The sequence below is a fragment of the Ulvibacterium sp. genome, from assembly GCF_028285715.1.
GTDB lineage: Bacteria > Bacteroidota > Bacteroidia > Flavobacteriales > Flavobacteriaceae > Ulvibacterium.
Genome location: NZ_JANQOO010000010.1, coordinates 346,028 through 403,698 on the forward strand (window position 1 = coordinate 346,028; position 57,671 = coordinate 403,698).

At 42.5% G+C, this 57,671-nt stretch carries 55 protein-coding genes, 1 tRNA gene, 1 pseudogene and 3 riboswitches (2 of these 60 running past the window's edge); of the genes and pseudogenes, 35 read left to right on the forward strand and 22 right to left on the reverse strand.

All coding sequences use genetic code 11. The features are described 5' to 3' along the window. Positions 1–682: the 5' portion of a DUF6528 family protein gene (locus Q0993_RS04800; protein WP_299530196.1), read on the reverse strand. The gene continues 263 nt to the left of window position 1, outside the view; only the first 682 of its 945 coding nucleotides appear in the window; it begins with the start codon at positions 680–682; the stop codon falls past the left edge of the window. A 313-nt stretch (positions 683–995) separates the two neighbouring features. On the opposite strand from Q0993_RS04800, the gene Q0993_RS04805 reads away from it, so the two are divergent. The 14 genes and pseudogenes from Q0993_RS04805 (at position 996) to Q0993_RS04870 (ending at position 11,676) form a co-directional block, all read left to right on the forward strand. Continuing rightward, positions 996–2,378, forward strand: a complete 1,383-nt coding sequence (locus Q0993_RS04805) for a hypothetical protein (protein WP_299530197.1) — start codon at positions 996–998, stop codon at positions 2,376–2,378. 90 nt (positions 2,379–2,468) lie between these two features. Then, positions 2,469–2,984 carry a hypothetical protein gene (locus Q0993_RS04810; protein ID WP_299530198.1) on the forward strand — a complete coding sequence of 172 codons (516 nt, stop codon included), beginning with the start codon at positions 2,469–2,471 and terminating at the stop codon, positions 2,982–2,984. A gap of 95 nt (positions 2,985–3,079) precedes the next feature. Beyond that, on the forward strand, positions 3,080–3,532 hold the full coding sequence (locus tag Q0993_RS04815; protein ID WP_299530199.1) for a pyridoxamine 5'-phosphate oxidase family protein: 453 nt from the start codon (positions 3,080–3,082) through the stop codon (positions 3,530–3,532). Between the two features lie 129 nt (positions 3,533–3,661). Next, positions 3,662–4,033: a hypothetical protein gene (locus Q0993_RS04820; RefSeq protein WP_299530200.1), complete on the forward strand. Its 372-nt coding sequence runs from the start codon at positions 3,662–3,664 to the stop codon at positions 4,031–4,033. 51 nt (positions 4,034–4,084) lie between these two features. After that, positions 4,085–4,465: pseudogene (locus tag Q0993_RS04825) on the forward strand (DUF2200 domain-containing protein). A 100-nt stretch (positions 4,466–4,565) separates the two neighbouring features. Beyond that, positions 4,566–5,384, forward strand: a complete 819-nt coding sequence (locus tag Q0993_RS04830) for a DNA alkylation repair protein (RefSeq protein WP_299530201.1) — start codon at positions 4,566–4,568, stop codon at positions 5,382–5,384. A 53-nt stretch (positions 5,385–5,437) separates the two neighbouring features. Then, positions 5,438–6,148 carry a class I SAM-dependent methyltransferase gene (locus tag Q0993_RS04835; RefSeq protein ID WP_299530202.1) on the forward strand — a complete coding sequence of 237 codons (711 nt, stop codon included), beginning with the start codon at positions 5,438–5,440 and terminating at the stop codon, positions 6,146–6,148. A gap of 199 nt (positions 6,149–6,347) precedes the next feature. Further along, positions 6,348–7,466 (forward strand): NAD(P)/FAD-dependent oxidoreductase, encoded by a 1,119-nt coding sequence (locus tag Q0993_RS04840; RefSeq protein WP_299530203.1) that lies wholly within the window; start codon positions 6,348–6,350, stop codon positions 7,464–7,466. Between the two features lie 17 nt (positions 7,467–7,483). Then, positions 7,484–7,768 (forward strand): hypothetical protein, encoded by a 285-nt coding sequence (locus Q0993_RS04845; protein WP_299530204.1) that lies wholly within the window; start codon positions 7,484–7,486, stop codon positions 7,766–7,768. 88 nt (positions 7,769–7,856) lie between these two features. Continuing rightward, positions 7,857–8,645, forward strand: coding sequence for a PhzF family phenazine biosynthesis protein (locus Q0993_RS04850; protein WP_299530205.1), 789 nt, complete (start codon positions 7,857–7,859; stop codon positions 8,643–8,645). Between the two features lie 28 nt (positions 8,646–8,673). Beyond that, positions 8,674–9,498 carry a helix-turn-helix domain-containing protein gene (locus Q0993_RS04855; protein ID WP_299530206.1) on the forward strand — a complete coding sequence of 275 codons (825 nt, stop codon included), beginning with the start codon at positions 8,674–8,676 and terminating at the stop codon, positions 9,496–9,498. A gap of 90 nt (positions 9,499–9,588) precedes the next feature. After that, on the forward strand, positions 9,589–10,605 hold the full coding sequence (locus Q0993_RS04860) for an alpha/beta hydrolase (RefSeq protein ID WP_299530207.1): 1,017 nt from the start codon (positions 9,589–9,591) through the stop codon (positions 10,603–10,605). A gap of 162 nt (positions 10,606–10,767) precedes the next feature. Beyond that, positions 10,768–11,214, forward strand: coding sequence for an AraC family transcriptional regulator (locus tag Q0993_RS04865; RefSeq protein WP_299530208.1), 447 nt, complete (start codon positions 10,768–10,770; stop codon positions 11,212–11,214). A 45-nt stretch (positions 11,215–11,259) separates the two neighbouring features. Beyond that, complete coding sequence (locus Q0993_RS04870; protein ID WP_299530209.1) at positions 11,260–11,676, forward strand: VOC family protein; 417 nt, start codon at positions 11,260–11,262, stop codon at positions 11,674–11,676. A gap of 312 nt (positions 11,677–11,988) precedes the next feature. Here Q0993_RS04870 and Q0993_RS04875 read toward each other — a convergent pair whose 3' ends face one another. Next, the gene (locus Q0993_RS04875) at positions 11,989–13,866 is read right to left on the reverse strand and encodes a TonB-dependent siderophore receptor (protein WP_299530210.1); all 1,878 of its coding nucleotides are present in this window, start codon (positions 13,864–13,866) and stop codon (positions 11,989–11,991) included. Between the two features lie 86 nt (positions 13,867–13,952). Next, positions 13,953–14,158: riboswitch (cobalamin riboswitch) on the reverse strand. A gap of 124 nt (positions 14,159–14,282) precedes the next feature. Beyond that, positions 14,283–14,490, forward strand: a riboswitch (cobalamin riboswitch). 112 nt (positions 14,491–14,602) lie between these two features. On the opposite strand from Q0993_RS04875, the gene Q0993_RS04880 reads away from it, so the two are divergent. Genes Q0993_RS04880 through Q0993_RS04890 form a run of 3 tightly spaced genes read left to right on the forward strand, consistent with a single transcriptional unit; the run spans position 14,603 to position 17,865 of the window. Beyond that, positions 14,603–15,757: an ABC transporter substrate-binding protein gene (locus Q0993_RS04880; RefSeq protein ID WP_299530211.1), complete on the forward strand. Its 1,155-nt coding sequence runs from the start codon at positions 14,603–14,605 to the stop codon at positions 15,755–15,757. A gap of 12 nt (positions 15,758–15,769) precedes the next feature. Further along, on the forward strand, positions 15,770–16,822 hold the full coding sequence (locus tag Q0993_RS04885; RefSeq protein ID WP_299530212.1) for an iron ABC transporter permease: 1,053 nt from the start codon (positions 15,770–15,772) through the stop codon (positions 16,820–16,822). Next, positions 16,822–17,865, forward strand: a complete 1,044-nt coding sequence (locus Q0993_RS04890) for an ABC transporter ATP-binding protein (RefSeq protein WP_299530214.1) — start codon at positions 16,822–16,824, stop codon at positions 17,863–17,865. The genes Q0993_RS04885 and Q0993_RS04890 overlap by 1 nt, the downstream gene beginning before the upstream one ends. A gap of 33 nt (positions 17,866–17,898) precedes the next feature. Here Q0993_RS04890 and Q0993_RS04895 read toward each other — a convergent pair whose 3' ends face one another. The 6 genes from Q0993_RS04895 to Q0993_RS04920 all read right to left on the reverse strand — a co-directional run bounded on the left by Q0993_RS04895 (position 17,899) and on the right by Q0993_RS04920 (position 23,821). After that, positions 17,899–18,486 carry a cob(I)yrinic acid a,c-diamide adenosyltransferase gene (locus tag Q0993_RS04895; RefSeq protein WP_299530216.1) on the reverse strand — a complete coding sequence of 196 codons (588 nt, stop codon included), beginning with the start codon at positions 18,484–18,486 and terminating at the stop codon, positions 17,899–17,901. A 93-nt stretch (positions 18,487–18,579) separates the two neighbouring features. Continuing rightward, the gene (locus Q0993_RS04900; RefSeq protein WP_299530218.1) at positions 18,580–19,908 is read right to left on the reverse strand and encodes a cobyrinate a,c-diamide synthase; all 1,329 of its coding nucleotides are present in this window, start codon (positions 19,906–19,908) and stop codon (positions 18,580–18,582) included. Then, positions 19,905–20,441 carry an AAA family ATPase gene (locus Q0993_RS04905; RefSeq protein ID WP_299530220.1) on the reverse strand — a complete coding sequence of 179 codons (537 nt, stop codon included), beginning with the start codon at positions 20,439–20,441 and terminating at the stop codon, positions 19,905–19,907. The genes Q0993_RS04900 and Q0993_RS04905 overlap by 4 nt, the downstream gene beginning before the upstream one ends. Further along, positions 20,428–21,369 carry an adenosylcobinamide-phosphate synthase CbiB gene (cbiB, locus tag Q0993_RS04910; protein ID WP_299530222.1) on the reverse strand — a complete coding sequence of 314 codons (942 nt, stop codon included), beginning with the start codon at positions 21,367–21,369 and terminating at the stop codon, positions 20,428–20,430. The genes Q0993_RS04905 and cbiB overlap by 14 nt, the downstream gene beginning before the upstream one ends. Then, a complete protein-coding gene (locus tag Q0993_RS04915) occupies positions 21,360–22,367 on the reverse strand; it encodes an aminotransferase class I/II-fold pyridoxal phosphate-dependent enzyme (RefSeq protein ID WP_299530224.1) in 1,008 nt (335 codons plus the stop codon). The genes cbiB and Q0993_RS04915 overlap by 10 nt, the downstream gene beginning before the upstream one ends. Continuing rightward, positions 22,364–23,821 carry a cobyric acid synthase gene (locus Q0993_RS04920; RefSeq protein WP_299530226.1) on the reverse strand — a complete coding sequence of 486 codons (1,458 nt, stop codon included), beginning with the start codon at positions 23,819–23,821 and terminating at the stop codon, positions 22,364–22,366. Before Q0993_RS04920 ends, Q0993_RS04915 begins: the two co-directional genes overlap by 4 nt. Positions 23,822–23,909: 88 nt before the next feature. Beyond that, a riboswitch (cobalamin riboswitch) is annotated at positions 23,910–24,130 on the forward strand. 140 nt (positions 24,131–24,270) lie between these two features. On the opposite strand from Q0993_RS04920, the gene Q0993_RS04925 reads away from it, so the two are divergent. The 8 genes from Q0993_RS04925 (at position 24,271) to Q0993_RS04960 (ending at position 35,515) form a co-directional block, all read left to right on the forward strand. Next, positions 24,271–24,879, forward strand: coding sequence for a hypothetical protein (locus Q0993_RS04925; protein WP_299530228.1), 609 nt, complete (start codon positions 24,271–24,273; stop codon positions 24,877–24,879). A gap of 4 nt (positions 24,880–24,883) precedes the next feature. Then, positions 24,884–25,462, forward strand: coding sequence for a MotA/TolQ/ExbB proton channel family protein (locus Q0993_RS04930; RefSeq protein WP_299530230.1), 579 nt, complete (start codon positions 24,884–24,886; stop codon positions 25,460–25,462). Between the two features lie 9 nt (positions 25,463–25,471). Beyond that, the gene (locus tag Q0993_RS04935) at positions 25,472–25,816 is read left to right on the forward strand and encodes a DUF2149 domain-containing protein (RefSeq protein ID WP_299530232.1); all 345 of its coding nucleotides are present in this window, start codon (positions 25,472–25,474) and stop codon (positions 25,814–25,816) included. Positions 25,817–25,954: 138 nt separating this feature from the next. Continuing rightward, positions 25,955–29,881 (forward strand): cobaltochelatase subunit CobN, encoded by a 3,927-nt coding sequence (locus Q0993_RS04940; RefSeq protein ID WP_299530234.1) that lies wholly within the window; start codon positions 25,955–25,957, stop codon positions 29,879–29,881. 216 nt (positions 29,882–30,097) lie between these two features. After that, positions 30,098–30,592 (forward strand): CIA30 family protein, encoded by a 495-nt coding sequence (locus Q0993_RS04945; protein ID WP_299530236.1) that lies wholly within the window; start codon positions 30,098–30,100, stop codon positions 30,590–30,592. 104 nt (positions 30,593–30,696) lie between these two features. After that, on the forward strand, positions 30,697–32,898 hold the full coding sequence (locus Q0993_RS04950) for a DUF5916 domain-containing protein (RefSeq protein ID WP_299530237.1): 2,202 nt from the start codon (positions 30,697–30,699) through the stop codon (positions 32,896–32,898). 1,263 nt (positions 32,899–34,161) lie between these two features. Then, the gene (locus tag Q0993_RS04955) at positions 34,162–34,401 is read left to right on the forward strand and encodes an AraC family transcriptional regulator (protein ID WP_299530239.1); all 240 of its coding nucleotides are present in this window, start codon (positions 34,162–34,164) and stop codon (positions 34,399–34,401) included. 304 nt (positions 34,402–34,705) lie between these two features. Next, the gene (locus Q0993_RS04960) at positions 34,706–35,515 is read left to right on the forward strand and encodes a CPBP family intramembrane glutamic endopeptidase (RefSeq protein ID WP_299530241.1); all 810 of its coding nucleotides are present in this window, start codon (positions 34,706–34,708) and stop codon (positions 35,513–35,515) included. Between the two features lie 204 nt (positions 35,516–35,719). Here Q0993_RS04960 and cobC read toward each other — a convergent pair whose 3' ends face one another. Genes cobC through Q0993_RS04980 form a run of 4 tightly spaced genes read right to left on the reverse strand, consistent with a single transcriptional unit; the run spans position 35,720 to position 38,601 of the window. Continuing rightward, positions 35,720–36,220 (reverse strand): alpha-ribazole phosphatase family protein, encoded by a 501-nt coding sequence (gene cobC, locus Q0993_RS04965; protein WP_299530243.1) that lies wholly within the window; start codon positions 36,218–36,220, stop codon positions 35,720–35,722. A 20-nt stretch (positions 36,221–36,240) separates the two neighbouring features. Beyond that, positions 36,241–37,026, reverse strand: coding sequence for an adenosylcobinamide-GDP ribazoletransferase (locus Q0993_RS04970; protein WP_299530245.1), 786 nt, complete (start codon positions 37,024–37,026; stop codon positions 36,241–36,243). Next, positions 37,023–38,084: a nicotinate-nucleotide--dimethylbenzimidazole phosphoribosyltransferase gene (cobT, locus tag Q0993_RS04975; protein WP_299530247.1), complete on the reverse strand. Its 1,062-nt coding sequence runs from the start codon at positions 38,082–38,084 to the stop codon at positions 37,023–37,025. Before cobT ends, Q0993_RS04970 begins: the two co-directional genes overlap by 4 nt. A 13-nt stretch (positions 38,085–38,097) precedes the next feature. After that, on the reverse strand, positions 38,098–38,601 hold the full coding sequence (locus Q0993_RS04980) for a bifunctional adenosylcobinamide kinase/adenosylcobinamide-phosphate guanylyltransferase (protein WP_299530249.1): 504 nt from the start codon (positions 38,599–38,601) through the stop codon (positions 38,098–38,100). Positions 38,602–38,926: 325 nt separating this feature from the next. Here Q0993_RS04980 and Q0993_RS04985 point away from each other — a divergent pair, with 325 nt between their 5' ends. Next, complete coding sequence (locus Q0993_RS04985) at positions 38,927–40,765, forward strand: CocE/NonD family hydrolase (protein WP_299530251.1); 1,839 nt, start codon at positions 38,927–38,929, stop codon at positions 40,763–40,765. A gap of 246 nt (positions 40,766–41,011) precedes the next feature. Here Q0993_RS04985 and Q0993_RS04990 read toward each other — a convergent pair. Both Q0993_RS04990 and rseP read right to left on the reverse strand, forming a co-directional pair. After that, positions 41,012–41,085, reverse strand: a tRNA-Asn gene (locus tag Q0993_RS04990). A gap of 78 nt (positions 41,086–41,163) precedes the next feature. Continuing rightward, entirely contained in the window at positions 41,164–42,519 is a 1,356-nt protein-coding gene (gene rseP, locus Q0993_RS04995; protein ID WP_299530253.1) for an RIP metalloprotease RseP, read from the reverse strand. A gap of 162 nt (positions 42,520–42,681) precedes the next feature. Between rseP and Q0993_RS05000 the strand changes: the two genes are divergently transcribed. The 9 genes from Q0993_RS05000 to Q0993_RS05040 all read left to right on the forward strand — a co-directional run bounded on the left by Q0993_RS05000 (position 42,682) and on the right by Q0993_RS05040 (position 50,813). Continuing rightward, positions 42,682–43,356: an SCO family protein gene (locus Q0993_RS05000; RefSeq protein ID WP_299530255.1), complete on the forward strand. Its 675-nt coding sequence runs from the start codon at positions 42,682–42,684 to the stop codon at positions 43,354–43,356. A gap of 189 nt (positions 43,357–43,545) precedes the next feature. After that, a complete protein-coding gene (locus Q0993_RS05005) occupies positions 43,546–43,791 on the forward strand; it encodes a FeoA family protein (protein ID WP_299530257.1) in 246 nt (81 codons plus the stop codon). Beyond that, on the forward strand, positions 43,788–46,025 hold the full coding sequence (gene feoB / locus Q0993_RS05010) for a ferrous iron transport protein B (protein ID WP_299530259.1): 2,238 nt from the start codon (positions 43,788–43,790) through the stop codon (positions 46,023–46,025). Before Q0993_RS05005 ends, feoB begins: the two co-directional genes overlap by 4 nt. Positions 46,026–46,036: 11 nt before the next feature. Continuing rightward, on the forward strand, positions 46,037–46,186 hold the full coding sequence (locus Q0993_RS05015) for a hypothetical protein (protein WP_299530261.1): 150 nt from the start codon (positions 46,037–46,039) through the stop codon (positions 46,184–46,186). A 116-nt stretch (positions 46,187–46,302) separates the two neighbouring features. Next, positions 46,303–47,835, forward strand: coding sequence for a carboxypeptidase-like regulatory domain-containing protein (locus tag Q0993_RS05020; protein WP_299530263.1), 1,533 nt, complete (start codon positions 46,303–46,305; stop codon positions 47,833–47,835). A gap of 157 nt (positions 47,836–47,992) precedes the next feature. Further along, a complete protein-coding gene (locus tag Q0993_RS05025; protein ID WP_299530265.1) occupies positions 47,993–48,514 on the forward strand; it encodes an RNA polymerase sigma factor in 522 nt (173 codons plus the stop codon). 2 nt (positions 48,515–48,516) lie between these two features. Then, positions 48,517–49,311, forward strand: coding sequence for a HEAT repeat domain-containing protein (locus Q0993_RS05030; protein WP_299530267.1), 795 nt, complete (start codon positions 48,517–48,519; stop codon positions 49,309–49,311). Positions 49,312–49,331: 20 nt separating this feature from the next. Further along, complete coding sequence (locus Q0993_RS05035; protein WP_299530269.1) at positions 49,332–50,084, forward strand: DUF4097 family beta strand repeat-containing protein; 753 nt, start codon at positions 49,332–49,334, stop codon at positions 50,082–50,084. Positions 50,085–50,102: 18 nt separating this feature from the next. After that, the gene (locus Q0993_RS05040) at positions 50,103–50,813 is read left to right on the forward strand and encodes a hypothetical protein (RefSeq protein WP_299530271.1); all 711 of its coding nucleotides are present in this window, start codon (positions 50,103–50,105) and stop codon (positions 50,811–50,813) included. Between the two features lie 28 nt (positions 50,814–50,841). Here Q0993_RS05040 and Q0993_RS05045 read toward each other — a convergent pair whose 3' ends face one another. From Q0993_RS05045 to Q0993_RS05080, 8 genes are all read right to left on the reverse strand, one after another. Continuing rightward, a complete protein-coding gene (locus Q0993_RS05045; RefSeq protein ID WP_299530273.1) occupies positions 50,842–51,234 on the reverse strand; it encodes a DUF423 domain-containing protein in 393 nt (130 codons plus the stop codon). 101 nt (positions 51,235–51,335) lie between these two features. Continuing rightward, positions 51,336–52,085: an SDR family oxidoreductase gene (locus Q0993_RS05050; protein ID WP_299530275.1), complete on the reverse strand. Its 750-nt coding sequence runs from the start codon at positions 52,083–52,085 to the stop codon at positions 51,336–51,338. A gap of 52 nt (positions 52,086–52,137) precedes the next feature. Continuing rightward, complete coding sequence (locus Q0993_RS05055; protein WP_299530277.1) at positions 52,138–52,719, reverse strand: TetR/AcrR family transcriptional regulator; 582 nt, start codon at positions 52,717–52,719, stop codon at positions 52,138–52,140. A gap of 122 nt (positions 52,720–52,841) precedes the next feature. Next, the gene (locus Q0993_RS05060; protein ID WP_299530279.1) at positions 52,842–53,249 is read right to left on the reverse strand and encodes a DUF2141 domain-containing protein; all 408 of its coding nucleotides are present in this window, start codon (positions 53,247–53,249) and stop codon (positions 52,842–52,844) included. Between the two features lie 198 nt (positions 53,250–53,447). Then, positions 53,448–53,900, reverse strand: a complete 453-nt coding sequence (locus tag Q0993_RS05065) for a hypothetical protein (protein ID WP_299530281.1) — start codon at positions 53,898–53,900, stop codon at positions 53,448–53,450. Between the two features lie 106 nt (positions 53,901–54,006). Next, complete coding sequence (locus Q0993_RS05070; protein ID WP_299530283.1) at positions 54,007–54,750, reverse strand: CPBP family glutamic-type intramembrane protease; 744 nt, start codon at positions 54,748–54,750, stop codon at positions 54,007–54,009. 89 nt (positions 54,751–54,839) lie between these two features. After that, a complete protein-coding gene (locus Q0993_RS05075; RefSeq protein ID WP_299530285.1) occupies positions 54,840–55,970 on the reverse strand; it encodes an AraC family transcriptional regulator in 1,131 nt (376 codons plus the stop codon). A gap of 21 nt (positions 55,971–55,991) precedes the next feature. Continuing rightward, positions 55,992–57,671, reverse strand: partial view of a S9 family peptidase gene (locus Q0993_RS05080; RefSeq protein WP_299530287.1) — the 3' portion only. Its footprint extends 345 nt past the window's final position; 1,680 of the gene's 2,025 nt are visible here — the last part of the coding sequence; its start codon lies beyond the right edge, outside the window; it ends in the stop codon at positions 55,992–55,994.

The following is a 57,671-nucleotide window of genomic DNA, read 5'->3' on the forward strand; positions in this document are numbered from 1 at the left end:
TGGGCGCAAAGAGGTCGTGGCCCCCTGTTTCGGGCAATTTCCAGCATCTTTCCATCCGGAGTTTGGGCAAATCGCTGGTCCAATCCTGCAGGGAGTAGGCACGGATCTCATCATAACCCAGGGCGTACAAGCGTTCCCGTTTTGGGTTCCAGACCAGTCCATGCCCAGAGTAGAGGGAATCCCAAAAGATAGGAATCCCCGATCGGGAAATATCATAGATTTCCACGCTGTTTCCACCTTTGGCGGTGGAAAGTGCCACAGCAACCCGGTTATTGGGGAGCAACTCCACAGAATGGGCATTGGGAGCGGTGGTGTGGAACAGGGCCCGCTTAGTCTCCCTATCCAACAACACAACCCCTGAGCCTGAACTGCTGATCAATAATTGGGTATGGTCGTTCACGGATTTGTGATCGTCTATAGGCATCAACTGGGAGTACACCGAATCCGGAAGTCCTATGATTTCGCCGGTCCGCAATTCCCAATTGACGACTTGCCTACCGTTTTGCAGACTGTCAAAATCAAAGATTCTAATCTTATCATCGCCTCCCACTATTATCTCCCTAATGGACGACATCTTCGCATTGGCCTGCCGCTCCTTTTTATGGGCACAGCCCATAATTAGCAGTATAATACCTAAGAGGGCTAAGGACCGAAGGCTGATTAAGGATGACGTATAGCACATGGAGCAGGATTTAACGTTTTCCGTTTGCGGATTTAAAAGTAGGCAATTCCCTTTGGTCTGGGGAGGATAAAATGAATGTCGCATACAATACTAGGAAGCCCCTCGATCCAACCGCACAAATTGATCTGCATTTCACAGAAACTTCCTGCAAGGGGAAACAAAATCGCTTATCTTAGTTCTACACCCAAAAGAAATACAGAATATGCTTAATAGTCTTGTGTTGCAAACAATTCGGTTGGCACCCTAGGAAGTACCAAGAATTATCGCAAATAGTTTTTAGAGACCTTTCTCACGAGTACTAAAATAAAACCACATGGAAAAGATATCCAATCCTACTCCGCCCTGGAAGGGTCCCCAAAAAATTGCATTCCGTTTCGTTTTTATTTTTTTTCTACTGTTTATCGCATTTCTTGATTGGTCGGTTAATCCTATTTTATCCTATCTCTATTATTATGGACCCCTCTCCGCTGTATTGGACAGTGTTATTTCCTGGATAGGGCAAGACCTGTTTCAAATTCCCTATACCCTAATATCTCCTTATGATGGGGAACACAACGATAGAACTTACGTCTATTTACTGTATTTCACCATGGTGGTTGCGGCCGTTATAGGAGCTGTCATTTGGAGTTTCCTGGATAGAAAACGTCAGAGTTATAATGTGGCGTATTATTGGCTCAGTACCATTATTCGATACTACTTGGCCTTTACGATGTTTCTCTTCGCATTGGAGAAATTTTTTAAAATGCAATTCCCTGATCTTGGATACTACACCTTGACCGAGCGGGTGGGAGATATGTCGCCCATGCATTTGGCTTGGGCTTTTTTTGGTTATTCGTATGGATACAACATTTTTATGGGCATGGCCGAATGTGCCGCATTGCTCTTATTATTTCGAAGAACAACAACCATCGGGGCAATCCTGACCATGGGCGCTCTTGCCAATGTGATAGCCGTAAACTACAGTTATGATGTTCATGCCAAAATGTATCCCACGGCCTTGTTTATCATGGCACTTTTTCTGTTCCTTAGGGATGCTCTTAGGATAGCCCAATTTTTTCTTAGCGGTAAGGCTGTAGCGCTTCCGGCCATCAAAGCTCCAGCATTTCAAAAAAAATGGATGAAAACCTCAAAAACGGTTTTGAAATGTCTGGTAATTGCCTGTTTCCTAATCTTTCAAGTGAGCGACTATATGGGTTATAAGCAAAGTACCGAAGAAAGAATACAGGCTAAATCCGAGTATTCCGGGCTATATGATATTGAATCGTTTGTTGTTAATGAAGATACTTTATCCCATGAGCATCCTCTCCGGTGGCGCCAACTAATTATCGGCGATAGATTACTCGAGGCGGTGCGCTTTAAAGGAGATAGTGTGGCATTCATACGGGTTCCTGTAGCTAAAAAAGAAGTCATAGTATATGGCAATCCAACCGATCTATCGGAAAAAATGCAAAGGGTTTACAATGAAAAAGGTATGACGGATGACACATGGATGAAGATGGATTCCATATTGAAAGCTCGGCAAAAAATAAGTAGCTTTAACTTCGAAATCCCAGATTCGGTGACACTGAAATTAAAGGGAAAAATCAAAAACGATTCTGTTCACATAACCGCCAAAAAAAGACGCATCGATTTAAATGACTTTAGATTGCTGAAAAGACGTTTTCATTGGATAAACGAAGCAAGTTATTTTTATTGATTATTGCTCGCTGAACAAGATTTGAAATTAAACATCACAAACGATCAAGGCGAAACCGGACTGCTGACACATTGGCGCTAACGTAAAGAAATGAAAATCAAACATCGATTATCAGTGTTACTATTGATTTCCTGCTGCTTGATAAGCTGCAAGGAAAAAAAAGAAACCCAGCACAAGGCAATGGGGCAGGAATTAAATCCCGAAATGGAAAAACAAGCCATTTTGGAAAGATTGAACAATGAAACAAAGGACGCGTTTCAGAGGGATTATAAGGCTTGGGCAAAAAACTGGGTGCACGACCCTGATATTTCGAAAGTTTATGTGGACTTTGCGGATAGTACTTTTTCCGAATCGGTCGGATGGGAAAAAATAAGTCAGTTCGTCAAAACATTTATTGAGGAACATCCCGAACCCGAACCAGTTCCTGAACTGTTGAACGATATCAGCGTACGCCTATATGGAGATGGGGCTTGGGTTACCTATGAACAAAAGGATTCGCTTCGAGGGCTAAAACGTGAAACCCGACTCATGGAGAAAGTAAATGGGGAATGGAAAATTGCAGGGATGCAAACGACCATTTACGGATTTGACCCTAACGAAAACTAATAAAAACAGTAGCTTATAACGGCCATAATTCATCCTAATCCCGAGTACTGGGGAGGGACGAATCCAGAGGAAGCCGTTGAGTAAGAACACTAAAAATGGAATTGACAAGAGAAATAAAGGAATATATTGACAAAAGCGTTTTGTGCTGGCTAGCAACGGTATCCAGTGAAAACGTACCCAATGTATCGCCAAAAGAAATTTTCAAATATTACGGCGCAAACCGAATAATTGTTGCAAATATCGCTTCACCCCAAACCGTCAGGAATATAAAGCAGAACGAAAACGTTTGTATAAGTTTTATTGATGTTTTGGTGCAAAAAGGATTTCAAGTGAAGGGAAAAGCAAGAATCGTAGAGAAATCCAATCCTGAATTTCCAGAAATGGAAAAGGTATTGACCGAAATGACGGGTGGAAATTTTCCTTTTGCAACTATAACGGAAATTACCTTGGCACAAGTTAAACCGATTATAGCGCCTAAATACATCCTTTATCCAAAAACAACCGAAACGGAACAAATTGAAAGTGCAAAAAAAGCCTATGGACTATAAAATCGATTGTAAAGACTACGCACACAAGGGGCATCATATAATTTTCGCAATAGGGCAAGCGAGACACAACCAAATGCTGATCCCACCATCTATAATGCACAATGTCTAACACTATTTAAAAAAAATCGGATGAAAAGGAAAGTTACGTATTTGGCCCTAAGTCTAATGGCAATCTTCATTTTGAGCGGTTGTTCGGATAATGGGGATGATTTAAACCCTATTGAATTGGGCGTATGGATATCATTGGACAAGAGCGACACCCTGGACTTTAGGACACGGAATGATTTTTACAAATCGAACCGATATATGCAAAACGATCACTATGATTACGAATTACTGTCCAATGACTCGATTCAAATTGGTTATAGGGGAAAGCTTTTTATTGCCGTAGAACCAACAAACCACAAATATTCCATCACCCAAGACGAACTGACCATAGATTTTGAGAGCCGATCGAGCTATGGATTTGACGACAAAATAATGACCTATACCAAAGAATAATTTGGGTGTGAACGAGGGCGACGATTCATACAAAATTGAAATCCACTAAAAATGAAAGTTACCGCTGAAAAAAATGAAAAAATTGCAAAAATGACCTTTGCTTCCGTTTACCCGCACTATGTGACTAAAGTGGAGAAGAAAGGTAGAACCATTGATGAACTCCACAAAGTGATAGAATAGTTGACCGGATTTAATGAAGCTCGATTGCAAGAACTTATTAAGGAGAAGGTAACCTTTGACACATTTTTTCAAAAAGCGGAATTACATCCAAATGCACCCCTTATCAAAGGGGTAATTTGTGGGTATCGTATTGAAGAAATAGACTTTGAACCCACAAGACAAATACGGTATTTGGATAAGTTGGTAGATGAATTGGCAAGAGGTCGTAAAATGGAGAAAATTCTACGTAAGGATGAATCAAGCGTAAAATAAAGAGGGAAATAAAAATGTATGCCAATCCTCTATACTTTTCAGGCCTACTTCAAAGGGCTTCACCGCATATCAAACTTTTTAGCCTAACGGGATGAACCCTATGAATTTAGAAATACGCAATAGAAAGGGAGCGAGAAAGCCACAGGATATTCCAAAAGAAGTTCTGGAGCTGCTCAACCGCGGGCAAATCGAAACCGTAAACCTCACCGAGTGGTTGGCCATTGACCATGCTGTATTGATAAAGGCAGTATTTCCTAAGCTGGGGATTGACCAGGACAAAACCAATATAATATCCAAGGAAATAAGGGCGCAAAAAAAGCCCTCTGCGATGAATACGACCAAATTAGTCGGTTCACGATTATATCAATTGTATGCCAAAACAGAAAATCTCGGCAAAATACTGGATAAACTAAGTGCTCATCCATCCGATTCCATTCGTTGTTACGCCCCTTTTCTAATCGGGTTGAACGAAAAACTGACCCTTAAGGAAAAACTGGAGCAATCGCAAAAATTGGTTGCAGATAAGCATTTTGGTGTCAGGGAAGTGGTTTGGATGGCATTGCGCCCCGAAATTGACAAAAACTTGGAGGAATCGATCGCAATTTTAAGTACATGGACAAATAGCGACGATGAAAACATAAGACGATTTACAACAGAATCAACCCGGCCAAGGGGTGTTTGGTGCAAGCATATCGAGAGACTTAAAGAAAACCCGGAAATGGCACTGCCGATTTTGGAAAACTTAAAATCCGACAATTCAAAATATGTCCAGGATAGTGTCGGGAATTGGTTAAACGATGCCAGCAAATCCAAGCCTGGATTCGTTAGTGCGCTTTGCGAGAAGTGGCAAAAGGAATCGGCCACAAAGGAAACAGAGAAAATTATCAAACGGGCAAGACGAACAATCGATAAAAAATAAGGTTATATGAGACCGATGGCTATCATCCAATCAATCGTAAAACAAATACGGAAATGAAAAACATAGCTTTTATAATCCTAGTCGTCCTATGTCTTGGATGTAACGATAAGCACCGTGGTCCCGGAAAGGATCAAGTAAAAGGAAATGGTCATGGGCATCATAAGGATGGGCAACCCAAACACGGCTCGGCCAATGCGTATATGCATCAGTCCTCATTCGAGGATTTAATCGAGCGATTCGAATCACCGGAACGAGATTCATATCAACACCCTCAAAAAGTATTGGAGTATTTAGGCGATATACAGGGGCAAACTATTGTGGATATCGGAGCAGGTTCCGGTTATTTTTCCGTAAAACTAGCGGAAAAAGGGGCAATAGTCATTGCAGCCGATGTAGATGATAAGTTTCAGGAATTCTTAAAAAATCGAATCGAAAAAAATAGTTTAAGGAATATTGAAACCCGTAAAATACCGTACGATTCCCCGAACTTGAAAGAAAAAGAGGCAGACATGGTACTCATTGTCAATACGTACCATCATATTGAAAACCGCTCCGATTATTTTGCCAAGGTAAAAAAGGGTACAAAACCTAACGGTGAGTTGGTCATTATCGATTTTTTCAAATCTGAAACTCCCGTTGGCCCTCCTTTGGACCATAAGTTACCCATTGACATCGTGGTCAATGAATTAAAAAAAGCGGGCTATACGTCCTTTACCGTAAACGTAGATTTACTTCCCTATCAATATATCATTAAAGCGAAATAATGTCATAACACGCAAAGGCGATCACAGACAATCCAGAAAAACCGCTAAAACGGCTCTTATACAAAGCCTAGTGGCAACACCTTTTTCTTTGCTTAAGTCATTATTTGTAATCTCCATACCATAAATGCAACTCGGTTGCATCTAGGGTTATTTAGCCCTACTTTTGTCTAGTATTCGATTTACAAAAGGTTAGCAAAAAATGACAATTACCAACGTTATAGTAGTTGGATCCGGTCCTGCAGGGCTAGGGGTCGCAGCTCTTCTGGATCAGTCGGACATCGACTATCTTGTTTTGGAAAAAAAAGAAATTGGGAGTTCTTTTCTGAAATGGCCTAAAAACATGGAAATGATAACCCCTTCATTTCCGAGCAATGCTTTTGGACAAATGGATTTGAATTCGATATGTGAAGCAACTTCACCTGCCTTTACCTTTAGGAAAGAGCATGTAACGGGGCGCGAATATGCCCAATACCTCAACGCGGTTGCGTATTATTTTCAGATAAACACACATCTGGACACTGAGGTGATACAAGTGCATCGGCAGAACGAAAGCTGGATGCTACATACCAGTCAAGGCCCATATTTTTGCAAGTATTTGATTTGGGCTGCAGGAGAGTTTCAAAATCCCCAAATAAAAAACATTTTAGGGTCGCAGCACTGCGTGCATAGTTCTTTTATCAAAGACCCTGAGAAATTGGAAGGAACCAGCTTCGTTGTTGTGGGCGGATATGAAAGTGGCGTTCAAATTGCTTTTGATTTAATTAATACGGACAAAAAGGTGACCCTGATAAATCCGTACCAAATAGATGATGCGAATACGAGCGATCCCTCCAGGGTATTGTCACCTTATACCTATCCTAAATACGATAAACTAAAGAATTCACCGCTGTATTCCGAAGTTGTGGACCGTGTAATCAGCGTAACTAAAAAAGAAGATGCCTATAACCTTCAGTTAGAAGACGAAACCGTTATTACAACCGAAGAAAGGCCAATATGTGCCACGGGGTTTTCCTTGGTAACCCAACCCATTGAAGAATTTATAACCTATACAGAGGACGGAAGTCCAAAACTGCATGAGGAAACCGATGAGTTCTTTGGTCATAAAAACCTGTACCTTTCCGGTCCTTCCGTGAGACATGGCGATCATATCTTCTGTTTTATTTATAAGTTCAGACAGCGATTTGGGGTAATTGTCGAGGACATTTTGAGAAAAGAAAAATACGAGGAAGAAGTGATTTCTGTATTACTGGAAAAATGGAAGGCAAACGGAATGTATCTATCCGACTTGAGTTGTTGTGGTGACGAATGCGTTTGTTAGTATTTTAGCAGTCAATAATGAAAAAAAGGCATATCATCCCCATAGAGAAACTACATCTTATAGCCGGATTTTCCCTGATATTGTCCGGGTTTTTGGCCTACTTTACGGACGGTTTTGAAATGACCATGTCTTGGGTCATATTTGGTGCAATGTATATCTCAATGTCCGATATTGGTGAGGGAGACATGAGTGAAGAGAAACTAAATCACACAAGCCATACCATAAGGCGTTTATTTGGCTATGTGGGAGCCACTTTTAGTTTAGTCTTGGTTTTTTTCTACCTTAATAAATTCTTTCTGTAAAAGAACATCTATATCCTAACAGGATTCATCCTGTACCGAACGGATAAATGACTGTCTCCATGGTGGGGAAGGATTTAAAAACCAAAAAATGAAATTAGAACTCTATCAAGTAGATGCGTTTACAGAGAATACCTTCGGAGGAAACCCTGCCTGTGTAGTTCCTTTACACCAGTGGTTACCGGATGATACTTTATTAAGCATAGCGAAGGAAAATGCGGTCGCCGAAACGGCATTTTTTGTGGATAGGGGTAACAAAATACATTTACGTTGGTTTACTCCCGAAATTGAAATGGATCTATGTGGACATGCAACCCTGGCCACCGCCCATTGTTTAAAATCCATTTTAAAGTATCCCAAAGACGAAATCATTTTTGAAACCCAAAGTGGGGATTTAATCGTTTCTTTAAGAAATGATCTATACAGTTTAGACTTTCCATCCCGAATGCCAATTTCTTCGGACTTGCCCAATATAATTGGAAAATCGCTAAACATTGAACCGAGAGAGGTTTACAAATCAAGGGATTATCTGCTAGTCTACGATACGGAGCAGGAAATTCGTAATATTAGAGTGGATCGGAACGTATTTGACCAAATAAACCTTGACCCAGGCGGCGTAATCGTTACGGCAAAAGGAGATAGTTGTGATTTTGTATCGCGATTTTTTACGCCACAAGCGTCGATTCTGGAGGATCCGGTGACCGGATCGGCACATTGTTCATTAATCCCATTCTGGTCATCAAGACTTGGAAAGAACCGATTAGACGCCATGCAAATTTCCGATAGGGTCGGGAAACTCTATTGCCAAAACAAAAAGGACAGGGTAATCATTAGCGGAAAGGCAAAAACTTATTCGATTGGAAACTTATGGACGGAATAAAGGCGCCCATTGCTAGTAATTGAAATCTATGAGATTTGAAAATATAAAGGAATTTAATACGTATACCAACCTACGATTACCCAAGCATAATCTCATCGACATAGGCGAGTATCCCAGTGATTTCCTGTTGTCGTCTCCTCCGGTGTATCCCAGTTTCTATCGTATTTCCATAAAATATGGATTGGAAAATGATAGGGAAAAGGGCTTTATGTATTTTTCAAGTCCCAACCAACCTATTGAATGGAAAACGGACACACCTTGGAAAGGCTTTTTCATCAATATTACGGAAGACCTAATTTCAAATAATCAGCATTTGGAATACTCTTTCCTGAACTATGGTCTGCATGAACCGCTTTTTCTAAAAAGCGAAGAAGAGATTGTTATTACCCATCATTTTAAGGCGGCATTGGAAGAGTACAATAAGGCGGCTTTTTCCATGGACTTGGTCCTTGCCTATTGTAACATAATTTTTGCCCACGTGGCCCAATTTTACAAAAGACAGTTCGGCGAACGAAAAGAACACTATAGTCAATTGGTCAACGATTTCTTCTCTCTTCTGGATAACTATTATGGGAAAGATGGTAGCGCTGCTCAACCTTCGGTAAACTTTTTTGCCGACCAATTGAACGTAACACCAAACTACTTGAGTGATGTGATCAAATTTTATTCGGGAAAGCCGGCTTTGGAACACATTCATCAGCATATAGTGAAGGTGGCCAAATCCCTTTTGGCCCAGAAGAAATCCACTATTTCCGAAATTGCCTATCAACTTGGCTTTGAATATCCCAACTATTTTTCCCGACTGTTTCGTAAAATAACCGGAGTCTCGCCCTCTAGCTTTTCCAACCTGTAATTTGTATCCTATTTACCTGAATTTGTTTTCATAGTTTTCAAGTGAACCGAAAGACCTTTGTTGCGCTATATTCACTAAAAAACAAATGTCATGTTCGAAAAAACACTGGAGTATGCAATTGATGGTACTTTAAAAGGTAGAATGGGCGAAGAGGCCTACAACAAAGCAATAGCGCAGCAAAAAACAATTTCGGAAGAAGCCTATGGGACAATTAAGTATTTGGCAGAGTTTGCGGTTCGTCCCATGTTTAGGACCCCGGTTCACAAAACACCAGCAGACCATGGTATGGCAACTTGGGAGGATGTTTACTTTCCATCTAGTGATGGCACTCCCCTTGAGGGCTGGTACATCCCTTCCGTCCGGGGATCGTCGGACAAATTGATTATCATAAACCACCCAATGCCCATGAGTCGTTCAGGTTTTACAGGACATTTTGGGGAACCTTTTTCAGGGGTCGATACACTTGAAATCGATTTTGTAGCACACATGTCACATCTATCAAAGGCGGGTTATAATATTTTGGCCTATGATCTAAGAAACCACGGTACTAGTGGAGCCGCCAATGGAGGGATTTGTGGTATCGGTCGCTATGAGTGGCGCGATGTAGTAGGCGCACAGCAATATGTAAAAAATCATCCGAAATTGGGCAGGATGAAATGCGGGTTGTACAACAGATGCACCGGTGGTAATGCGGCCTATGAAGCCATGTACAGGCATCCTGAACTATTTGCAGATATCAAATGCTTTTTCGGGCCATTAACGGTTTCCATGACTGCATTAATGACCTCCTTTGCCGGTTTGATGGGATTGGATCAATACATGGAACTAATGGACTTGGAACAACTAAAATTAGGTGGTTTTACCAATGGGGAAATGCGTCCCCAAGATTATTCCCATGCGGTAAAAGTGCCTTACTTCATGGCCCAGGTTCTAGATGATGTTTGGACGGACAATCCCAAGGATGCCCAAGAAATCTTTGACGGCATAAGTTCGGAAGACAAAGAGTTGTTGTGGATCGAGGGGACCAATCGCAGGTTTGATGGATATAACTACTTTGGCGTCAACCCTGAGAAAATGATCGCTTTCTTCAATAAGCATATGAGGTAATAACTACAGCTAACAACATAAAAATAGTAGCGGTTTGGGTAGAAGCTCAAATCGCTTTTTGCAATTAATTGAGTATCTTGTTAGCTCAAGCAACCGCAGTTTACCTCCTTACTGGGCTTGCATGAAATCCCCGATAGTAACCAAAAGTAAGGGAACCCGAAAATGGAAAATGACTATCCGAAAATGTATTTGTACAAAAGAATAGTTCAGGCGAAGCTATTTATTGACAAAAATTTTTGTGATAAAATTGACCTCGACAATATTTCAGATGAATCCCATTTTTCTAAATTTCATTTCATCAGACTTTTTAAGGACATTTATGGAAAAACACCGTATAAGTATTTGACTTCCGTTAGGATAGAAGAAGCCAAACGGCATTTAAAAAAAGGAATTCCAATTATGGAGTCTTGTTTTGCGGTTGGGTTCGATAGTCCGAGTTCGTTTACGGGACTTTTCAAAAAGGAAGTAGGTTTGACTCCCAAGAAATATCAATCTCGAGAATTACAAAGAAAAGTGGAGATATCGGACAAGCCTTTAAAATTTATTCCAAATTGTTTTGCTGAGACCAAAGGTTGGACAAAGAATAGCAATTTTCAAGAAGTTGTTTAGATGTCGGTTGATGAGCTTTGGGACTCACAATTAAAATTTGGAAAAATGATAACAAAATTGAACCATGTTAGTGTATTTGTACTAAATCAGGATAGTGCATTGGATTTTTATGTAAACAAACTTGGATTTAAAATTCATACCGATGCCCCCATGGGTCCTGATATGCGTTGGCTTACCGTTTGCCCACCGGAACAACCCGAACTTGAAATCTCCTTGATGCCCATTCAGGAAGGAATGATGTTTAAGGACGGAGCGGCGGAACAAATGAAAGAATTGGTCAAAAAGGGCACATTTGGCTTCGGCGTTTTCGAATGCAACGATTTGCTTGCAACGTATGAGGAGTTAAGGACTAAAGGTGTGGTTTTCAAGAAGGAGCCGACCAAGGAATTTTATGCCTACGAAGCTTTGTTTGTTGATGACTCGGGGAACTGGTTCTCCCTATGTGAGAAGAAGAAGGAATAAAGGCGACACATCAATGTATAACCCTGGTCCGTCATACCATGGGTTCTGCCCACGATTACAGGTTGGACAACCTAAGAAGCAAACGGGCTTTCTATCTGGAGGTATAAAAAGAAAAAGGCCACCCGTTAGTACGGGTGGCCTTGGTCTTGCTTAGGCTTACCCTAATTTGCAGAATAGTAGCTAAAAAAGATATCCTCTCGGTTTATCCTCCCAACAACCGTTCAGATTAAGCATTGGTAAGGAGAGGAGAAATTGTTTGTCGATTCCAACATAACAATGAACTGGATTTCTTTTCCATTAAACAACTTACCGCTAGAATGTATATCTCAATCCAATATTGTAATTTCTTTCTGCGGTGGCCCACCCAAAACGATCTACATATTCGGCATCAAAAATGTTGTTAATACCTCCTGAGACGGTCAGCTTTTTAAAACTATAGGATACAAAGCCATCAAAAAGATCATAGGCGTCCAAGGTGATTTCATTATTTTCGGGAACCTCCCCAACATGTAAGTGTGTCAATTTCACGAGTAACTTCTCGACTGGAATAGCGGACAATGTAAAACCAAACTTAGTATTGGGCACCCTTCTTAAAATCACATCATCGGTAAGTGATTTGGTGTACGTATAGTGTCCTGCCAGGGTGAGTTGCGGCAGGAAGGCATAACTCGCATTAAGCTCTACACCACCTACCTCGGTTTCATCTTCAAGATTCACGTAAGTGCCTTCCGTAAAATCATCATTAAATACGAAATCAATAAAGTCCTTGTCCTTCCTATAAAAATAGACCCCACCAAATCTAAATTTTTCATTGGAAAACCATTCGAACCCACCTTCAACCGTTTCCGATTCCTGTGGTTCAAGATCCGGGTTTCCCGCGTCTGCGATAAGAAAGCCAAAATCACCCGCGTATAATTGACTCAATGAAGGTGAAAGGAATGCAGTGGCATAGGAACCCAGAATTTTGAGCTTACTTTGGCCTAAATTGAAAACATAATTTGGATTTACGTTCCAAACAAAATTGGTCCCATACAAACTATGGTTGTTCAAACGACCTCCAAGTTGTACGTTGAAGTTGGCATGGTCATAGATCAATGATGCATAGGGATCGATCATTGTAAAGCTTTCGCTATCGGCATCTTCCGGATCCCACACCGGACGTTGAAAGTTGATTCCCCCGATAAGTCGTATCTCATTGCTGAGCACTTGATCTAGGATGACATCTGCTTGCAGGGTATTGCCATTAAACTCGCTAATGTCCCTTTCATCGGGATTGCTACGATTGGGGGAATTGAAGATTCGCTCATTGGTATGGTATGAGATGTTTCCTTTTAGACTACCACTGTTCCATTGGTATCTGGGAGATAGGGCAAATTTCAGAAGTTTTTGGTCTAATTCCGAGTCATCATCCCTAAAGGCTCCTCCATCAAAATCACTGGCAACATCGTCATATGCCGCCAAAAACCCTAAAGAGAATCTCTCGTTGAATTGATAGCCCAATCTTGTTAAAAAATTTAAGCTTTTGATACCGTCATCATCAAAGTCTTGGGTCCCTAATGTATCAAGTGCTGCGGAAAACCCATCTGAAGATCGGTAAGAGCCACTGACCATGTAATTGAATTTATCAGCCTTCCCCGACACATTCACATTGGACGTAAAGGTATTAAAGCTACCATACTCCATATTTAGGATGGTTTTAAAGGTCTCTTTGGCCGATTCCTTGAGCTTAATATTGATTACTCCCGCTGCCGCACCTGTACCATATAAAGAACTTAAGCCTCCTTTAAGCACTTCAATGGATGCGATCTGGTTTAAATCCAGCATACGGAGGTCAAAGGTCTGGGCGAGACCGGATGGGTCGTTAAACGGTATTCCGTCAATCAGTATCAAGGTCTGTTCACTTTGTGCCCCTCTTACTCGATAGCTTATGTTGGTACCCGGAGTGGCGAAATTTCCATCTATTTGAACACCGGGAATCTCATTGAGTAAATCCATGACATCTTTACCTCGATTTGCCTCAATTGCCTTTTGATTCAGTTTAAATATTGTTTTTCCCGATTTCTCTATCGGAGTCTCAATTTTGTTTCCGGTGACGACCACGTCATCCAACTGGACTACTTTTAGCGAATCCTGTGATTTTGCAACAGTAACAAAGCAGGTCACCGCCACAACAAAAAAATACGTTTTCATACTTATGGTTACAGTCGTTTTAAACAAATGCCACTTCCATTGGGAAGTAAGCCAATAATGCATGAAAGCTTTCACCCGAAGCTTGCAATTGTCGGTTTTAATCCGGCAGGTCTCCTGACTTGTTCAACTTTGGCTTCCTTCCCATCCGCCATTTGACGAACAGTGGAATTTGAAGTGGCCAAAGCTTACTGAACTTACAGTTGCGGGGACAGCTCTTGATTTTCACAAGATTCCCTATTAAGTCCATGCCTTAAAGGTTCAAAACATGAACACCGAATAGACCGCAAATATATATTTTTTGGAAAGCAAATCGCAGAAGAAGTACGTTTATCTTGTAAAGAGTTGAATTAGAATTATTTAGCTTTTATCACTCCTTTCAAATTATCCCATCTTTCAACAAATTGGCAGAAAATTCTATTTTTACATTTGAATACGGTGCGCAAGCATAAAAGGGAATCCGGTGAACCGCCAATTGGCGGCAATTCCGGAGCTGCCCCCGCAGCTGTAGGCCAAACTCAAATGTTCCGAGGGGTTTTATATACAGAGCCACTATCAGCCAGCCGGCGGATGGGAAGGCGTAAAACCTGGCAAGCCAGAAGACCTACCTATTTCAACAGCAACAATTCGACGCTTAGGGGATGGAGCTATCGAATGCGGACTACTTACAGGTTGGGATACCTATGTTCCATTCATTAGCACCATTCTCGAATATTGGTTTTGGATTAATACTCAAAAAATGCGAAGGAACATATTGGCAATTGTTAGTGTAGTTTTTCTGGTCTGTTGCCAGTCAAATCAGAATCGATCACAAAGAAATGGATCTACTCCCCAAGAGACCACAGGCTCTTCATTTAAGCCTGACGTAAAATACGCCCAACATTTTATGGTGAACGAGGAGAAAAACTTTAAAACCGTTGTCGTCAAAAATCCTTGGGTAGCAGGCGATACATTGGTATCTTATGTGCTATACCCCAAAGGAAGAAAAGCACCTGCCGTTGAATGGGCAGAATTTAAGATTCCAGTACCCATAGATAAAGTAGTAGCTACCTCCAGCCCGCATATCGGTTTTATTGGGTTGTTGGATGAGTTGGACAAAATAATAGGAATTGCCAATGACCGATATGTTTTTAACACTTATGTTTACGAAGGCGTAAACCAAGGCAAAATAGCCGAAGTAGGTTCTCTAAAAGATAGCAACCTTGAGGTTCTGATGGATCTGTCTCCAGAGCTGGTCATGAGAACGGGCATGGACAATGTTAGAAATGAAGATGCGCGTTTGACGGAGATCGGGATACCCATTTCCTACAATGTAGAATGGATGGAAACCGGTATGCTGGCCCGGGCAGAATGGATAAAGTATATCGGAGCGTTTTTCAATAAGGATGCAGAGGCAGATTCCATCTTTAGGAGTGTGGAAAAGGAGTATTTAAAAGCGTTATCACTTACCTCCAATATTGATGAAAGACCGTCTATCATGACCGGTAATAATTTTAAGGGAACCTGGTACATGCCCGGTTCGGAGAGTTATTTGGCCAAGCTGATACTAGACGCGGGTGGAGACTATCATTATAAGAACAAAAAGTCAACGGGAAGTCTCCCGCTTAGTTTTGAAGTGGTGCTTGACGACTTGGTGGACGCCGATTATTGGATCGGTCCCCGGGCCCAGTCTTTGAAGGAATTGGAGATGATGGACGAACGATACTCGCTTTTCAAGGCTTTTAAGGACGGAAATGTATATACTTTCAACAAAAGAATGAGCGAAAATGGCGGTAACGATTATTGGGAAAGCGGTATGACCCGGCCCGATCTTATTTTGAAAGACGTTATTAGAATTTTCCACCCTAATCTACTTCCCGATCATAAGCTATACTATTACAAACAATTACAATAACCGGTTTGTCAATTGACTAAAGACAATAATAACATATTGAAATCATGGGGAATTGTGCTTGTTGGACTTGTGTCAATTCTATGCCTTTTCCTGTTGGATTTGAGCTTAGGGAGCGTAAAAATATCGGTAGAGGAGTTGCTTAAAATTATCTCTGGGAATGCTTCCAAAAAATCATGGGAATACATCTTCTTTAACTTTAGGCTTCCCAAGGCAATTACCGCCATTTTAACGGGAGCAGGCATTTCGGTAGCCGGCTTACAGATGCAAACACTTTTCAAAAACCCCTTGGCAGGCCCATCCGTATTGGGAATTAGCCATGGGGCAAGTTTGGGAGTGGCCGTCTTTGTGCTTTCTTCAACGGCAATTTTTGGAGTAACCGCCAATTTTCAAGAAACATTGGGCAGTTGGGGCCTTGTTCTTTTTGCCATAGTCGGATCGTTTTTAGTACTCTTAGGTGTGCTATTGGCGTCATCCAAGGTGTCGGATACGGTGACGGTACTTATCGTAGGATTAATGTTTGGTTTTATCACTGGGGCAGTGGTGAATATCTTGCAGTACTTTAGCGATCCCGAGCTGATCCAAAACTTTCTGGTCTGGACATTTGGTAGCCTTTCCGGGGTAGCCTGGTCCCAACTGCGGGTAATGGGGCCTATTATAATGCTTATGCTCGTAATGTCACTATTCTATTCCAAGCAAATGAATGCCCTGCTTTTAGGTGAGAACTATGCGACCGGGGTTGGTGTCAATGTTTCCCGAACCAGGTTGAAATTGATTCTGACCACCAGCATTATAGCGGGTACGATTACTGCCTTTACCGGCCCTATCGCTTTCATAGGTGTAGCCGTACCACACTTGGCGCGTTTACTTTTCCGCACTTCCAACCATAAGGTGTTGATTCCGGCAACCATGATGTGTGGCATGGTAATCATGCTCGTTTGCGATATCGTATCACAAGTACCCGGCGCCCAAACGACACTGCCGCTAAATTCCGTTACTGCGCTTTTTGGTGCACCTGTTATTCTGGCGATCATTATCAAAAGCAAGAAAATGAAAGGGGCATTCTAATGGACCATCAATCGAAGATAAATAACGGCAATGCCCATTTCACCATACCTATACTCTATACCCGTGGGTTGACTATCGGCTACCGAACGAAACACGATGTACTGGAACTTGAAAAGGATTTAAATATAAAAATTCATAACGGCGAGCTAGTATGTCTCATCGGTCCAAATGGCTGTGGCAAGTCTACCTTGATGCGCACCATTGCCGGGCTGCAAAAACCGTTGGAAGGAGATACGGTGATTTCTGAGGTTGATGTAAAAAAAATAAAACCACATCAATATGCACGGTTATTAAGCCTGGTCTTAACGGATAAAATAAATGTGGGAGGTATGAAGGTAATGGACATTGTTTCCATAGGCCGTTATCCGTATACCAACTATTTTGCAAAGCTGGGACCAAAAGATTATGAAATCATTGAACGTTCGTTGGATAATGTGCATTTAAATGAGTATAAAGATCGGTTCTTTCATGAATTGAGCGATGGCGAAAAGCAGCGGGTGCTCATCGCTAAAGCACTGGCTCAAGACACGCCCCTCATTATGTTGGACGAACCAACCGCTCACCTGGATTTGCCGAATCGTGTAGAAATCATGAACATCCTGAAGCGTTTGGCCAAAGAAACCAACAAGGCCATATTTTTATCTACCCATGAGCTGGACCTTGCGCTCCAGACAGCGGATACGATCTGGTTAATGAATCGGGAGGAAAATATGAAAAGTGGTACGCCAGAAGACCTGGTTTTATCGGGCATGTTCGAGCAGGTTTTCAAAAGCAATGCCTTTCGGTTTGATAAGCACTCGGGCGCTTTTAAGGTGGTACATCCCATCAAGGGAAAGGTGTCGTTATTGGGAAATGGCGTTCATAGTATTTGGGTCCGTCGGGCCTTGGAAAGGGAGGGCTACCAAGTGGTAAAGAATCCCGATGTACAACCTAAAGTGCAGTATATCAACAACCTTTGGCAGCTTAATAGCAATGGTAATACACTTTATTGTCAAGATATTGCCGGGCTTTTGCGTGCTTTGCGCAAAGAAACGCCGAGTTAACAACACATTTATGAAATCTACCTAGATAGTCATTTAACCTTTGGCTTTCCTTTTGCGCTTATACAGGAAAAGGTTCCATTTTTCCTCTGCTACGCCATGTTTGTCCATCTCGGCTCTTGCCAGGGTAAAGAAGAGGTCCGATAAGCGATTGATATAGGCTGGTACATAATCTTCCACACATTCAGGATCACTGTCCACAAGACCGAATAATGCCCGTTCCCCCCGGCGGATTTGTGTCCTGCACACATGACATAATGCAGAAACTTCATTTCCTCCCGGGAGCAGGAAGTAATCCGAAGGACTGCTCAATGCCTCTTCCAGTTTATCGATCCACTGTTCGCAGAAATCCGCTCCATCTAGGGGTCTGGGATTCGGGTTTTCCTTTTTGGAATTGGAAGGGCGGGCTAAATGTGACATCATATCCATGAGGTCTTTTTGAATCCTATGCAAGTTTCCCTGCCAAGCATGATCTGGTTCCAACTTGGCACGAAGTAGGCCGATAGTGCTGTTTACTTCATCCAACGTGCCAATGCACTCGATTCGCGGTCCATTTTTAGGTTCTCTTTTTCCACCGAATACGCCGGTTGTTCCGTTATCCCCTTTACGTGTATATATCTTCATAGGTATGGTTTGTTTTAGAATATATCCGGAAACTCCCGATAAAAATCAAGAATCGGATGGTGTAAAATACAAGTCAGGATTTTGACATTCATTTCATTGCTTTTCTAACATGGCAATCAGGTTTAATAGCATGTTTTCTTCACCAAAATGATAGTGGATGTAGGATGCCATTGTTTTCTGCTTAACAAAAATATTGGTTTTAACTTCCATTCCCTTGGCATTTAACACCGTGGCCTTATAAGGTGTTTCATGCTGTTCTTTCATCGTGGTGTAATGAAATTCATGCCCCTTTAATCGCAAGTGATCCAATATCACCTCCCGGTAACCTAAACGCATCTTCGCTCCCTCCATGCTAGACGTAAAATCGAAGAAACCGACCATTTTAAATACATTGCCTTCATGATCAGTGATACGCTTTCCTAAATACATCATACCTCCGCACTCCGCGAATATTTTTCCACTGTTTTCCGCAAATAATCGTACACTTTGAAGCATGGAAGTGTTGCCGGATAACGCTTCTAGGTGACATTCTGGATATCCCCCAGGGAAATACACAAAATCGGACTCAGGTACCTTTTGGTCTCGAATCGGGCTGAAGAAAGTAACACTCCCTATAGCTTCCATAACCTTGATATGATGGGGGTAAATGAAATTAAAGGCTTCATCCATAGCAATCGCAAACCGAAATTTTTTGCTGGTGTGGTAATCGGGTGAGGGGGTTAATGATGATTGATAGGTCGTTTCCTTTAACAACGATGGCCAATCCAGCGTTTGTTCCATCTCTGTGGCAAGGGTCTGGATGGTCTCCTCGTATTGTTCAAGACGAGTGATATCCAAACCGAGGTGGCGCGAAGGAATTTGAACATTTTCCAATCTTCGGACATACCCAAATGACTGTATACCGATATCATCGCACGCCTCTTTTAAAAAGGAATAATGATTTTCAGAACCCACACGATTGAATATCACACCTATTAAATTCAAGTTTTTGTCAAAGTTCCTGAATCCCTGAATCAGAGGGGCGACCGAATAGGCCACTGCCTTCGCATCCACTACGAGGATTACCGGAAGATTCATTTTGATGGCCAGTTCGGCCGTGCTACCTTCTGCCTTTCTAGCGCCATCGAACAGCCCCATGACCCCTTCTATGCAACTCACCCGCTGATTCCTTCCAAAACTACTGAGTTGCTCATGGAGATAGGGTTCACTCATCATGAACAGGTCTAAATTAATACCCGTTTTTCCACAGGCCTGATAATGAAATTTTGGGTCGATGTAGTCCGGCCCTACCTTGAAGGGCTGAACTGAAATGCCTTTTTCCCGGAATAATCGGAGCAACCCCAGGGTAACGGTGGTCTTTCCGGCATTGCTATTGGGTGCGGCAATGATAAATCGGCTTTGGGGGTCAGTTTTCCGGTTCATACTTGATTTAAGTTTTCATAGATGAAGCGTATCCTCTTACCGACCGTGTCTTCCGGGAGCCTTACAACCTCGAATCCCTTTTCTCGATAAATATTGACAAGTGCCTTTTCCAGCGCCACACAATGATCAAAGTCTTGTAATCGCTGTGAGTCCTTTTGGTAAATTGCCTCCCATACGGGAGCGAAAAAGACTTTCCGATGAAATTTATCCAGATAGGGAAAGGTATCCAGTTGTTGGGGAATCGTTTTACCGTCCAACCTAAGATAGGCGATCAAATCAAGGATAGACCGATCGGTAAAGAGGGCCTTGGGGTTTAAATCAAGTTTGATGATAAACGCATCATAGACCAATGCTACAAACTTTTCCAAATCTTGCCATGGCATAGCGTCCCCGCCATTTTCCTGTTCTTTTAGGATTACTTTTCGGGACACTTCATGCATACAAGGAAATTCCTTTTCCAAATCCTTGATCAAAGTAGTCTTTCCGGTTCCCGGTGCTCCTGTTATGATGTATTTTTTACTATACTCTGCCATTTGTCAAGTAGAAAACGAAGCAACCCAAAATGATGCTAAGTACGCTTACCGCCCAGTTCACATAAATGGCGATTCCTAAATCCTTATCCGTGAGCACTTTTTTAGTATGCCCAATGTATGGTTTTTCTACCAGTTTACCGTGGTACTCATTGGGACCACCAAACTGGCAATCCAGAATGTAAGCTAATGCCGCTTCCGGATATCCTGCGTTAGGGCTAGCGTGTTTTTTGCCCTCTCGCACAACAAACCTCAACCCCTTCCATTTACCGGTCACCACTAACATTAGAAAGGCCGTGATCCGAGCAGGAATGAAATTTGCAACATCATCGAGTTTGGCGGCAAACTTTCCAAAGTTGACATACCTATCGGACTTGTACCCTATCATGGAGTCAAGTGTATTGATCATTTTGTAGGTCACTGCACCGGGAACCCCCAGGATGAAATAGTAAAACAAGGGGGCAATTACTCCATCACTCAAATTTTCTGAAAGGGTTTCCAAGGTGGCCGAATGTATTTGCTGTTCATTGAGCTTGGTGGTATCCCTTCCCACGATCCATGAGAGCCGTTTTCTTCCTGCCTCCAGCCCTTCTTTTTTCAAGGTGTCAAATACGGCTCTACCCTCCTTGATAAGTGTTCGGTTGGCCAGGCAATAGAACAAAAGAACAACCGCTACAATATCAGCAAGAATGGGATGCACTGCTTGCAACCAGGCCAACAAGAAATAGGTTAGGGCATAAGCCGATGTTGTCAATAAAATGACCAAAACCAAGCCCTTCATGAATGGGTTTCTACCGGTATTGAGAACGCGCTCACCAAAGGAAATGATATTCCCAAAAAGTACGATCAAGTGGGGCAACCAGCGCGGGTCACCCAACAGGGTGTCCAGTGCAAAGGCCGTCAGTACAATATAAATCGGGGCTAGTTCCAAAGTCTGAGAGCTTTTATAAGGGCTGCATTTGCTCCCGGGCTTTGTGTAGAAAGGCGTATATGTTCCCCATGAAGCCGTTGGAAATTTGTAGCATCCCTAATCAGGATACCGTGCTGTGTGGCCAAAAATTCCTTAAGCGCAGAAGCGGTACCTTTCTTTAATTCAACTAGGAAATAGGTGGTATAGGTGGGTTTTACTTGCAACCAAGGGATCGCCGAAAGTTCTCGGATAAATTCTCGGGTTGCTTGGAGTAGTTCTTCAATATTGAAGAGCCATCGATCATAATGCTCAAAAACTTGTAATCCGGTTTGAATGGCCAAGGCATTTACACTCCATGGCATTTTTTTGCTGAGAAGTTGCTCAATAATTCTCGAGCAGGAGATGATATAGCCCAATCGTATGCCGGGAACGGCGAAGGTCTTGGTCAAAGATCGAACTACGATCAGATTATTCAAACCTTTGACCAAAGGCCCGAGAGATTCAATTTGATCGGTAAATTCAATATAGGCTTCATCTATCACAAAAGTCGTGTCCGGCGCTTCTTCGATAAGTTGGGTCAGTACTTCGGCTGAGAAAAAGGTCCCGTCCGGATTGTTCGGATTACAAATGAAAACCACCTGGTAGTCGTTGGGGTTGAACCTTGTTTTATCAACCAAATGGTAATCCAGCCCATGAATTTTACAGGCATTCTCGTATTCCGAGAAGGTGGGTGCCACAATAGCCGCAGATGCCCCTGAAAACAGATGTGCGATCAGGTAAAATGCCTCAGTGGCTCCATTGGTAAATAAAAATTGGTCCTTGTGCAACCGAAATTTCCTTGCTGCCATTTCATTGAGCTCCGCTGCAGTTGGGGAAGGATAGTTTTCCAATATAGACAAAGCGGATGAAATCTTGGTCAAGAGTTCGAGGGGGCATCCCTTATAGTATACATTAGAACTAAAGTTGTGCTTTATTTTACCGTTGTACCGATACAGGTCATCTCCATGTCCGTAAATCATCCTCCTTCACTGTTTTTGATAATAGTATCCATATCCAAATGCCGGTCAATCCAGGCTGCAAGGGTATCGTATTGCGCTTCCTTAAATTGTAAATAGTTTTTCGCTTGGGTATCCTTATGCTTCACACGAAGCAATTCGTTTATCACGACCTGGTTGTCCAAAATACCGTGAAGATATGTTCCCCAGCTCTTGTCCCCGTCAAAGTAGCCTTCGGGTGATCCATCAATCAAGTTTAGATGCTTGTCCTCGGGGACTTTAGTTTCCCCCATGTGAATCTCATAACCCATACACGTTTCCCGATAATCCTTGAACCTAAAGTTTTGTTGTATTACGGTTTTTTCCTTGGTTAGGGTGGTGGTACTATCAAATAGGCCCATACCCATCTCCCTGCCTCGATCGCTTTCCACTTGAAAAGGATCTTCTATCCATTTTCCCATCATTTGATATCCGCCACAAATCCCGATAACCGGAAGGCTACCATATAAGCTTTTGATGATTTCGGTGATTCCATCCTCCTTTAGGGCCACTAAATCCTCAATGGTATTTTTGGTTCCCGGTATAATGAGAACATCCGCTTTCTTCAACTCTTCTGCATCCCTGGTGAAATATAGGTTGATGAGCGGCTCTTGCTCCATGGCCTGAAAGTCTGTGTAATTAGACATATAATGCAGGCGTATAACCGCCACGTTCAACTTTCCATTTTGAGCGGTTGTTTTCCGCTGTGTAAGTGCCACCGAATCTTCCTCTTCCAACACAATATCCGAGGCATAGGGAAGCACCCCAAGTACAGGCGTTTTCGTCAAATCTTCCAGCATCTTCTTCCCTTCTTCAAATAGGGTTTGATCCCCACGGAATTTGTTGATGATGATTCCCTTTACCAAATTGCGTTCCCATTCTTCCAGCAAAGCGATAGTGCCATAGACACTCCCGAATATTCCACCTTTATCAATATCCGCAACAAGATATACACACGCATTAGCCGCCTGTGCCATGCGCATATTCACGATATCCCGATGTTTCAGATTTAATTCACTGATACTGCCTGCCCCTTCCATCACTACAGGGCTAAAGGTGCCGTCAAGAATGCGGAAAGCCCTTTGTGCTTCCTCAAACAAATGATTTTTATCATTTGTAAAATATTGTTTCGCTGTTTGTACGCCCAGCGGTTTACCGTATAACACCACTTGGGATTTGTTTTCTGCCGAAGGCTTCAATAAAATGGGATTCATCTCAACCATCGGCGCCAATTTGCAGGCTTCGGCCTGTACGGCCTGTGCCCTACCGATTTCCAATCCATCCGCCGTTGAAAAGCTGTTGAGCGACATGTTTTGGGCCTTAAATGGGGCCGGATCAAAACCGTGATTTTTTAGCCATCTGCAGATTCCGGCAGTTATCCAACTCTTGCCGACATCGGATCCAGTTCCCACAATCATGATCGGTCTTATTTTCTTCATTGGATACTGCTAATGGTCTTTTTACTTGATAAAATGAATCCTAAAAAGATGTAGCCAAAACTATTCAAAGTCATGAATAAATACTAATTTGCATCACGGTGTTTTTGGTGGATTTTCTCCCTTATTTGGAGAAGACCTTAATATGGGAATCCGGTGAGCTGCCGATAAGCGGCAAATCCGGAGCTGTACCCGCAACTGTGAGTTCAATAAGCTTTGGCCAAATTATTTTCCACTATTTGCCATTATGCAGATGGGAAGGAAGACCAAGTTGAACGAGCCAGGAGACCTGCCAAGACATATCCATATCAGAGCTTTCGGGATTAAAGGCTAAATGATACATTCCATACTGACCAAAAAAATCATAGCTCTTCAATGTTGGTTTGTATTGATTAGTGCCATAGGCCAGGATCCTGTCATCTAAGTTGGTGTTCGGAAAAATGGCATAAAGAATGGCTATCGATTTAGTTCTTGTTGGTCTGCAAACGGTTTTTCTCAGTCTTTATGGGACAAATGGAGTTGTTGAATCCATACGACACAAAAAAATATCTTGTGTCTCAGTTCTGATTACTTTTTTGGGGATTGCCCTTTTGTGCATTTTCCTTGAAAGCTATATACGATATAATCTGCAACTCCTCGTTTTTTTGCTCTTGATACTGGATTACATGCTACACTTATACGCTCCTGATTCTGGACGACTGGGAAAAACAGTGGTCTTTGCCGGAATAACTTTTATGGCATATGCTCACCTATACTTTTGGTTAGAACTACCGATTATAGGGTTGGCAGCTCCGTTTTTTTATGTAGCCCTTCTTGGAATGATGAACAAATGGCCCAAATTTCTAGTGGACTTGAAGGAGTATTTTCTCAAAGCTGGAGCACTGCTTACTTTGCTCTTTATGGTAGAACCCGTTGCCCTAAGTAGTATACAGCAAAATCTGAAACCCATAGCTACCATTCCCATAGCTCAAATTATAAATCGACAAAACTTTTGGCTTCTTGGCGCGCTAGTCGTACTGATGCTTGGAGGCTTCTTTTGGAAAGAGAAATCAAGACTTTAGGCCTATGAATATTTTAGAATCCATTTTATTAGCCATTGCGAATTTGCTTTACTACCCTGTGCTTTTGGGAGTACTCTTGGTATTGCTGCATCAAGTGGTGGCCGTCGGGAAGTTTATGAGCGAACTAAAGCAAAGGCGCAACAAAAACTTTAAAAGAATCCAAGCGTTTAAAGCGCAACATGCGGATTATTTTAAAGCTCCTGCTGCAACCTACAAGGTCATTGAATATGACCTTGTCTCCAAGCTTCGCAAATGGCATCAAAGCTACAACAAATCACTCAGTGCCAATCGACTGGTGGTTAAAGCAGGGCCTTCACTGGGTCTCCTGGGAACATTAATTCCAATGGGTACCGCGCTCGCCTCCCTGTCCCAAGGGGATCTTATGATCATGTCGGCCAATATGGTGACTGCATTTACCACCACAGTGGTGGGTATGGCTTCCGGACTGACTGCATTTTTGATGCATTATAAGCAAACGGAATGGATGAAAAGGGATCTGCTGGAATGTGAGTCCCTATGTGAAAGGAGTTTGATGGAGTGGGAGAATGAACTGGAACATACCGAAAATTTAATCAACAGCTAAGTAATTGGAATGATGAGTTTACTCAGAAAGTATTCGTCGATCGATGAGGAATTTAATTCGGAAGCCGATCCTATTGGGAGCATGGCCAACTTGTTCGATGTAAGCATCGTGTTTATCGTGGCACTGTTTTTTGCACTTTTTATGGCCTATAGTACGCTCGATCTCTTCAACCCCGATTCAGAATTGGTCATTACCAAGACCATGGCCAATGGTGAAATCCAAATCATTACCAAGAAAGGGAAAGATATCAAAATTGAAAAAGTCACCGAAACCAGTGAATCCGGAAGAGGGGTAAAACTGGGTACGGCCTATAAGCTCGAAGATGGACGAGTTATTTACATACCAGAAGACTAAACGCGCTAAACGGGATTTTTTAGGGCGATTCGTATACCGAATACAAACTTGTGCCGAGCGACTTGCCTTGAGCTATGCCGAGGGATATCGAAGCATGTAAATATTTAAAAATCAATCCATTGACCTAGATCAAAATATATGAAATATATAATCCGTTCAATTTGTCTTGTCTTTCTCTTTTTGACCAGTGGTGTAAAGGGTCAAAGCACAGACCAAAAAATAGATATTGCCCTTATCCTTACGGACTCCTACCGTTTTTTGGGAGAGGATACAGCCAAGGATGCACAGAAAGCTTTGGCAGCGTACGGTGTGGAAGCCCGCATAAATAGTTACTATCATTCCGACCTTGATTTACTCACCTACGAAGAATTAAGTAGCAATCAGTTGCTATTCATCGATATCATCAATGCCGCAAAGGTCGGGCACGTACTACCACTTTTGAATGACATGGCGAAAAGCGGAAGGAAGGTATTTGCAGTAGGCTCCAATGAAACTACGGGTCTTGGAGCATATACGGCTATCCAAATGGATGCAAAAACCATTGAGTTTTACGAGCAGTCGGGGCGCGACAACCTGGTGGGTATGGTATTGGATCAATGCCAACGCGCATTTCGTTTCGACATTCCCCAACAGCGTCCGATTCCCATGCCTGAATTTGCCCTCTGCAATATTCAAAACAAAAAAATCCATGAGGATTTTGAATCGTATCAACAGGACTATGCCGCTTATATGAAAGGTAATCCTTGGATTGCCATAAACATGTGGCGAAGTGATTTTTTGTCCGAGCAGTTGACACATTTCAAGGAGTACGCTTCACAGTTTGAAGAGAATGGCTTCAATGTGCTTTTCTATTATGGTTATCCTGGGAAAAAAGAGGCCGAAAAGCTGTTTTATGACCGAAATAAACGGCTCGTTCCAGAAGTAATCCTGGCACAAGCCGCCTGGCTCGGAGCAAATCCACGTACCAACCGGGAACTATTTGAAATGCTCGGCATCCCCGTCATCAATATGATTCAGGTAAATCAGACCGCCGATGAGTGGATGCAGAGTACGAAAGGCATAGCCATTTACAAGCGTACCAGTTCCTTGAATATTCCCGAACAGATGGGAATGGTACAACCTATCGTGACCAGTAGCAAGGAGGAGGTGAATCCTTCAACGCAGTGGACTGAAAAGCGTTCCATCCTATTTCAGGTACAGCGATTGCTAAAGCGGGTACAGAAAATGCACGTTTTGCAAAATAAACCGAATGACGAGAAGCAAATTGCACTGATTTATTACAGCCACCCCCCGGGTAAGGAACTTTTAGGGGCAAGCTACCTTAATGTGGTGCCCAATAGTCTTTATTCCATCCTCTCCAGATTGAAAAAAGAAGGATATGGCGTTGGTAGTGAAGTGCTTACTGAAGATGATGTATTCGAAAAGGTTTCCAACTATGGCCTGAATATCGGACAATGGGCACCGAAAGAAATCGATAAACTGGTAGAGAAGGGTAAAGCCACGCTGGTTCCCATGGAGTTGTATTTGAAATGGTATGCCAAACTTTCCAGTCCCTTAAAAAAAGAAATCGAGCAAGAATGGGGAAAGCCCGAAGAGAGTTCCATTATGATCTGGAAGGATAAAAATGGAAAGAAGTATTTCGTAATTCCATCCATACGATATGGCAATGTGTTGCTTACGCCCCAGCCTGTCCGTGGGTGGTCGCAAGATTCAAACATAATGCATCACGATATCTCTGTGCCGCCCCATCACCAATACGTAGCATTTTATCTCTATTTACAATTTGGCTACGATGCCGATGCGGTTGTACACCTCGGCACGCATAGTACCCTGGAATGGTTACCCGGAAAGGAAACCGGGCTAAATCATCATGATGCCTCGGAAGCATTGATCGGGGATATGGTAAATGTGTATCCATACATCGTTGATGATGTGGGCGAAGGGCTTCAGGCAAAGCGCCGATCAGGGGCCATTATCATTGATCATATGACCCCTCCTTTTGACAAAATCGCTATCAATCCAGTGCTGGCTAAATTGGAACAGCTTATTTCCGAGCATAGAATCGCCAAATCCAAAAGTACAGCACTTGCGAAGGCCAAATTCAATGAAATAGGCAAATACGCAAAACAATCAGGAATTATAGCTGATTTAGCCTTTGGTGCCATTGCACAAGAGGCACAGTTGCATTACGTAGAACATTATATAGAAGAGATTCAAGAGCAACATTCACCGCTTGGCCTGCATACCTTCGGAAAACTGCCCAAACCGGACTATATCGAGAAAAATGTAGAAGCCATAGTCTCACAAAAAAGCGGTCTCAGTGAAGAGGAGCGAAAAGTCTATGCCGATGATATAAGGCAGCGTATTATGGCCAGTGCAGAAGCGGAGCTTAGTGCTTTGGTAGACGGTTTAAGCGGTAAATATATTCCTGCAAGCACTGGGAACGATCCCTTAAGAAATCCCAATTCCCTCCCGACCGGCAAAAACTTTTACGCCTTCGATGCGGATTACATTCCCTCCGAGGAGGTTTACAAAACTGGAGAAATCCTCGCGGAGGATCTAATTCAAACCTACCAAAAGGAACACAACGGGGCATTTCCCGATAAGGTGACCTTTAATTTATGGTCCACCGAATGTATTCGCAATGAAGGCATTATGGAGTCAAAAATCTTAAGTCTTTTGGGGGTAAGGCCTGTTTATGATGGGTACGGCAAAGTAGTGGACCTAAAAGTGGTTCCTCATCGAATCCTGAAAAGACCAAGAGTGGACGTAATACTTATTCCTTCGGGACTCTACCGGGATATTTTCCCCCAATTGGTGCTATTGCTGGATAAGGCAGTGAAGTTGGCCTCGAAACAGGACGAAGTAGACAACTATGTACGGCAAAATATGGCGCGGCACTACGATATGTTGCTTGAACAGGGAGTGAAGAAAAATTTGGCAAAGACACTTTCGGAGGTCAGGATTTTTTCTACTCCGGATGGCGTATATGGCACCGGAACCAATACCGTAATCGATGCCTCGGGCAGTTGGGAAGAGGATACGGAAGTGGCGGATGTTTTTATAAACCGCATGCACTTTCCCTATAGCGATCACTTTTGGGGAGACCAACCCGCTAACGATTCCCTGTTGATAGCCTTGTTTAAAGAAAACCTGTCCGGGACAAAAGCCGTATTGCACAGCAGGACCTCCCACTTGTATGCGAGCCTTGATAATGATGATTTCTTTCAGTACCTGGGGGGAACGGCCTTGGCTATTCGCGCGATAGACGGCGAATCTCCTGAAGTGATCGTTTCCAACCTCACCAACCAAGGTCAGATGAAAAACGAGAAGTTGAGCTATTTCCTGAGTAAGGAATTGCAAGCGCGTTATTTCAACCCAGTATGGATCAACTCCATGCTGGATGAAGGATACTCGGGAGGACGATTCGTGAGACAGGTAGCGGCAAACCTATGGGGCTGGCAAGTAACGGTTCCCGAGGCCGTTACTGAAAGCAAGTGGGACAACTTTTTCAATGTTTACGTGGAGGATTCCTATGAATTGGACATTGCCGAACGTTTTGAAGCATCCAAAAACCTATATGCCTACCAAGTAATGATCTCCCGGATGTACGAAGCCATACGGAAATCGTACTGGACACCCGATGAAGACGTAAGGCGTAAGTTACTGTCTGGATTTCTTGAGACCGTGGAAAAGGTAGGACTGTCCTGTAATTTGAACGTTTGCAACAATCCAAAACTGGCGAACTTCCTAGATAGTGAATTTGAGGAAGTACAAGGTATCCCTTTGGAAAGCGTGGAAAACTATCGCAAGCAATTGCAAGAAATACGTGAGCGATTGGCCGCAGATGGGTTGCCAAGCAGCGACCAACTGGCATCGGATGCCGAAAATTCCAGTGCATATTTGCCCAAAAAGAACGTCAAAGGCTATGCTGTAGAAGAATTGAATGCCAAGAAAGCGGCCCAATCCATCATCGATTCCTCAATTTGGAAATGGATGGTCTTGGTCTTGGTGGCGGTATATTCTGTTTTTTACTTTGCACGGAAACGTAAGAAGAAAGATTAGGTATCCCGTAGCATGGTTCTATCCTGATTTTAATGGAATCTTTAACTATTCTTGACGATAGGCCATATCACGAATTTTCATATTGCAGCTATCCGCTTTTTGCAGAAAAACAATTGTTTTATGGAACTCCCTAGCACTTAATTTTTCATTGCTTTTGAAAAGTTCATTTTTACATACTCAATACAATCGTCCATTTTTTATACTTTTTCCCTTCATATGAACACCCAGACCCTATTTGATTCTTACATTAATTCCAACACAAAACAGTGGTACATTTTGGATGATGCCGTTATGGGAGGCCGCTCTAAAGGTGAAATTACCCGTACAGATGAAGGGTATGCCCGATTTTCTGGAAAGGTGTCCTTAGCAAATAATGGCGGGTTTTCCTTGGTACGATTTGCTATTCAAAAGACTTCGGTGAATCCCGAAAGCACCCTTAAAATTACATTGAAAGGAGATGGAAGTGATTTTCAATTTCGAGTAAAGAACGATAAAAACGAATACTACAGCTACACATCCCCATTTAGTACCAAACGCAAATGGGAGACCGTAGAGTTTCAATTAAAAGACCTCTACCCTACTTTCAGAGGGCGCCGACTGAATATTCCAAATTTTAATCACAATAGCATCGAAGAAGTCACCTTTTTCATTGGTAATAAGGTTCCACAGAAATTTGAACTTCTTATTTCAAAAATTGAATTGGTTCTTTGACGTATTTAGAACCGCAATAAACTAAACACGTTCTGCTATGCTACAAAAATCATTAGACTATCTTCACGAGTGATTTAGTTACCCGTATTAATTGAATCCAAAACGTGCGCATCAAAAGTAACCTTTCAATTTTCCGTTCCATCTCCCGATATATATGGGCTCTAATCCTGTTACTGGGTTTTCTGCAACTTGGTTTTGGCCAAGCTATTGAACGACCTGAATTTGCTTCTGGAAATTTGACGGAATCCTTAAATTTTGATGGGGCCTTAAACGAAGATGACTGGAAAAATGCACCTGTGCTCACCAATTTAAAAACTACGGTTCCCCAGGAAGGGGGTACACCCTCACAATCAACCTTGGTCCAAGTCATAGCCGATGCTAGGACTGTAGTTATCGGAGTGACTTGCAACGATACCAATCCCGAAGGAATTGTTCGATTTTCCAAACTTCGGGATGCCGATATTTCAGAGGAAGACCATGTAAAAGTGGTAATCGATCCTTTTTTGGATGGACAATCGGGCTACATCTTCGCTGTAAATGCGCTGGCCGCGCGTTATGATGCCTTAGTATCGGACCGTGGTGAAAGTGAGAATGAAGATTGGGATGCCGTTTGGGATGCCAAAACACAGATTACGGAAAAGGGTTGGACATTGGAAATAGTGATTCCTATTCAAAGTATTGCTTTCAAAAAAGGCCTATCGGAATGGGGATTTAATGTGGAACGAAGAATACAGCGCAATCAAGAGACCATTCGCTGGGCAAACGTCAAACGTGATCAATGGATTGCCCAGACCAGTCGCGCAGGATTGGTCACCGGACTACCTGAGTTTAATTATGGCATAGGCACCAACATTCGCCCTTCGCTCATAGCCAACGCCAATCAATTAGGGCCAGATGGGGCTATGAAACTAAATCCGGAGATTAGTTTCGATGCCAATCAACGCATTGGCCCAAATGTTCTGGCCACGTTTACGGTCAATACCGATTTCGGTGAGACCGAGGTCGATACCCGGCAAACCAATTTAACACGGTTCCCTTTATTCTTTCCTGAAAAGAGAACCTTTTTTTTAGAAGGCTCCGACATTTTTGAGTTTGGGTTTGGCACCGGCACTAGTACAGTGCTCCCCTTTTTTAGTCGCCGAATTGGTTTGCGCAACAATGAGCAAATACCAGTGGTCGGTGGAACCAAATTGAATGGTCGAATTGGTAAAACCGCATTTGGGGGCTTGGGTATAAGAACGAATGATTTTGTATTGGAAGATGAGAACTTTGAAGCGACCAATATGGGTGTTTTTAGAGTTCGCCGTAATGTACTCAAAGAAAGTTCGGTTGGTTTGATAGCCACGGCTGGCGACCCCTTGGCTCGAGACGGCAGTTGGATGACCGGAGGCGATTTCACCTTTCAAACCACAAGTTTTAAAGGCGACAAAAACTTTTTAATCGGTGGATGGGCGCTGTTTACAGACCGGGAAGACCTAACAGGTGACCGTTCGGCAGCCGGATTTAAAATTGACTACCCGAACGACCTCTGGGATGTGGCCGCAACCTATGCCCGAATAGGCGAACAATTTGACCCCTCTTTGGGTTTTGTTCCTAGAAGGGGAGTGAATTTCTATCGCCTTGGGGGAACCTTTGCACCACGACCCAAAACCCCTTGGTTGCGACAAATGTTTCATCAATTTTTTGTGACCTATATCAACACGATTTCAGGACCTTGGCAATCGTATAGCGTGTTTACGGCCCCTATCAACTGGAGACTTGAAAGCGGTGACCGAATTGAAGCAAATATTAGACCCGTTGGCGAAAATATATTGGAACCCTTTCAAATTGCGGAGGGAGTTACCATTCCCATAGGCGAGTATAATTTTATGCGTTATCGTCTTGAGGGCGAATTTGCCCGTAAACGCAGATTAAGCGGGCAGGCTACGTGGTGGTTCGGCAGCTTTTATGAGGGTAATTTGGACGAATTTGAACTGACCCTCAATTGGAATCCAAGTGCCTTACTTGCGTTCGAATTCAATGGTTTGCATAACCGCGCACGACTGCCTTTTGGAAATTTTGATCAGACTCTGGCAGGACTTCGGGTTCGCTTTAACATAACCTCAAATTTGCAAATAAACAGTTATCTGCAATATGATACGGATAGTCGTATACTAGGTTTAAATGCCAGAATTCACTGGATTTTCTCACCTTTAGGTGATGTGTTTTTGGTCTATAACTACAACACCATAAACAACATCAACCAACCTTGGGCGCTCCAAAACCAACAGGTGTTGCTTAAAGTGCGGTATAATTTTAGGCTGTAAATAGGGTTAATTCGTGAATCATCGTTTAAGGAGTGATGTAAACTTGTTCGATTTCATCTTGGTGAATTTTTAATTGCCATAAATATTTAAGTATTGAGCGGAAGCTGTACATCCAGGCATTGGTTTGGCCCACCCCCCTTTGCCTCTCTAAACGACCAGCTTATATCCCTATCGTTTTAAGGGTCTACAACTGTTCTTTCTTGTGTAGTTTCGAACATCCCTTTGGGTCTATCCTCTGGTGTAAATCTGAGACTCGGAAAAGGAACAGTTCTTAGGAATCCACTTCTCCTTCCCAATATGTCCCATTAACTCGCTGTCTTAAAGCACGGTTGTTTGATACAAAAGCTCTACCTTGAAAGTTTGTGGCTTGTACTGCTGCTCTAATTGCCATATACTAACCGCTAATGAACTGTTGCTATCATGAACATTTCCTTGAACCCTTTTCAATTCATCTTCCTACAAGGGGGGATTCATGGGTTACTCATTTTTTTCGCTGTTATCACCAAAAAAGGTAAAAGTAAAAATCGATTAATATTCAGCTTACTTCTGCTATCTATTTCCTTGGCCTGTATTAAAATAGCTCTTCAGGAGATTTTCCCGGTATTTTGGTTAGCCTTCCCCATACCTCTTTTGTTTCAGTTTGCTTGGGGCCCTCTGCTCCTCCTCTACACTCAGAGCACCCTATATAAAAAGTTTTCCCGTGCCGCCTTCAATTTTAGTCTTTTTATTCCATCTTTCCTCTTTGATTTTCTATTCGTGCTGGTATCCAAATTGGGATTTATTGATTTAGAGTTATACTATCAAATGAGTTTTATCATTGACATTGCTGCCGCAATTCATTTTTCCTTTTTCATATTTCGATCCATACGTATTTTAAAATCATATCGAAAAGGATTGGAAGGATTCTATTCTAACATTTCTGAAGAAACTATCAATTGGCTTATTTCTCTCTATATAATTTGTGGAGTTATGCTTGTTTGTTGGTTGTTCTATATCTCATCTAGCTTATATCTGTCAAGTTTTGACCTGCCATTTGCAAATCTAAAAACATATTATTTCTCATATACATGGATTTCTACTACCATCTATTACCTTGTATATAAATGGCATGTTGACAGTTCTATTCAGCAGATCGACAAACCAGTCAAATCCAGAAAATCAGTTAAAAGCCTACTTTACGACCCTAATGAGGTTTTTGAGCAAGTGTCAAAGAACAAGTATTATCTAGATCCAAAGTTGACACTTAAGAAATTAGCTAATCAAATGGAGCTTAACATAAATGACCTGTCTCAAACGATTAATATAGGGCTGGGTAAAACCTTCAATGATTTTATTAACGAGTTACGTGTAAATGAAGTAAAGAAAAAAATGCACAATCCTAAATACGATCATCTTAACTATCTGGGAATTGCCATGGAGTCGGGTTTTAATTCCAAAGCTACATTTAATAGGGCCTTCAAAAAGTTCACTGGGGAGAACCCAACCACTTACCTAAAGAAATAATAGGTCTCATATTCCCATTTGAAGCGCAAGTAGTATTTATTATCATTTCATTTAGGGCAAACAATTTTCATGGGATACTTCAAGATAATAAAAGTCAGTACAACTCTTACCAAACCTATTCTCTCTATGACTCCTTTAAAGTTAGTACAAGATGAAAAACAAAAACTGGAAGTATGCATTGATAGGAGTATTGTCTTCGCCTAGTTGCGTAATAATCATAGTTTAACCTGAAATCCTTTACACTGTTTTTTTGACAATGATCTTTTGAAAACAGTAATCTAAAAAAACAACTAATAAATGCTTTATGACGATAAAGGGAACAAATAAAAAAAAGGGAAGGTATTACACCTTGGCTAGAGTAATTCTTTTCTTTGCTTGTACTCTGGTTGTTTATATACTTAGCTCAATTCTTACAGAAAATGCACCTGAAAGAATGGCTAAGCAATTACTAATGCTTTCTGCAACAATCTTAACCTTCTTTCTGGTTTTACTATTTACCCGTTGGGAAAAACTTAAGCCAAATGACGTGGGAATTGTTCCTGGTAAAAAGAGTGCTCCACGTTTTTCTATTGGCTTTGGTATCGGTTTATTAATAGCAATCATGCAAGTAATGATAGCATTAAGTTTTGGTCATTTTCGATTAAACCTCGTTCCCGAAATAACTATAGCCGAAATAGCGTTAACCTTGCTCTTATTTATATTGGCAGGATTCAGAGAAGAATTGGTTTTCCGCTCCTATTTTTTAAGAAGCTTAGGCTATTCCTTGACTCCTTTTTTAGCATTGGTCATTATGACCACAATCTTTAGTCTGGAACATTTAGTTTCTGGAAATACATGGCAAAACGCAATAATAGGCGCTGGCACCGGAGCAATTTTATTTGGTTTAGCGGCATTAAAAACAAAAGGATTGGCTTTACCCTTAGGGCTTCATATTGCATTTAATTTTGGAAATTGGGCATTTGGGTTTAAAGGCAGACCGGGAATATGGGAAGTAATAGTTGAAAAGGGATATGACTCGTATGTTAACAATATTGGTATGGGCGCTTATATATTTGTAATGGGTTTAGCGATTGCCGGGGTTTGTATTGTCTATAGGAGAGAAAAGTTGTCTTAAAAAGTAAAATAATCACAAAAAGAAAAACTGTGATTATTGCTCCATTTGGACATGGTCGAAATTATAAACTATCTCACTATAAATAAAGTACTAAAATTTCAAATTTTGGACAGTACCGAAAATCGAACATTTGATGAACCCATTCCAAAGCGGTGGAAAAATACCGCAATCCTAAATTTCAATGCACACAACGCTAGGTCCATACTAGCCCAGTGTTTTTCCTATGGGAATCACCTCACCATAACCAACTTGATACCGCTCAAAAGCCTCCTCTAGAGGGGTTTGGTATGCTCTGGACAAAAGTATACGGATAGGCCCTGCATGGGTCACCACGATCACTTTTTTGGAATGTGTTGCCAATAGGGCTTTATACCATTGGTTAACACGATGGGCAAGCATCTGCATTGATTCACCATTCGGAACTTGATAGTTGACAAAATCTTCCATCCAAGGATTTAGCTCCTGTTTGGGTACCTGGTCCCAAGGCTTCAGCTCCCAATCACCAAAATCCATTTCCATTAGGTTCGGACTTTTCTCCAATTTTTGGTGGGATATCCGTTTTGCCAATGCAAGGCACCTTTTTAGAGGACTGGTATAAATTACATCAACCGTATCGGGTAGTTGGGCCAATACACTCTTGGATTCTTCCAAGAAAGTCTCCGCCAAAGGAATATCCGATTGGCCGTAACATATCCCTTTAGCCATATCTGGCGTGGTATGCCGAACTAAATAAATTTCCATGCCAAAACAATAAGGAAGTAATAAACTACTTCTACAACCTGTTGCGTTGCCCCAAGGCAATCACCCGTATAGCCGCCAATTTTCTTTTGGAAAATGTTGCTAAGGTATATTTTGACCAAGTAGAGTACTATGGGAACAAAACACCACCACAACTGCCCCATGAGTAATGCAATTACTGCCGTAGGCAGCAATCCAAAAATAAGCACGAGTACCACATTGGTTGGGGAATAGGACTGTGCCACGGGCTTTGCCTTACTCGAACCGTCTTCCCGAACGTACTGATGTGTGAATATTACCATGGCGGCCATTACCCTACTGATTGTATGTCCGTTGATTATGATGAGCAAGAGATGAATATAATCATATTGGCCAGATACTTTTACCAAGAGTGTCCCTTTGAGTAAGAATAGGAGAAGGAGACCCACAACCGCGTAGGTCCCTACCCTGCTGTCTTTCATTATCTTAAGAATCTGATCTTTGGTCCATCCGCCCCCAAATCCATCACATACATCCGCAAACCCATCTTCATGAAAAGCTCCTGTGAGCCATACGGAGATTGCAATACAAAAAAATGCAGCGAACCATGGGCCTATAAGCCAATTGCCCAACACTAGACCAAGCCCGGAAACTGTACCAACGATCCATCCGATCAAGGGAAAGTACCGCACCGATTTATTAATGTAGTCTGGGCTGTGATCTACCCATGAGGGACAAGGAATGCGGGTGTAAAACATAACTGCCGTTAAAAAAATCTTCAGTTCTTCCTTCATTCGTCCGATTTTCCGGTTACTCCTGCCGAATCGAAACTGGCCATTTCATTCAATACCGATACGGACATCCGTACTAAAGGGTAGGCCGCAGCACAGCCCGTCCCTTCACCGAGTCTCATTTGCAATTCCAATAATGGATTTGCCTTTAAAAAAGCCAGCGCCTTGGTGTGGCCCAATTCCTCCGAATGGTGTGTGAAAACCGCAAAATCCCCAATTTCCGGCGCCATGCTATGCGCCACTAAAAAAGCGGCCGTTGAAATAAAACCATCCACCAATACAAGGCAACGTTTGGATGCCGCTTCCAACATGCCCCCGACCATTTGGGCAATCTCAAAACCTCCGAATGTTGCCAGGACCTGGTCGGCATCTTCTCCAGCAGTAAGCCCATGGAATTTTTGCGCGTTTTGCAATGTTTTGAGCTTTTGTGCCAAGAAATCACCTGTAGCGCCCGTACCTTTGCCTACGCAATCGGATAATGGGATGTTGCAAAGTGTGCTCATAATCAGTGATGCTGAGGAGGTATTGCCTATTCCCATTTCTCCAAAGCCGATTACATTTGTACCTTTTGATAAGGTATCGGCAACAATGTCCGCTCCTTTTTGCATGGCGGTATGACAAGCCACAAGACTCATGGCGGGCCCTAATCTATAATCTGCCGTACCCAAGCCCATTTTAGCATGTACCATGGGGAGATCTGGTTCAAAATTGTGGTTCACGCCTGCGTCCACCACGACCACCTGCATTCCCGCTACCCCGGACATCGTATTTATGGCCGCTCCCTTACCTAAAAAATTCATCACCATTTGATAGGTAACTTCCTGAGGATATGGATTGACCAAACCTGATTTCGCAATTCCATGATCACCCGCGAAAACCATTACTATAGGTTCCTTCAACGAGGGAGTGAGTGTTCCTTGTAAACGGGCTATTTGAAAGGCAAGACGTTCTAGTTTGCCCAAAGAGCCGGGCGGTTTTGTCTTATGATTCAACTTATCCCATATCTGGGAATCGAGATCAGTTGGTACAGGCACTATGGATTTTTGAAATTTGTCCGTCATGCGTAAAGTAAATTTATTTGAGTTGAAGGGGCAAACCCGATACCATAAATACCGCCTTATCGGCACTTTTTGCGACAAATTGATTCATCCAACCTTGTAATTCTGTAAATTTTCTACCGATATGGCTTTCGGCATGTCCCCCCATACCAATCTCATTTGAAATAATAATAAGGGTTCCCTCCTGTCCAAACAATTGCTTCAATTCTTGCTTGCCTTGTTTCATGCAGGCATCGATATCCTGCTCCAAATCCATAAACCAATTGGTCAGCCATAAGGTGATACAATCCAAGACAACCACTCGTCCGGATATATCCAACTTACCTATTAGTTTCTCCACTTCCCAGGTCTCCCAACGTTCGTCCCTTTCATTTTTATGGCGCTCTACCCGTTTCTCAAAATCAGCGTCCCATTTACGGGAAGTGGCCAAGTAGACTGGGTTTTCGGATAATCCCAGTGCCAATTCCATGGCATAACGACTTTTCCCTGATCTTTCGCCCCCGGATATGTAATAAATCAAAACTGTAAAATTTAAAGTAATCGTAAGGAACAACTACGGTTGATACCCCAAAAATGATACAAATTACGAACATTTAAAAAGGGATTTCACCGAATTTTCCTTTATTCCCAATTTATGGTCGCTTCATAACGAAGATTGAAATCAAAGTCGGCAATGATTCCAAATAACTTTTTCTATAGTATCTTTACTACATACGCTCATACGTGAGCGGTTTTAAGGTGTTCAATCGCCAAACTAATGGCTGAGAGCGTCTTCTTCTTTAGCAACCGATAACTATGGCAATGCAATCTGTTTCACATAAAATTTACCCGTTAAATAAAATCAAATGTTACCACTAAAAACTTTCCCCTTTTTTGGCAATAGGTCCCTTGTAAAAAACCTTTTCCTTCTTGTTATTTTGTTCTTTTGTTGTTTGGGGGCCTCCCAGACTGGTTCGGTCGCCGCGGAAGAGCCCCGTCCTGTGTTGAACGAAATCCGACTTGTTCGGCAGGTTCCGGTACCAATGCGGGACGGAACCCTCCTCTATGCCGATATTTATCGTCCCACCAAACCAGGAAAGTATGCGGTCATAGTAACCCGCAGTCCCTATGGTTTGCAACGCATTGGGGTTCACCATGAGCGGATGATGAAATTTGCACAGCGGGGCTACGTCGCAATCGTACAGGATGTACGGGGGCGTTACGAAAGCGAGGGAAAATGGGAGCCTTTCCGAGATGAGGCCAAAGATGGCTACGATACTATCGAGTGGATTGCAAAACAGGATTTTTCGAATGGAAAGATTGCCATGCAAGGCGGTTCTTACTTAGGACATAACCAATGGGCCGCGGCCAGTCAGAGCCCTCCCAGCTTGGATGCCATCTTCCCCTCCGTAGCGTCGACCAACCTGTATGCCAACTGGATTACCATGGGAGGCGCCTTTCGGCTAAGTTTTAATTTTGGATGGGGTGCTGTACGTATGCCCAACCGTATCATGTTGCCCCAGATTTGGCACACCTCCGATTTTACGCCCGAGGAATTAAAATATGAAAATATCTTGATGCATCTCCCCCTGAAAAATGGCGACTTGCAGAGTGCAGGTTATGCGGTGCAACATTACCGGGATTGGCTGGCCCATGAGAGTTATGACAGCTATTGGAAGGCCATCAGTGATGAAGAGCGTTTTGATAAGGTGATGGTACCTGCCTATAACACCGGAGGCTGGTTTGATATATTCCTTATGGGCACCTTGAACGGGTATACGGGAATGAAAAAATACGGTGGAACAGAAGCCGCCCGAGCCGGTACCAAGTTGCTCGTCGGACCCTGGGGCCACGGTCCCGGAACCCGATTTGGAGACCTGGAATTCGGGGATCATGCCTATATCGATATTTTTGAGGAAGAGCTTCGCTATTATGATTTTCACCTAAAAGGAATCGACAACGGGCTGGATAAGGAACTACCGGTAAAAATATTTTATATGGGCGAAAATTCCTGGCGGGAGGAAAAGGACTGGCCTATCCCTGGAACACAATACAAGGAGCTGTACCTTACCGGAGACAGACCTGCCAACAGCCTGCGGGGCTCCGGTAAGCTTACCTTCGATAAACCCAAAAGCGCCGGTACCGATAATTATACCTACGATCCCAACCTACCCGTAAAGACCTATGGGGGGAATAATTGTTGTGGCACCCCGACCGTTACCGGACCGAGAGATCAACGGATTATTGAACGTAGAAACGACGTTTTGGTCTATACCTCGGATTTCCTGACGGCACCGGTAACCGTGGCCGGCCCGATTACCATGAAGTTGCACGCCGCTACTGACGGGCCGGATACTGACTGGATGATCAAACTTGTGGATGTGTATCCGGATGGTGGTGCCTACCCCGTATCGGAGGGTATCCTACGGGCCCGCTTTAAGGATGGCTTGGACAAAATAAACCTGCTTACCCCAAACCAGGTTTACGAATTCGAAATTGAAATGACAGGAACCGCGAACGTATTTCAGCCCGGGCACCGTATCCGGGTAGACATTACTTCCAGTAACTTTCCGCAATTTGACCGTAATCCCAATACCGGCAAACCCCTCGGGGAAGATGAAGAAGTCCGCGTTGCCCAACAGATCATCCACCACGGTGGAAAGCGACCCAGTCATATCGTATTACCGCTTGTTCCCGGATTTTAAAGCATGGGTTGGGACCACGTGAGAAAAATACTGAAATGAAAATGACCCTTCCCTTTGTGGAAGGGCTGCTTGGAAACGGTATGGCTTTGGTTCTGCTTTGCCCCCCTCTTGGGCTTCCTTCGGCGGTGCCTGTCTGCAGACAGGTACGCTCAGGGTAAATCTGCCCGAAAAAGTCAGCCGGGCTTCTCGCCCAAGGCGCAAACGCAAAAAAGCCACACATTCGTGCAGCTTTTCGGTCTCGCTCTGCTCCCCCTCTTGGGCTCGAACCAAGGACCCTCTGATTAACAGTCAGATGCTCTAACCAACTGAGCTAAGGAGGAATATTTGCCACTAAATTATCTATTTAGCGGGTGCAAATATAATCGTTTTTTTTATTGCCCCCAATAAAAACAGCCTCACTATTTAAAAAGCCATTTGTACACATCATTGCCATTGGCAAACAACAATAAAGCGATCAACAAAAAGAATCCGACCATTTGGGCGTATTCCAAAAATTTGTCACTGGGTTTTCTCCCGGTAACCATCTCATACAACAAAAATGTCACATGGCCCCCATCCAATGCAGGTATGGGCAATATATTCATAAACGCCAGTATTATGGAAATAAAGGCTGTGGTATTCCAAAAGGCCGGCCAGTTCCAAGTGCTTGGGAATAGCCCCCCGATTGCGGCAAAGCCACCTACTCCTTTATAGGCACCGGTTTCCGGATTGAAAATCTTCTTAAGTTGTTTAACATAACCTGAAAGGGTGGTAACGCCCTTGTCTATTCCAGCTGGGATGGCCTCAAGAAAGGAATACTTTTTGGTCTCGATCTCAAAAAGACCCCTATCCGCCAATTCTTCCATGGTAAGACCTCCTAAGGCAACGCCCAGTTTGCCCGCTTCATTTACTTTGGCAGAAATGATTTCGGTAGTGCCATCCTCCCGTTTAACGGTCAGGTCAAGGTTTCCTCCCGTATTCGCCTCTAGATAGGGAATGATTTGGTCCCTATAGGCCACAGGATTTCCATTTACGGCAACGACTTCGTCCAGTTGCTTAAATCCGGCATCCAGGTTATGGGATTCCTTGGGTACCTGCCCGATTACAAAGGGCAACCTATAACTTAAAAACCGAATCCTGTCTTCATCCTCCAAGAGCGTTGCGATAAAATCCACTGGGATTTCCTTTTCCATCCGCTGTCCGTCCCTCTCAATGGTAATCGAATTGCCGTTGACAATTTCCATAAAAACACTCCCAAATTCCTCAATTTCGTTTCCGTCCACGGCAATAATTTTATCCCCGGTACGGATACCTATTTCATCCCCTATTTCCGGTTCAATTACCGCTATGCCATCCTTTAGGCTCTTCATGGGTACGTATTGATCGCCATAGGCATAGGCCATACCAATATAAATTAGCACGGCCAACACAAAGTTTACCGTAACCCCGCCCAACATAATGATCAAACGTTGCCAAGCCGGCTTACTTCGAAACTCCCACGGTTTGGGCTCCTCCTTCATGGTCTCCGTATCCATGCTTTCATCGATCATGCCTGAAATCTTTACATAACCACCCAAAGGCAACCACCCGATGCCATAAACGGTTTCCCCGATCTTCTTTTTGAAAAGGGAAAACTTGACATCAAAAAACAGATAGAATTTTTCAACACGTGTCTTAAAAAGCTTGGCCGGTATAAAGTGTCCCAACTCGTGCAGTACAATCAAAATGGACAGGCTTAAAAAAAACTGAATGGTCTTTATCAATATGGGGCTCATGGGTACTTTCTAATTATTCAATCGCACAAAAGTAAGTGTTTACCTTCTGTAAAAAAAAGAAAGCTGAAAAGGGCCTCTCTATTTAAGAAAGTTTTGGGAAGAAGACGGGCCCTATTCCTTGAAAGCTTTCGGGACACGCCCTATCTTTGTAAAAAAATTGGGATGGGTAATTTTTTTGGCAAGTTCAAATTTTTTGGAATAGTACTTCTTTTCCTTTCGGCCATCATCGTCTATTTGTTTTACAATGCGCTGCAACCTAAAACAACCTTGCCCGTTTACCAACCTTCCATGGTAAATCCGGAATTGGTGGATAGCACCGTACACCATGTTAGAAAATACCATACGATAGCCGATTTTTCGCTGACGAACCAAAATGGAAAGACCATAACGCAAGCGGATTACGAGGATAAAATATACGTGGCGGATTTCTTCTTTACCACCTGTCCTACCATTTGCCCCATAATGACCAAAAACATGGCTGGAATCCAGGAGGAAATTAAGGAAGATGAAGACATTTTACTCCTGTCCCATTCGGTAACGCCACAAATTGATTCCGTTGCCCAGCTCAAAAGATATGCCCTGGAAAAAGGGGTGCTGGACGAAAAATGGAACTTGGTCACCGGGGATAAAAAACAAATCTATGAGCTGGCACGAAAATCCTACCTGGCCGTTAAAACGGATGGTGACGGCGGACCCTTTGATATGATACATACCGAAAATTTTATTCTGGTGGATAAAGAAAGGCGCATCCGAGGATTTTATGATGGTACGGACCCTGAGGAAATGGACAAACTACTAAATGACTTGAAAATCTTAAAAGATTCCTATCTGGAATAAAACAAGCTATCCCTTTTACGCATAAGAACACTAATGAGCCTTGAATTCCAAAGAAAGGTTTTTTGGCTGATTGAACATAGCCACTATAAGGACTAACTATGCTAAAATTGGTTCTTTTTTAGGGTTTAGGTATAACAAACCAAGAATTTACGTTACATTTGCCCTTAATTAAAATGAATCTAAATAAGGTTGGCCATTACCGTAGCACATCTCAAGCAAGGACAAAAAGGGATTATCAAGGAATTTGAGAAGGATATCCTTCCCATTAAATTGCTGGAACTGGGGTGTCTGCCCGGAAATCAAATCGAACTGTTGCAGGTAGCTCCCCTAAGAGACCCCATCTACATCAATGTAAATGGGTCGCACATTGCCATACGGCGTTCCGTGGCGCTTCAAATTGAATTGGAAATTCTGGATGATGTTTCTACGGTATGAGCAAGCAAATCAAAGTAGCGCTTATCGGTAACCCCAATACGGGGAAAACATCGGTCTTCAATCAGCTTACAGGTCTTAATCAAAAAGTGGGGAACTACCCAGGTATCACCGTTGAAAAAAAGGAAGGTATCTGCAAACTGCCCAGAGGCGTAAAGGCCCATATCCTAGATCTCCCCGGCACTTATAGTCTTAATACTACTTCTTTAGACGAGAGTGTGGCGGTAGAACTACTCCTCAACAAAAATGACAAGGATCATCCAGATTTGGCTATCGTGATTTCTGATGTGGAGAATCTTAAAAGGAATTTATTCCTGTTCACGCAAATCAAGGATCTCAAAATCCCCACGATATTGGTCATCAATATGTCCGACCGGATGTCTAGGAAGGGAATCACCATTGACGTTCCTTTGCTCGAGGAAAAGCTGCAGACCAAAATAGCCTTGATAAGTACGCGAAAGGGTACCGGTATTGACCGTCTAAAAGAGCTGATCACGGATTATAAAAGCTTACCGTCTTCTCCTAACGTGGACATCACGGTGATATCCAAAGACTATTTTGAGCGATTAAAAAATGCATTCCCCAACGAAGATCTGTACAAACTTTGGCTGGTGATTACACAGGATGTAAACTTTATGCCTATTGAAAAACAGTCCCTAAAAAATGCAGCCACCTTTGCGGTCAAATCAAAATCCGAATTAAAACGGCTTCAGCAAAAGGAGACCATTCTTCGATATCAATTCATAAATGGCATACTTAAGGAAACCTATAAAGTAGATAGCAATGCGGCCAAAGGCTTCCGTGCGACTCTAGATCGAATATTGACCCATAAGGTCTTTGGGTATATTATTTTCTTCGCCATCCTCCTGACCATTTTTCAGGCCATTTTTGATTGGAGCACATATCCCCAGGATCTTATTGATGAGTTATTTGCATCCGCCAGTGAATGGGTTAAAAATACGTTGCCGGAAGGGGCATTCACCGATTTAATCGCCGAAGGCATATTGGCCGGTATTGGAGGTATCGTGATATTCATTCCTCAAATCGCTTTTTTATTTCTCTTCATTTCCCTTTTGGAGGAATCAGGATATATGAGCCGTGTGGTTTTTTTAATGGATCGGCTAATGCGCCCCTTTGGTCTAAGTGGGAAAAGTGTCGTTCCCTTGATTTCAGGGACCGCCTGTGCCATTCCCGCGGTCATGGCCACCCGTACCATTGAGAATTGGAAAGAGAGGCTGATAACCATTCTGGTGGTTCCGTTTACCACCTGCTCGGCAAGATTGCCCATTTACCTCATCATCATTGCACTTGTTATCCCGGAAGGGCGCTTCTTGGGATTGGGTTATCAACCCTTAACATTAATGTTACTATATCTGCTCGGTTTTGGGACGGCCGTATTCGCCGCTATGATATTGAACAAAATCCTAAAAATAAAAAGTAGAACTTTTTTTGTAGTGGAGATGCCCAGTTACAAAATGCCCTTACTTAAAAACGTAGTTTACACCGTATGGGAAAAGACCAAAAGCTTTGTCTTGGGAGCTGGAAAAATAATCCTGGCCATATCTATAGTGCTTTGGTTTTTAGGTTCCAATGGGTATTCGGAGCAATTTGAAAATGCAGAGACCATAGTAAAGCAGCGTATTGAAAAAGAGGGCTTGTCCGCATACAGTCTAGGCTATATGGAACGCAAGTTAAACGAGTATAAAAATTCTACCCCGGTCAGCGTCATCGATACCGAACGCGCCATAAGCCTAAATACTATGCAGGATTCCCTGGCGGCCATAACCCTAGATTTGGAGCAAAGGGCCGTTGAACAGGAAATAGCAAGCCATAAACTGGAGCATTCCTACATTGGGCAAATGGGAAAGGCCATTGAACCCTTGGTGAGACCTTTGGGCTACGATTGGAAAATAGGAATCGCCCTCCTTACCTCCTTTGCCGCACGCGAAGTATTTGTGGGGACCCTGGCCACCATCTACAGCGTAGGTAGTGATGAAGAAGAGACCATAAAAACCCGTATGGCGGTGGAAGTAAATCCCAGGACTAAAAAGCCCCTCTTTAACTTGGCCTCAGGCATTTCAATTTTACTGTTCTACGCCTTTGCCATGCAATGTATGAGTACTTTGGCCATTGTAAAACGGGAGACCAATAGTTGGAAATGGCCCATATTACAATTGCTGTCTATGAGCTTTTTTGCGTATCTTGTTGCCTTAATCGCCTATCAGTTTATAAAATAGGGTTTCGGAAAATGGAGTATCTTCAACTCATCTTGGTGTATATTACCCTGGCCTTGGCCGTGGGCTACCTTGTTTATAAATTTCTCTTGCCCAAGTCCATTTTCGCTTCAAAAAAAGGTAAGAAAAGTGCCTGCGGGCAAAATGATTGTGGATGCCATTGAGTGTCTTTACGCTTGTCGTATTCCTGTTAAAAAAACAATAAATCCAGCCAAAAAAATCCTAAAAAGTATGGTTTTCCTCGGTACTATGCTTTAGTTTGTCGGAAAGTTGATTTTACATGGGCAAAGTAGCATTAGCGTTTACCCTTATTTTTTTGCTCCTCGGCATAGCAAGTTCCAGTGCCCAGATCCTAAGTGCAAGGATTTTGGATTCCACCACTTCAAAACCCGTTCCCTACGTAACCGTGCAATTGAAAAAGCGCGGAATGATTACCAATGAGGAGGGACGCTTTTCATTTCGTCTGGAGGAAAACATACAAGCTTCGGATTCCCTGTTTATTTCCTGCATAGGCTATGAATCCATTGGAAAGCCCATTTCGGAGTTTAAAGAGACCACCATTTACCTAAAGCCCAAGGCCATAGAACTGAAGGAGGTTATCGTTTCCAACAAAAACTATACCCCCCGGGAAATTTTGGATGAGGTGAAAAAAAACCTGGAAAAAAATTATCATCTGGAACTTACCAAGAAGCGATTGTTCCTTAGGGAATCCTATCACCAAAACATTGTAAAGGGTGATTATGTGCTAAAGAAATCAACCATTCCCGCATTCAATACCAACTTTTTGGATAGCGTAAAAAATACCTTCCCCAAAAACAACAGTTATTATACCGAAATGTTGGGCGACCTTTATGGAGGCAATAAGGCCAAGGAACAAAAGTTGGCCATTATAAAGGCATCCGAACTGTACGACAAAAGCAAGACCCTGGATGCGGAGACCTTGGAAAAGAAGTTCAATGCCATAGTAAAGGAAAACATAAAAACAGATTCCTATTTTAAAATTAAATCCGGTTTGTTCGGTACAAAAGTGGATGCCGATGAACTTTTTGAGACCGAGGTAGATTCCAGTGATGTGGAAGCGTTGAACGAACACTTAAAGAAAACCCAGGAAAATGAGCAAGAACGCAAAAAGTTCTTTGCCAATTATAAACGCCGCACTTTGGGCAATCTCTACAAAAACCTTCCCATTTTCAAAGATTCCGATTATAATGTGGTCTTTAAACCAAGACGCTATAGTCTTACTTTGGAAGAGTATACCTACCTAGGGGATGATGCCGTTTACGTATTGCGCTTTGAACCAGAGGGCTCCGAGGAATTTAAGGGTAGGCTTTATATCAACTCCGATGATTTTGCCATTATCCGTTTGGATTTTGAAAATGTGGATATCTTACGGAAATTTAATCTTTTGGGCGTTTCCTTCAACGAATATCTTGCCGAGGGCAGAATGATCTTTTCTAAAGGAAAGGACGGCAAATATCAATTGCGTTACTACGAAATAACCAAGGGAAACAATATAGGCTTTAAGAGACCTTTGAAAATAATAGAAAAAAATAAAAACGTTCGTGGCCGCCGAAAGCAAAATGAGCTTTCCCTAAAAATCGATGTCGCAGTCAGTGGCAAAAATCGGTATGAGCTGGTTGTTTTTGATGTAGACCCTATAAACGAGACCCAATATGAAAACCTTAAGGAAGACAATTCCATATTGCCTACCTATATGCCCAATTACAATCCGGAATTCTGGTCCGGGTATGATATTATAGAACCCAACACCGCCATAAAGGAATTTGTTTCCGAAGCTGAACTGGAGGAATAACAGGCCCTGTACCGAACAGACCCGTCCCTGCCTTTAACGCTTATCCCTCCATCTCATGAGGTATTCTTCGCAAAAGGTCAATTTTTGCCTCTGGAGATGTAACCTTTTGTATTTTTCCTGCTATATAGTATTGAACGTTACCTAAAGACTTTCTCTTTTGAAGGAGCAGACAGACGAGATAATCATGGGCATGGTAGCCCAAGGGGACCTGGACCTATTGAAGATTCTTTTTAAAAGACATCACCTTCACGTCTATAACTTTCTATACAAGATGTGTAGGGACAAGATGTTGAGCGAAGATGTTACACAGGAAGTCTTTTATAACATAATGCGGTATAGGGCATCCTATAAAAATGGAAAGTTTGTCTCATGGATGTTTACCATTGCGAGAAATTGTCTCAAAAAACACCTTAAAAAAAACGTGTTGCACCATGACGATTTGGATGATGTTTCCTATCGATTATTGGACAACGAAGTACCCAAGGAAGACTATACCCATTTGCAAAAAGCCTTGGATAAGCTGAACCCCTCCGATAAGGAACTGTTGGTCTTAAATCGGTTTCAAGAAATTAAGTATGCCGAATTGGCCCAAATAGTAGGCAGTACAGAAGGAGCCGTAAAGACAAAGGTGAGCCGGGCCCTAAAAAAATTGAAAACAATCTATTTTGAAAATTTATGACGATGGACAAAAAGCAGGTTATTGATTTACTTCCGGACTATCTAGATGGAGTTTTAGATCCCGTTCTGGAGCAAAAAGTGGAGGCTTATTTAAAGGAATGTCCCGAATGCAGAGAAGAATTGGAGCAACTGAAAACCCTTTTTGATGCCTTTGCAAACGAAGAAGTGGCGGTACCATCACATCGGGTGGAGGCCAGTTTTCTGGAACTTTTGGAGCAAGAAAAGCGGAAAGCCGAAAAGGTTGTCCCCCTAAACTCCAAGGAACCCTCTACAAGACCCGGTTGGGAGAACTTCTTAAAAGTGGCTGCCAGTATAGCGGCCCTGGTAGGTTCATTTCTACTGGGCCAATATCTGCAAGAACGTCAATCCCATATGGAAATAGCCGCCTTACAGGAAGAGGGCCTGGAATTGAGACAAACGGCCATGCTTTCCCTTATGGAGAACAAGTCGGCCAGTAGGCGCATTCAAGGGGTCAATTATATCGATGCGTTTGGAAATCCTGACGAGACTATCGTAAGAGCATTGACGGACAGGATGTTGCACGACGAAAACACCAATGTACGGATGGCTTCGGTGGAAGCATTGGAAAAATTTACGGCTTCGGAAATCGTAAAAAATGCATTTATCAAAGCATTAAAAGTAGAAAAGGATCCCGGAATACAAATTGCGATTATCCAAACCTTGGTCCGTATCCAGGAAAAGAAGGCGGTAACGCCCTTAAAAGAGTTAATGCAACAGGACGAAACCCAACCTTTTGTTAAGGAACAAATTGAATCACTATTACCAAGTATTATATAAACATCAAAAAACGAAGTATCATGAAATTACTTAAAATCACATTTTTACTAAGCTTTATTTGCACCGGAATATGGGCGCAAGAGGATTACACAAAATCCCTGAACGGGATAGAATGGGTAAAGGTCGAATCCAAAAATGACATTGTGGTAAAAACACATGACAGTGACCAACTTTTAATCAAGGGCGGACCATCCTATAAAATTCCCGAAAGGGCCAAGGGATTGCGCCTAGTGGGGGAAAGTGGTTCGGATAACACGGATGTTGGGTTTTATGTTATCCAAGAAGGAAATGATCTCCTGGTAAGAAACCTGAGAAAATCGGAACGCGCCGAAATCTATTTACCGGCAAAGCAAAACATCTCCGTAAGAACCAACTGGCAAGGTAGTATCAAAATTTCAGGGTTCCGAGGGGAGATAGAAGCAACCGCGGAATTGAACGGGAGCATTAGAATTGAGGACGTAAGCGGGCCTTTGACCGCAAATACCTTAAATGGCGAAGTGGCGGTGCAGTTCACAAAAGTGAGCCAAAATTCGCCGATAACCATCTATTCCACCAATGGGGTGTTGGATATTACCATGCCGGAAAATACACCGGCTGATTTTAATCTAGGTACGGTCAACGGATCCATTTATACCAACTTTGAAATTAGCCTACCGGACAAGGATGGCCTCAAGGCCATTGCCTCCAAAAAGGTGAAGGGATCGGTCAATAACGGAGGCGTGGATATTAAATTAAGCACTACTAACGGAAACATTTATCTCAGAAAGAAGTAATCAAAAAATAGAACAGTCATGAAAAAAATAACAATAGTATTGCTAGGCCTAATCAGCCTACAGCTCGGTGCACAGAAAATTATAGAAAAGAATATAGATTATAAAAATCAATACATAGACATGGATGTGAAATTTGCTTCTATGATAGAAGTAAAGTCGTGGGACAAATCTTCGGTCTATTTTAAAGCGGACATCCATACCGAGGACGAAAAATTCCAAGATCTTTACAATTTGGATGTAAGCGCAAGCGATACACGGATAGCCATTACTTCGGAAGCCGAACCTATGTTTAAGGCGTATCGTGAGGATTGTATCAAAAACAATCCCAATAGAAGAAAATACTGCTACAACACCGGGGATCTGTATGAATTCAATTATGTACTCTATGTCCCTAAAAATGCCCGGGTCAAAATCAGTAGTATTAACGGAAACCTGAAGTCAGAAGTGATTGAGGGCGATTTCACCGCGGACCTGATCAATGGGGACATTGAAATTGCTAACTATGCCGGAGACCTTGATCTAAGTACCATTAACGGGGAAATTGACCTTAAAATGATCGATGCCGATTTGGTTGCCGAGACCATCCATGGGGATATTTATGCTGATGAAAAGTTAAAGTTCAAATCTACCGACCGTCACGTAGGTCAGAAAATAATGGGCTGTACGGCCAGTGGCAGCAACAGTTTGCGCCTAAATACGATTAATGGGAATATGTATTTGAGGTTGTAATCCGCTAAACGAAACAAAGATTTGGCCCTTAAAACAGGTTTTTTACAAATGAATACAACAACAGGCCCCACCCAATAACCAACAATAATCCTCCCAAGGGAGTAATGGGACCCAAAAAACGCCACTTTCTCCCTTGGGAGGCACTCAATGTAAGCCCATAAATACTGAATGAAAAAAGAAAGGTGCCCCAAATAATACAATGGGCAATATAGCTTTCCAAAGCAGAGGTGAATCCAAAATTGAAGCCCAAAACAATCAAAAGAAGTGCGTGATACATCTGATACTTAACACCGGTTTCAAAGCTTTTTAGCTGTTCCTCCGTAAAGGATTTCTTGAGGGCATGCGCCCCAAAAGCCCCAAACACAACGGCCAACAGTCCGTAAAGGGATCCCATGACCTGAACTAGAAAAATTGTCTCCATAATCTGGACAAAGATAGCCAGACAATCGGATTACCCCATTATAAAAAGCCCGTAAGGAAATCATCCCAACAGGCTTTGTACGTAGTTATGAAATTATGCCCTTAAATTTGGCTCAACCCACCATCAACGGACAACTCTATACCATTTACATAACTGGCCTCTTCAGAAGCTAGAAACAAAACGGCATCGGCTATCTCCTTGGGGCTACCGAAACGTTTTAGGGGATTAGCCGCGGCAAAACCTTGCCCCATTTCACTGACCACTTCCTGGGGCATTCCCATTTTGTCATAAATTGGGGTGGCAATTGGTCCAGGAGCTATGGAATTAATACGGATTTGGCGTGGCGCGAGTTCGGTGGTAAGTACCCGGGCGTAAGCTCGTAGGGCACCTTTGGTAGCGCTATAGACCGCAGCACCTTCAAATCCCTTTTGATGCACGATAGAGGTATTGAAGATTATGCTCCCGCCGTCATTCAAATGAGGTATGGCATACTTGGTCAAAAAAGCGGGTCCCTTGATGTTGATATCGAATTGAGAATCAAAATGGTCTTCATCAATTTGATCCGCAGGGGTAAAGTAGGCTACCCCGGCGTTTGCAAAGAGCACATCGATTTTGCCATACGTATCAATGGCCTCCTGAATCAGCTTTTCATTATCCTGGGGTTTGGATTGATCGGCCAAAACTGCCTTAAAGTCCCCTTCAAGGCTTTGGGCCACCTCATCCAGGGCTTCTTGTCTTCGCCCTGAAAACACCACCTTTGCGCCTTCGTTCAAAAAGCCTTTAACGGCCTCTAAACCTATTCCGGAATTTCCACCGGAAATCACTACTACTTTGTTGTTGAATTTATTCATTTTAGTTAAAAATTTATTTTGAAACAATCGTTTCAAAAATGGTTAAAAAAATTTAAGTTATTACAGTAAGCGTATTATCTATTATCTGTTGAAGTACTTTTTTATCCTTGATTAATATTCCGGTCATTCGGAAACCTTGAAACGCATTGAATACAAAATAAGCATAACTTCTACAATCCTGTTTTTTGTTGATAATGCCTTGCTCCTGACCCTCCCGTATCAAGTTCTGAAAAGTGGACAGTGTTTGTTCCTGGGTATCCAAAAGCCACTCTTTAATGTCTCGGTCCTGATTGCCCATCTCCGCTTTACAGTTCATCACAAAACAGCCCTTGCCCTTATCATCGCCGACTATCTCTGGAAGGAAGCCTTCAAAAACAAGTCGTATGGCCTCTAGGGGGGTCTTGGCCTTAATAAGCGCTTTTTGAAAGATTCCACCCGTTTCCCTTTGATAACGGGACAGGGTAATGCGATAAAGTTCCGACTTTGAACCAAACGAATTGTATATACTGGAACGATTTAGGCCTGTGGCATCCACCAAATCCTGCATGGAAGTCCCATTATAGCCCTTCTCCCAAAAAACGTACATAGCGTTCTGCAGTACTTTTTCCTCGTTAAATTCGGTGATCCTTGGCATTTTTGTTTTATGAATACACAAATATATATTGTAACAATCGTTTCATAAAAGTATTTAACAAATTTTTAATCATTGCCATAACACAAGATTTGCGGACAGTAGTTTAACCCTACCGCGATTTCCTAAAGTATTACTGTGATTTCCTTATCGGAGCGAAGTTCAAATGCGCATTCGGCGAAGCTGGGAGGGCCAAAGGTTTTCATCTTGGCATTGGAAAAGCCAATCTTCTCCTTTGGGATACCCAACCAGTTGCGATCAAGTACATCATTACTATTCTCGTCATGAAAAATGGCCACGGCGTATTTCCCTGGCGGAAGACTCTCAATAGAAAGTTCCGTGGTGCCTTTCTGTGCCTTGGTACTATCAAATTTATAAACTCCCTCAAACTCAAGAAAGCCATTTTCACTGTCATAGATGGCCACACTTATCTTGCCATCCGATGTTTTTACCCCTTCTACGGAGATAGAGAGGCGATTTTGGGCCAGGCCAAAAATCGGTAATAGCACAAAGACCAAAAACCTTTTTTTCATTTACTTAAAAATTTTTATCCTCTCAATAGTTGGTTTAATAAAATTTTTCCGCTTAAATCAACCGCTTGCCATTAATATTTTCACAGTTGGCGGGCAGGTTTGCACAAAAAAATTAATTATTTCCATTAGTATGCAAAAAATAATTTTATTTATGCTCATTTCATTAGCCCAAAAATAGGAACTCCAAGGCTCATAAACTCACTTTTTGGATGAAAATTGTAGAGGTAGGCTGTCCTTTTTATTCTTTAGAAAATGGTACATTTTTTCATTTTCCAAAGAATCCCTTAAGTTCATAAAAAGCTTTAACGAATCCTTATACACCAGTTTTATCTTGGGGTTAGGAATATGGTCCACATATACGTACACCTTCTTGTCCGTAAGGGAATCCTTGAATTCCCTAAACATTCCTTTTTCCCTCTCCAGGGCCGAAAAACCGTTAAGGCGTTCCATTGGAGGAATTTTTTCCACCATCAATACACTGTCAAGCTCCGAAAATTTTATTTTGTTGTAATAAAATCCGGAGAGTATCTGAATGTCATTGGTATTGGTCCTGATCCAATTTTTATAATGTGCCGTAAGGGCAAGCACGCAGACAATCACGGTAATGACCACCACTACGTTCCAAAATCGATGTCGCCTTTTTATTCCCATACCGTTACTTGCGTTTCCTAAATTACAAACGATCCAAGTGAATAAAAATTTTCGAAAGGCTTAAATTACGCCTTATATGGAAACATCCCATCCTGTATATTCCATATCAGCTGAAATAAATACTGCCCAACAAAAGGGTATCCATATAGGCGTGCGCCAAAATTAGGACAATCATCCTGTTCTTATACCGTATATGAAAAGTTCCCAACACCAACCCCATAAAGCCCGTTTGTACCATTCCTGATACCCCCCAGCTGTAGTGGGCCAAACAAAAAACCAGTGCGCTAATCAGAATCGCATAGGTCCTCTGGAATTTTGTTCCTTCTAGCAACCATGAAATACGTTGAATTAAAAATCCACGATATACCAATTCCTCCCCAAAGGAAGACACAAGGTAAATTCCCAATAGGGAGACCATAAATGCCCATGGGTTTTCCTTTAGGTATTGATAACCCTCAACATCGGGTTGAGCGGGGGCTACAGTCAACACGGACATGACAATGGACCCCAGTACAAAACTTAAAAGGGTGATGACGAATAGGAACAAGGACCACAAAACCATTTTTAGGTATGTTTTTGAACTCCAGATCGGCAATACCAGTCCTAGGTCACCAAAATTTGCTCTCCTTAGCCATTGCCCGAAAAACACCAGGGCGATCATAAGTACATTGGCCAACCATACAACGCCCTGTTGCATAAATTGATTCCCTTTAAAAAAGGGTACAATCATCCGGATAATCAAAAAAACGATTCCAAAAATGAGTAAAATTTCTATCAAAGTTGCGGATTTATTGGACTTCAAATGCCTTCCCAATTTATCCCTTAGCGTATCCCAGAATTGATGGTCCATATCTTCTTACTTTTTAGGCTATGTCATAAAAGTAGAAGTGAAATTCCGGGGAATGGTTTTACTTCAGGAAGGCGAACCCTTTTTACAATTTATTTTATGGCTGAAGAAAGTCTAAATTCGGAAGGTGTCTGATTGGTCTTCTTTTTAAAGATCGTGTTGAAGGAAGATTTGGAGGAAAAACCCACGGAATACATCACCTCCTGTATGGTCATACTGTTTTGGGTGTCCCGAAGTAATTTTTTGGCCTCATCAATTCTGTACGAGTTTACAAAATCGAAAAAATGTTTTTTGAAAGATTGGTTAATAATCTGAGAAAGCTCCTTAGGCGGAAGATCCAAAATGCTGGCCAGATCATTTAAGGTAAGATCAGGATTTAGGTAGCGTTTTTCCGTTTCCATTTGGAAAAGCAAAGCTTCCCTGAACCTATTTTGTTTATCCACAGACAAGGTTGATCCGGAATACTTCTTTTTGTTTTGGGTTGAAAATGGATCACCGGAAAGTAATTCGGAGTGCTTTAAAGCTTTAAAAATTGCCCTGTTGATGAAGTAAAAAAGGAACACTATAAAGCCGAGCAATAAGCTATTTATGTAGGGTCTGTAGGAAGTATAGGGAACTATGGTCAGCAAAACGCCCAACACCCATAGTCCGATAAATGAGTTTATCATAAAATGCAGCCAATCCAAGTTAATCCTGGCTAGATTGGAATGGTAGTCTTTCATGGTTTCACTGTGTAGGGCCACAATACGTTTTGACAGCCACAAGTAGATTCCCCCATGTAGGTAGGCGACGACTACAAATACTATGGCTCCTTTTGGAAGGTTGGCCTTGCTTATAGTTTCCAGCGAATCGTTAAATGGTACCGCTACCGTTGTATATAAAATGAACAACCCTAACAAACATGCAACAAAAGGAATAAAGTGAGCCCATTTTTTAAGAAGTGTAAAATGTTCATCCAAACAAGACCGGGTATAGAAATAAATCAATGGTCCGAAAAGCAATAAAAAAGAATCATCCAGTAGTAAAATCAGCGGAAAAAAGAACCAAATATCCTGTATTTGCAATAGAATATCTGTGGTGTTAATGGCCAATATGAGGAAAAAAGTACCAAGTAAAAGATTACTTGTCCTTTTGCCCTTTTTGTTGGACAGTGAAAAAATAGCGATAAAAAATAGCTGAAACGCTACAAGCAACAAAAGTATCGCATTCAACTTCAGGTCCATGTTCAAAGTTATTGCCCAAACCTATTCCCGGTATTTCTGAAACCAGGCCAAGGTATGTGCTATCTTGGTGATCAAATTGCTCGGTCTATTGGCAATGCCATGGCTCGCATTCGGTATTTCCACCAATACTGTTGGAATTTTGCGCAGTTTTAGCGCATGGTACAACTGTTTGGCCTCACTGGGCGGTGTCCGCAAATCGTCCATTCCAACCAGTACCATGGTTGGCGTTTCTACGTTGCCCACCAATGAAATCGGGGAAAACTTCCAGTAGGTCTCAAAACTTTCCCAAGGTTGGCCCGGATAACGGCTATTGGCATAGCGAAAATAATTATCGGCTACCAAGGTCTTGCTGATCCAATTCATTACAGGTTTGGCCACTACGGCCGCCTCAAAGCGGTTGTTCTTGCCTATCATCCAGGCAGACATAATGCCCCCCGCGCTCCCTCCAGTAACAAAAAGCTGGTCTTCATGGGCAATTCCCTTTTGGATGCAATAATCTACTCCGTCCATTACATCATTATAATCCTCTCCCGGATAATTGCGGTATAGCAAATTGGCGAATTCTTCACCATAACCGGTACTCCCCCGAGGGTTTGGATAAAAAACAACGTACCCCGAAGCCGCATACAATTGCATTTCTGCCGAAAAACGGTCCCCGTAGTTCAGAATAGGGCCTCCGTGGTTTTCAACCAAGAAAGGGTACTTTTTGGAGGCGTCGTAATCCGGGGGGTATACCACCCATCCCTGGATGTCCCGTTGGTCAAAACTGGATGTATACCAGATTTCCTCTACCTTTCCTAAATTCCGGAAATCCAATAAGGCCTTATTCAGGGAAGTAATCCTTGTCGGGTTTTTTGCCTTGGATTTCAAAACCGCCAACTCGGAAGGGTATTCTGGCCGGGTTTGGGTATAGGCAATGGTTCCGTTCTGGGACACACTAAAAGATCCTCCGGCATAGGGCCTGCCAATTGAGGTGCCTCCCAGGTTATCCAAAAGTTTGCTCATCTTACCATTCAAGGCGACGTAAGCAATTTTAGTGTTTCCTTTATCGTCATAAGAACAATAAAGACCATTCCCCTTTTCATCCCACACCGGGTTGGAAACTGTCCTATCCAAATTTTGGGAAACCACCTTTGGATTACTTCCATCCCGATCCATGATATGGAGCCTACGCACTTGATAAGCCTGCCTTTTGTCCTCGACACTGATATAGGCTATTTTTGTACCATCCGGAGAAACAACAGGATGATAATCCGGACCATCCCTATCCGTCAATGCATCGATTTGACCATCGTAGACCCCCACGGAATAAATCTCGCTATTCCGAAAGTCGTATTCCCAGTCTTCCTTCCTATTCCCTGAAAAATAAATGTGTTGGCCATCCTTGGACCAGGAAAGGGCGCCTCTGTGATGGAAATCTCCAGAGGTCAATTGTCTTGGAGCACCGCCATCGGAGGGAATCACAAAAATATGATTGAATCCTGGCTCAATATAGCCCCGGCCGTCCGCTTCATGGTACAATCTATCTGTTATCCTTGGTTTTTCCGCCCATTTTGCGTCTTTGGGTTTTTCGGGCATTTTGGCCAAAACCGGCGGTTCTTTTGTTACGTTCCTGGAAAAGGCAAGCTGCCCACCATTAGGTGACCATGTTAAGGAACTTGGGCTGAAGGGAAGTTGGGTAAGTTTGGCAATTTTACCCGA

Bases quoted from the DNA above. Each gene is read 5' to 3' on its own strand.
- Q0993_RS04895 (WP_299530216.1), bottom strand. From the start codon at position 18,486: ATGAAGATATATACACGTAAAGGGGATAACGGAACAACCGGCGTATTC.
- Q0993_RS04985 (WP_299530251.1), top strand. From the start codon at position 38,927: ATGTTACCACTAAAAACTTTCCCCTTTTTTGGCAATAGGTCCCTTGTA.
- Q0993_RS04840 (WP_299530203.1), top strand. From the start codon at position 6,348: ATGACAATTACCAACGTTATAGTAGTTGGATCCGGTCCTGCAGGGCTA.
- Q0993_RS04955 (WP_299530239.1), top strand. From the start codon at position 34,162: ATGGAGCTTAACATAAATGACCTGTCTCAAACGATTAATATAGGGCTG.
- cobC (WP_299530243.1), bottom strand. From the start codon at position 36,220: ATGGCTAAAGGGATATGTTACGGCCAATCGGATATTCCTTTGGCGGAG.
- Q0993_RS04855 (WP_299530206.1), top strand. From the start codon at position 8,674: ATGAGATTTGAAAATATAAAGGAATTTAATACGTATACCAACCTACGA.
- Q0993_RS05030 (WP_299530267.1), top strand. From the start codon at position 48,517: ATGGACAAAAAGCAGGTTATTGATTTACTTCCGGACTATCTAGATGGA.
- Q0993_RS05055 (WP_299530277.1), bottom strand. From the start codon at position 52,719: ATGCCAAGGATCACCGAATTTAACGAGGAAAAAGTACTGCAGAACGCT.
- Q0993_RS04945 (WP_299530236.1), top strand. From the start codon at position 30,098: ATGAACACCCAGACCCTATTTGATTCTTACATTAATTCCAACACAAAA.
- Q0993_RS05015 (WP_299530261.1), top strand. From the start codon at position 46,037: ATGGAGTATCTTCAACTCATCTTGGTGTATATTACCCTGGCCTTGGCC.
- Q0993_RS05045 (WP_299530273.1), bottom strand. From the start codon at position 51,234: ATGGAGACAATTTTTCTAGTTCAGGTCATGGGATCCCTTTACGGACTG.
- Q0993_RS04835 (WP_299530202.1), top strand. From the start codon at position 5,438: ATGAAAAACATAGCTTTTATAATCCTAGTCGTCCTATGTCTTGGATGT.
- feoB (WP_299530259.1), top strand. From the start codon at position 43,788: ATGAGCAAGCAAATCAAAGTAGCGCTTATCGGTAACCCCAATACGGGG.
- Q0993_RS05040 (WP_299530271.1), top strand. From the start codon at position 50,103: ATGAAAAAAATAACAATAGTATTGCTAGGCCTAATCAGCCTACAGCTC.
- Q0993_RS04810 (WP_299530198.1), top strand. From the start codon at position 2,469: ATGAAAATCAAACATCGATTATCAGTGTTACTATTGATTTCCTGCTGC.
- Q0993_RS05050 (WP_299530275.1), bottom strand. From the start codon at position 52,085: ATGAATAAATTCAACAACAAAGTAGTAGTGATTTCCGGTGGAAATTCC.
- Q0993_RS04820 (WP_299530200.1), top strand. From the start codon at position 3,662: ATGAAAAGGAAAGTTACGTATTTGGCCCTAAGTCTAATGGCAATCTTC.
- Q0993_RS04875 (WP_299530210.1), bottom strand. From the start codon at position 13,866: ATGAAAACGTATTTTTTTGTTGTGGCGGTGACCTGCTTTGTTACTGTT.
- Q0993_RS04915 (WP_299530224.1), bottom strand. From the start codon at position 22,367: ATGATTTACGGACATGGAGATGACCTGTATCGGTACAACGGTAAAATA.
- Q0993_RS04850 (WP_299530205.1), top strand. From the start codon at position 7,857: ATGAAATTAGAACTCTATCAAGTAGATGCGTTTACAGAGAATACCTTC.
- Q0993_RS05065 (WP_299530281.1), bottom strand. From the start codon at position 53,900: ATGGGAATAAAAAGGCGACATCGATTTTGGAACGTAGTGGTGGTCATT.
- Q0993_RS04865 (WP_299530208.1), top strand. From the start codon at position 10,768: ATGGAAAATGACTATCCGAAAATGTATTTGTACAAAAGAATAGTTCAG.
- Q0993_RS04920 (WP_299530226.1), bottom strand. From the start codon at position 23,821: ATGAAGAAAATAAGACCGATCATGATTGTGGGAACTGGATCCGATGTC.
- Q0993_RS05060 (WP_299530279.1), bottom strand. From the start codon at position 53,249: ATGAAAAAAAGGTTTTTGGTCTTTGTGCTATTACCGATTTTTGGCCTG.
- Q0993_RS04815 (WP_299530199.1), top strand. From the start codon at position 3,080: ATGGAATTGACAAGAGAAATAAAGGAATATATTGACAAAAGCGTTTTG.
- Q0993_RS04940 (WP_299530234.1), top strand. From the start codon at position 25,955: ATGAAATATATAATCCGTTCAATTTGTCTTGTCTTTCTCTTTTTGACC.
- Q0993_RS04890 (WP_299530214.1), top strand. From the start codon at position 16,822: ATGGACCATCAATCGAAGATAAATAACGGCAATGCCCATTTCACCATA.
- Q0993_RS04930 (WP_299530230.1), top strand. From the start codon at position 24,884: ATGAATATTTTAGAATCCATTTTATTAGCCATTGCGAATTTGCTTTAC.
- Q0993_RS05000 (WP_299530255.1), top strand. From the start codon at position 42,682: ATGGGTAATTTTTTTGGCAAGTTCAAATTTTTTGGAATAGTACTTCTT.
- Q0993_RS04870 (WP_299530209.1), top strand. From the start codon at position 11,260: ATGATAACAAAATTGAACCATGTTAGTGTATTTGTACTAAATCAGGAT.
- Q0993_RS04900 (WP_299530218.1), bottom strand. From the start codon at position 19,908: ATGAACCGGAAAACTGACCCCCAAAGCCGATTTATCATTGCCGCACCC.
- rseP (WP_299530253.1), bottom strand. From the start codon at position 42,519: ATGAGCCCCATATTGATAAAGACCATTCAGTTTTTTTTAAGCCTGTCC.
- Q0993_RS05020 (WP_299530263.1), top strand. From the start codon at position 46,303: ATGGGCAAAGTAGCATTAGCGTTTACCCTTATTTTTTTGCTCCTCGGC.
- Q0993_RS04860 (WP_299530207.1), top strand. From the start codon at position 9,589: ATGTTCGAAAAAACACTGGAGTATGCAATTGATGGTACTTTAAAAGGT.
- cobT (WP_299530247.1), bottom strand. From the start codon at position 38,084: ATGACGGACAAATTTCAAAAATCCATAGTGCCTGTACCAACTGATCTC.
- Q0993_RS04905 (WP_299530220.1), bottom strand. From the start codon at position 20,441: ATGGCAGAGTATAGTAAAAAATACATCATAACAGGAGCACCGGGAACC.
- Q0993_RS05035 (WP_299530269.1), top strand. From the start codon at position 49,332: ATGAAATTACTTAAAATCACATTTTTACTAAGCTTTATTTGCACCGGA.
- Q0993_RS04880 (WP_299530211.1), top strand. From the start codon at position 14,603: ATGCGAAGGAACATATTGGCAATTGTTAGTGTAGTTTTTCTGGTCTGT.
- Q0993_RS04830 (WP_299530201.1), top strand. From the start codon at position 4,566: ATGAATTTAGAAATACGCAATAGAAAGGGAGCGAGAAAGCCACAGGAT.
- Q0993_RS05070 (WP_299530283.1), bottom strand. From the start codon at position 54,750: ATGGACCATCAATTCTGGGATACGCTAAGGGATAAATTGGGAAGGCAT.
- Q0993_RS04960 (WP_299530241.1), top strand. From the start codon at position 34,706: ATGACGATAAAGGGAACAAATAAAAAAAAGGGAAGGTATTACACCTTG.
- Q0993_RS04935 (WP_299530232.1), top strand. From the start codon at position 25,472: ATGATGAGTTTACTCAGAAAGTATTCGTCGATCGATGAGGAATTTAAT.
- Q0993_RS04970 (WP_299530245.1), bottom strand. From the start codon at position 37,026: ATGAAGGAAGAACTGAAGATTTTTTTAACGGCAGTTATGTTTTACACC.
- Q0993_RS04805 (WP_299530197.1), top strand. From the start codon at position 996: ATGGAAAAGATATCCAATCCTACTCCGCCCTGGAAGGGTCCCCAAAAA.
- Q0993_RS05075 (WP_299530285.1), bottom strand. From the start codon at position 55,970: ATGGACCTGAAGTTGAATGCGATACTTTTGTTGCTTGTAGCGTTTCAG.
- Q0993_RS04845 (WP_299530204.1), top strand. From the start codon at position 7,484: ATGAAAAAAAGGCATATCATCCCCATAGAGAAACTACATCTTATAGCC.
- Q0993_RS04925 (WP_299530228.1), top strand. From the start codon at position 24,271: ATGGCTATCGATTTAGTTCTTGTTGGTCTGCAAACGGTTTTTCTCAGT.